This window comes from Qipengyuania atrilutea, from assembly GCF_013370205.1.
Lineage (GTDB): Bacteria > Pseudomonadota > Alphaproteobacteria > Sphingomonadales > Sphingomonadaceae > Actirhodobacter > Actirhodobacter atriluteus.
This window is the reverse complement of the sequence record NZ_JABWGV010000002.1, coordinates 226,309-281,812: the sequence shown is the minus strand read 5'-3', so window position 1 is coordinate 281,812 and position 55,504 is coordinate 226,309. Positions and strand designations below refer to the sequence as shown.

Below are 55,504 nucleotides of genomic sequence, written 5' to 3'. Positions count from 1 at the left end.
AGATCGTCCAGCGCCTTCCTCAGCTGCTTGGTCTTGGTCGGATCGACCAGCTGGACGCGGCGCAGGATTTCCGGTGCGAAGTCGGGCAGGCCGGTAAAGCGCACCTCGTTCTTCTCGCTCAGCGTATCACCGACCCGCAGCGTTCCGTGGTTGGGTATGCCGATGATGTCGCCCGGCTCCGCCGTGTCGGCGATCTCGCGGTCCTGCGCGAAGAACATGATCGGCGAGTGCACCGCGATCGGCTTGCCTAAGCCGCTCGGCGTCAGCTTCATGCCGCGTTTGAACGTGCCCGAGACCTGCCGCATGAAGGCGATTCGGTCGCGGTGGTTGGGGTCCATGTTGGCCTGCACTTTGAAGATGAAGCCCGTGACCTCGTCGCGAGTCGGCGAGACTTGTTCCTCACCCGCGGGCTGAGGTCTCGGAGGAGGCGCATGGCGCGCGATCGCGTCGATCAGTTCTTCCACCCCGAAGTTCTTGAGCGCGCTGCCGAAATAGACCGGCGTCAGGTCGCCGTTGCGGTAGGCCTCGAGATCGAATTCGGGATAGCCCATGCGCGCAAGCTCAGCCTCTTCGGCGAACTGTTCGGGCATGGCCGGGTCGGCATCGCGCTTTCCAAGAAATTCCTTCGAGCCGCCTTCGGGCCGCGCCACTGTACCGGTCGCGTAGTCGAGCACGCCTTCGAACTGGCCGCCCATGCCCACCGGATACATCTGCGGGCTAACGTCGAGCGCGAGCATGTCGGCGATCTCGTCCAAGAGTTCGAACACCGGGCGCCCTTCGCGGTCGACCTTGTTGACGAAGGTGATGATCGGGACGGAGCGCAGGCGGCACACCTCGAACAGCTTGCGCGTCTGCGGCTCAATGCCCTTCGCCGCGTCGATCACCATGATCGCCGAATCGACTGCGGTCAGCGTGCGGTAGGTATCTTCGGAGAAATCCTCGTGCCCCGGCGTGTCGAGCAGGTTGAAGGTGATCGTTTCTCCGTCATACGCCTTCTCGAAAGTCATCACGCTGGAGGTGACCGAGATCCCGCGCTGCTGCTCGATCTTCATCCAGTCGCTGCGCGCCCGCCGCGCCTGCCCCCGCGCTTTGACCTCACCGGCAAGATGGATCGCTCCGCCCTGAAGCAGCAGCTTCTCGGTCAGCGTGGTCTTGCCGGCGTCGGGGTGCGAGATGATCGCGAAGGTGCGCCGCGAGTTGGTGGAACTGGAGGTCATGGGCTGGCGATTACTGCTCGCCGCGCGCGATGGCGAAACCGGCGAAGTCCTGGTTGACCGGCATCAGCTCGATCCGGTTGATGTTGAGGTGCGGTGGCAGTTCGGCCACCCACAGGATGGTGCTGGCGATGTCCTCTCCCGTCATCGGATTGACCCCGGCGTAGAGGTCATCGGACGCCTTCTGGCTGCCAGTGCGCACCACCGTGAACTCGGTCTCGACCATGCCCGGCTCGATGCTGGTGACGCGCACGCCCGTTCCGTGCAGATCGGCACGCAAGGCAAGCGTGAAGTGGTTCGCGAACGCCTTCGACCCGGCATAGACGTTGCCGCCCGGATAGACGTAATTGCCCGCGACCGAGCCGATCGCGATGATCGCGCCCTTGCGCTCGATCAGAGCGGGCAGAAGCTTGCGGGTCAGTTTCACCATCGCCGTGATGTTCGTGTCGATCATGGTCTGCCAGTCGGCAAGATCGGCTTCCTGCGCGGGCGAAAGTCCCTGCGCGAGCCCGGCGTTGTTCACCAGCAGGTCGATGTCAGCGAAGTCCGCAGGCAAGTTGGCAAGCGCCTCGTCCATCGCCGCTTCGTCGCGGACGTCGAACACCGCCGGGTGCACCTTGTCCGCGCCAAGCTCGGACACCAGCGCATCGAGGCGTTCCTTGCGCCGCCCCGTTGCCACGCAGCGCCAGCCGTTTGCGACCAGCGCGCGCACTGCCGCCTCGCCGATGCCCGCCGTAGCGCCTGTTACAAATGCCGTTTTCATCCGCGAAGCTCCGCTCCTTGCTTGGCCGCAGCTGCGACCACCTTGTCCGAAATCGCTTTCAGGTCCTGATCGGTATAGCTCTTCTCGCCCGGTTGCAGGACGACTTCCACCGCTACCGATTTCTTGCCTTCGGGCACGCCCTGCCCCGCAAACACGTCGAACACGCGCGCACCGACAATATTCGCCTTGTCCGCGCCCCTTACCGCGCGGATCAGGTCGCCCGCCGCAAGTTTCTGGTCGACGAGGAAGGCGAAGTCCCGCCGCACCGGCTGTAGAGCGGGCGGGGTGTAGTCAGGCCGCGCGAAACCCTTGCTGGCGTTCTTCACCGGAACGGCGTCGAGGAAAATCTCCACCGCCACGACCGGCCCGTCGAGATCGAAAGCCTTGAGCGTCGCAGGATGCAGGGCGCCGAAGCGAGCCAGCACCTTTTTCGGGCCGAGCCGCAGCGTGGCGGACTGGCCGGGATGGAACTGTTCGCCCGCTTCGCCCATCACCATCAGATTATCGACCGGCGCTCCGGCAGCTTCGAGCAATGCCATTGCTTCTGCCTTCGCGTCGTAGGCATCGAAACCTCGTGCCTTACCGCCCTGCCAACTGCGCTCGCTGCGTTCGCCAGCAAGCACGATGCCGAGCGTCGGCTTCTCGTCGCTCGCGCCGTCCTTCCCGCTGAAGTAGCGGCGGCCGATCTCGAACAGGCGCGAGGCATCCGCGCCGCGGTCCGCATTACGCTTCGCCGCCGACAGCAGGCCGGGGATGAGTGACGGCCGCATCGCTTTCAGGTCTTCGCTGATCGGGTTTTCGAGCACCCACAGCGGCTCGCCTTCAGCCGCAAAAATATCCGCTTCGCCTTGCGGCAGGAAGGACCATGTCACCGCTTCATTGAGGCCGCGCGCAGCGGCGGCGCGGCGCAGCTTGCGTTCCATCACTTGGTCCGGGGAAGCAGTCGATTTCGCCACGCCCTCAGCGCGGGGCAGCGGGACGCTCTCGACCTGATCGAGCCCATGAATGCGCACGACTTCCTCGACCAGATCGGCAGCGCCTTCGACGTCGTGACGGCGCAGCGGGACGGTGACCTTCCAGTCCTCTGCGACCGCGAAGTCCAACGCTTCGAGAATGCGCCGCTGCTCGCTTTCCGGCACGTCAATCCCGCCAAGATTGCGGGTCAGCGCCGGATCGAAATCAATCACCTGCGCTTCGCTCGGCGGGGAGCCCGCGCGTGCGACTTCGCTTGGGCTTCCGCCGCAGGACTGCATGATGAGCTCGGTCAGCAGCGCGAGTCCATCATCGAGGAAGGCGGGGTCAACGCCGCGCTCGAACCGGGTGCGCGCATCGGACGCGAGGCCCAGCTTGCGGCCCGTCACGCCGATCGCTTCGGGATCGAAATAGGCGATTTCGAGCAGCACGTCAGTGGTCGCCTCGGTCGCGCCCGAATGCTCGCCGCCCATGATACCGCCGATGTCGTGCACGCCGCTATCGTCCGCGATCACGGTCATGGTGTCATCGAGCGTGTAGGTCTTTTCGTTCAGCGCCTCCATCGTCTCGCCGTCCTGCGCGCGGCGCGCGGTCACGGGTCCAGAGAGCTTGGCGACATCATAGACATGCGCCGGACGACCGCAGGCGAGCATCAGGTAGTTCGTGCAATCGACCACGGCAGAGATCGGGCGCTGCCCCGCCGCGATCAGGCGGCGCTGCATCCATTCGGGCGATGCCCGCGTGTTGTCGATCCCGCGGATGACGCGCCCGTAGAATGCCGGGCACCCTTCGGGGTCGTCCGTTCGGATCGCGACCGGGCACGGGTCCTCGCCGCCGATCTCGGGAACCTCGACGGGCTTGAACGTGCCGAGCCCCGCCGCTGCTAGGTCGCGTGCGATGCCCATAACGCCCATGCAGTCGGGGCGGTTTGGGGTGATCGCCACGTCGAAGACCGGGCTCGTGCCCTGGTACTGCGCAAAGGATTCGCCGACCGGCGCATCGTCGGGGAGTTCGATGATCCCCTCATGCGCGTCGCCCAGTTCGAGCTCGCGCACACTGCACATCATCCCGTTCGATTCGACCCCGCGGATGGCGCTCTTGCGAAGTTCCATTCCGTTCGCCGGGACCACCGCACCGGGCAGACCGAGCACCCCCTTCATCCCTGCGCGGGCATTCGGCGCGCCGCAGACCACCGTCAGCGGATCGCCCTCACCCGTGTCGATGCTGAGCACCTGAAGCTTGTCGGCATCGGGATGCTTCTCAGCGGTCAGTACCTTCGCCACGCGAAAGCCTGCGAGCTTTTCGGCTGGGTCCTCGATCCCTTCGACCTCATGCCCGATCGCATTCAGCTTGGCAGCGATCTCGGTCACGCTCGCCTCGGTGTCGAGGTAGTCCTTCAGCCATTCGAGAGAGAACTTCATGGCCGCGCTCCTACGCCTGCGGAAAGGGTCGGCTGGTCGAACGGCGAGAAGCCGTAATGCGCCGCCCAGCGCGCGTCCCCGTCGAAGAAGGCGCGCAAATCGTCCATCCCGTATTTGAGCATCGCGAGCCGGTCCACGCCCAGGCCCCAGGCAAAGCCCTGCCACTCGTCAGGGTCCAGCCCGGCGAACTCGATCACCCGGCGGTTGACCATGCCGCTGCCGAGCAATTCCATCCAGCCGTGCCCTTCCTCATCGCCCGAGCCGCCGAGCACGCGCTTGCCGTCCTTGACCGCGAAGCCGACATCGACCTCGACGCTCGGTTCGGTGAAGGGGAAGTACGACGGGCGCAGGCGCAGCACGATCTCGTCGGTCTCGAAGAACGCCTTGAGGAAGGTTTCCAGCGTCCATTTGAGGTGGCCGAGGTGAATGCCCTTGTCGATCACCAGCCCCTCGACCTGGTGGAACATCGGCGTGTGCGTCGCGTCGCTGTCGCTCCGATAGACGCGGCCCGGCGCGATGATGCGGACCGGCGCACCTTCGGCGACCATCGTGCGGATCTGCACGGGCGAGGTGTGCGTGCGGAGGAGCATCCGCCGACCCTCACTATCCGTATCGGGGAAATAGAATGTATCGTGCATCGCGCGCGCGGGGTGCGTTTCCGCCATGTTGAGCGCGGTGAAATTGTGCCAGTCGTCCTCGATCTCCGGCCCCGTCTTCACCGCGAAGCCGAGGTGCGCGAAAATCTCCGCCAGTTCGTCCATGACCTGGCTGACCGGATGGATCGTCCCGCGCGGCGCCGCCTGCGCAGGCAGCGTCAGGTCCAGCGTCTCGGACGCGAGCCGCTCGTTCAGTGCCGCTTCTTCCAGAGCGGCCTTCCGCTCCGCCACGGCGTCCGCAATTCTGGTCCGCATGGCCTGGATGCGGGGTGCTTCGACCTGCCGCTCTTCCGGGCTCATCTTGCCGAGCGTTTTCATTAGCTGGCTGACCCAGCCCTGCTTACCCAGCGCCTCGACGCGGATATCCTCGATCTCGGCGACGCTCTGGGCGCTTTCAAGGCGCTTGAGGGCCTGTTCGGTGCGGTTTTGGTTTTCGCTGCTCATGTCGGTCGCTCGCTTAGTAAGCACAAACAAAAAGCGCCACCCTTTCGGATGGCGCTTCTCGTATTTCATTCAGCTTCTCAATCAGGCGGGAAGCGCTTCCTTCGCCTGCTTGATGATGCTGCTAAAGGCCGCGCTTTCGTTCATGGCGAGGTCGGCCATGACCTTCCGGTCGAGCTCGATCCCGGCCAGCTTCACGCCGTGCATGAACTGCGAGTAGGTAAGGCCTTCCGCGCGGACGGCAGCATTGATGCGCTGTATCCACAGAGCGCGGAACGTGCGCTTCTTAACCTTGCGGTCGCGGTATGCGTACTGGCCGGCTTTTTCGACGGCCTGGCGCGCAACGCGGATGGTGTTCTTGCGGCGACCGCGATAGCCCTTGGCTTGGTCGAGTAGCCGCTTGTGCTTCTGGCGCGTGGTGACGCCGCGTTTGATGCGAGGCATAAGTGTATCCTTTCAGAAAATTCGTGTGGAGGCGGCGCGGCTCAATCGAGCCCGTAAGGCGCCCACTTCTTCACGGTCTTGGCATCGGCCTCTGCAAGGACGGTGGTGCCGCGGTTCTGGCGGATATACTTCGCATTGTGGCTCATCAGGCGGTGGCGCTTTCCAGCGACCCCGTGCTTGACCTTGCCGGTGGCGGTGATCTTGAAGCGTTTCTTCACACCGCTCTTGGTCTTCAGCTTGGGCATTTTCGTCTCCTGTTCGGATGTCTGGTCAAAGACACGTTCGGCCAGTCCTGGCAGCCCTAATCGGCCAGACCGGCGCGCATCGCTCGTGTCGGTGAAGGGCGCTCATTTAGCGAGAAGTCCGCGAAATGCAAGCGCCGTATGACGCTGGGGCGCCGGGTCAGTGCGCGTAGCTCATCTTGCGCGTCATCCCGCCATCGACCGCGATCTGCTGCCCGGTCACGAAGCCCGCCGCGTCCGAGACGAGCCATGCGATCGTCCCGGCGATATCCTCCACCGTGCCGACCCGGCCGACCGGATGCTGCTCGCAGTCGATGTCGCGGTGGCGCGGCTCCTCCCGCTCGCTTTCCTTCTGCCATGGACCGGTCTCGATCCACCCCGGCAGGAGTGCATTGACGCGCACCGCCGGGCCGAGGCTGATCGCCATCGCATGAGTCAGCGCGCTCACCCCGCCCTTGGCCGCTGCATAGGCGAAGGTTTCCGGCTCCGATTGCAGCGCGCGGGTGGAGGATATGTTGACGATGCTCGCTCCCTCCGCGCGCCTCAGCAGCGGGACGGCAGAACGGCTGCATAGGAAGGCGGCAGTCAGGCTCGCGTCGATCCAGCCCTGCCAATCTTCCAGCGCCAGTTCTTCGAGCGGCCCGCAATAGGGATCGGCGATCCCGGCGTTGTTGATAAGTGCGGTCAACGGCGCTCCGCTCAGCCAGCCATCCAGTTCGGCAAAGGCATTCGTGACCTGCTCTTCCACGCCAACATCGCAAGTGATCGCAAGGCAGCGATCGTCCGGCAACAAGGCGTCGATCTCCGCCAATGCCTCTTTGTCCTTGTCGAGTACGCAAACGCGCCAGCCCAACCCGCTGAAATGCAGGGCGGTTCCGCGCCCGATACCGGCACCGCCGCCGGTGATGACTATCGTTTTATTCATAGCTTACGAACGCGGCAGTGTGCGCGGCGTTTCCGCGAAATTGCGGGGTCAGAGCTGTCCGTGACCCGGTGGCAGCGCGTGAATATCGCCGAGGCCCGACCCGATGCCGTCGCCTAGGCCCATCGCTTCCAACACGTCTTCGAGCCTTGCCTGATCGCCCATCGCGATGACCTCGCCTGTGCTGCCCGCGTGGAGCGGTTCGCCCGCCCAGTCACACATCGTGCCGCCCGCGCCCTCGACCACGGGCACCAGCGCGGCGAAATCGAAAAGTTCGAGCCCGGCCTCGCACACAATGTCGATATGTCCGGCTGCAAGCAGGCCGTAATTGTAGCAGTCACCCCCGTAAACGATCATGCCCTGCCGCTTGTCGCCTGCGATCTTCTGCGCAAGCGACATATAGGCATCGGCCTGCTCGGCATCGAAGTAATGCGGGCTGCTGGTGGCAAGCGTCGCATCTTCGAGCGAACGGCAGGCGCGCGTTTTTACCGGTTTGCCGTTCAGCGTCGTGCCTTCCCCGATGCGCCCGACCCAGCGCTCACCTGCAATCGGCTGGTCGATGATGCCCAGAACCGGGAAACCATCCTGCAGAAGCGCGATCAGCGTGCCGAAGATCGGCCTTCCCGCGATGAAGCTGATCGTACCGTCGATCGGATCGAGCACCCAGGTCCGGCTCGCGCCTTCCTTGCGCGTGCCGTATTCCTCGCCGACGATACCATCGTCTGGTCTTTCGGCCTCTATGATCGCGCGCATTACGGCTTCGGCTGCGCGGTCGGCTTCGGTCACGGGAGAAGCGTCGGCCTTCGCTTCCTCCGCGAAGTCGGAGCGGAACAGCGGGCGGATGGCTTCGCCCGCCGCGTCGGCAAGGCGGCCCGCGAGGCGGACGTCGTCGACAATACTCATGCACCTGCCATCGCTGGCGCGCGGGGCAGGGTCAAGCCGCGCTCAGTCGAACAGGCTGGAAACGCTCGATTCGTCGGCGATGCGGCGCACGGCCTCGCCGATCAGCGGCGCGATGGTGAGAATGCGGATCTGCTGCGAATCAACCGAATCGTCTGTCGGACGGATCGTATCGGTAATGACCAGTTCCTTGAGCGCGCTCTTGTCCACGCGCGCGACCGCTCCACCTGATAACACGCCGTGGGTGATATAGGCGGCAACGCTCGCCGCGCCGCTGTCGAGCAGCGCCTGCGCTGCGTTGCATAGCGTGCCGCCCGAATCGATGATGTCGTCGATCAGGATGCAGTGCCGCCCCGAAACGTCGCCGATGATGTTCATCACTTCCGATTCGCCCGGCCGGTCGCGGCGCTTGTCGACGATGGCGAGCGGCGCATTGTCGAGCCGCTTCGCCAGAGCCCGGGCGCGGACCACGCCGCCGACGTCGGGGCTGACGACCATCAGATCTTGATCGCCGTAGCGCGCCTGAATGTCCGCAGCCATTACAGGCGCGGCGTAAAGGTTGTCGGTCGGAATATCGAAGAAGCCCTGGATCTGTCCTGCGTGCAAATCGACAGACAGCACGCGGTCGGCACCGGCCTGCGTGATGAGATTGGCGACCAGCTTCGCACTGATCGGCGTGCGCGGACCGGGCTTCCGGTCCTGCCGCGCATAGCCGAAATAGGGCACGACCGCCGTGATCCGTCGGGCCGAAGCGCGGCGCAGCGCATCGATGCAGATCAGCAGTTCCATCAGGTTGTCGTTCGCCGGAAAGCTCGTCGACTGGACGACGAATACATCCTCGCCGCGCACGTTCTCGTGGATTTCGACGAAGATTTCCTCGTCCGCGAACCGGCGCACGCTCGCATCGCACAGCGGCATTTCGAGATAGCCCGCGATGGCGCGTGCCAGCGGGAGGTTCGAATTGGCGGCCATGATCTTCATGCTGAGGGAGAATCCTGTTGTCTTCGATGCGGCGGAGGAAAAGTGCCTATCGCCGCACCCGCTCTCCCGCAACGACCTCTACTTGCCTAGCCGTGGACAGCGCGCGCGTTAGGCATCCCTTCAGCTCGTGAGCGTGGGGGTTCCGCGGTGCTCGCCCTTGATCCAGCGAACCGTGCCGGACGAGGCGCGCATGACCACGCTTTCGGTCGTCATCCTGCCGCCGCGTAGGCGCTTGACGCCTTGCAGCAGGGAGCCGTCGGTAACGCCGGTCGCGGCGAAGATGCAGTCGCCCTTCGCCAGATCATTCAGCTTGTAAATGCGGTCGAGGTCCTCGATACCCCATTTTCTCGCACGGGCCTTCTCGTCTTCGTTGCGGAACAGCAGCCGGCCGTTGAACTGGCCGCCGACACAGCGCAACGCCGCTGCCGCCAATACGCCTTCCGGCGCGCCGCCCTGTCCCATATACATGTCGATCGTGGTATCTTCGTCGGTCGTCGCGATCACGCCCGCGACATCGCCGTCGCCGATCAGTACCACGCCGCAGCCGATGCCGCGCAGTTCCGCGATGAGGTCGCTATGACGCGGCCGATCGAGAACGCAGACGATGATCTCGTGCGGCTCGACGCCCTTGGCCGCCGCGACCGACTTCACGTTCTCGGTCGGCGATTTGGCGAGGTCGATGACGCCTTCAGGATAGCCCGGCCCCACCGCCAGCTTGTCCATGTAGACATCGGGCGCGTTGAGCAGGCAGCCTTCCTCCGCCGCTGCCAACACCGCCAGAGCATTGGGTCCGGCTTTCGCGGTAATGGTCGTACCTTCGAGCGGGTCGAGCGCGATGTCGATCTTGGGGCCCCGGCCCGGTGCGCCGCCGACCTTCTCGCCGATATAAAGCATCGGAGCTTCGTCGCGTTCGCCTTCGCCGATTACCACCGTGCCGTCCATATAGAGCGTGTCGAACGCCTCGCGCATCGCTTCGACAGCGGCGGCGTCGGCCGCTTTCTCGTCGCCGCGCCCGATGAGTTTGGAGGCGGCAACCGCGGCAGCTTCGGTCACGCGGACCATCTCCAGAACGAGCACACGGTCGAGCGGATTGTCGCTCGCATTTTTTGAAGCATTCATAATGAATTCAGTCCCGAAGTAGCGATGCTGGTTGATTGCCGGTGGGCGGTAAACGGGGGAAGAGTGAATGTCGAGCAGTGCCGCAACTCGCATCCGCCTGCTTCCCGCAATGGCACTGACTGTTTTTGCGTCGGCACCGCTCGGCGCGCAGGAAACACCGCCGCCCGCCGCCAATACGGCCGAGCAGGCGATCGACGAGGCGCGCGACGCCTACGGTCCTCCACCGCCGAACGAAGAGTGCCGGGTGGAGCAGGATGCCGCGACCATCACCGGCGAGATCATCGTTTGTCGCCGATTGGGCGACCAGTCCGAGTACCGGCTGGTAACGCCGAGCGAAGCGACCAAACGCTACGCCGAGGAGACGATGAACGAGGGCAATCCAAAAACGCCGGACTTTATTTCCGACTGTCACGATCAGGGCTGGCCGGCAGGATGCGTGCGGGTCGGCAGCGTGCCGCCGCCCGCCTACATCATCGATTTCGACACGCTACCCGATGCTCCGCCGGGTTCGGATGCGGACCGGATTGCGCGCGGTCTGCCGCCGCTCGGACGCGACGTAGCGCCGGTCCGGCCGGAAAACAGCGCAGCTACGCCTGAAGGATCGGCATCACCAGAGGCGGAGCAGTAAGACCTTCGGCATCGGCGAGCAGCTCGATCGCCTTCGTCACGCAGCCCTCCGGACCTTCGTGCGTGACCATCGCGACGAGCACTTCGCTGCCATCGTCTGAGCGCCCTTCCTGGATAAGGCTTTCGATCGACACCTCCGCATCGCGCATGGCCGCGGTAATTTCCGCAAGCACGCCGGGGCGGTCGTAGACGGTGAAGCGGAGGTAGGTCCGCCCCTTCCGTCCGCTCGGATCGGCTGGCGGCATCGCTTTAAGATCGGCGACCGGAACCGAGAACGGCGCACTTGTTTCTCCGCCCGCCTCGCCGCGTGCAAGGTCGATCAGGTCCGCTACCACCGCGCTCGCCGTAGGACCGTCCCCTGCACCGGCGCCTTGGAACAGAAGGCGCCCGGAGAAATTGCCTTCGGTCACGACCGCATTGGTCGGCCCGTCGACCGCCGCGAGCGGATGGTCCTTGGGAACGAGGCACGGGCGCACGCGCTGAAGCAGCTTGGTCATGCCTTCCTGCTCTTCGGTATCGGCCATGCCGATCAGGCGGATCGCGAAGCCGAGCGTTGCGGCTTGCCGGATGTCGGCTGCGCGCACCCGAGATATGCCCTGCGTTTCGACGGAGGCGAAATCGATCCGGCACCCGAACGCGATCGCAGCCAGAATTGCCAGTTTGTGCGCCGCATCCACGCCCTCGATGTCGAAGGTCGGGTCGGCTTCGGCAAAGCCGCGTTCTTGCGCGCTCGCCAGCATTTCGTCGAAATCGGCGCCGGTGTCCTCCATCGCCGAGAGGATGAAATTGCTCGTGCCGTTGAGGATGCCGTAGATCTGCTCGATCGCATTCGCTGCAGCGCCTTCGCGCAGGCCTTTGACGACCGGAATGCCCCCGGCCACCGCAGCCTCGAATTTCAGCGCAGCCCCGTTCTGAGCAGCGAGTTCGGCCAGGTCGAGACCGTGATGTGCGACCATGGCCTTGTTCGCGGTAACGAGCGATTTGCCAGCGCCGAGCGTACGGCGAGCAAGGGTCAAGGCGGGGCCATCGGACCCGCCAACGAGTTCCACCACAGCGTCCACGTCCTCGCGCGCGGGCATTTCGGTCATATCGTCGTGCCAGTCGTAGCGCGACAGATCGATCCCGCGGTCGCGGCTGCGTTCCCGGGCGCTGACGGCCACGATTCGCATGTCGCGTCCAGCCCGGGCGGCAACCATGGCCCCGTTCGCTTCGAGCAGGCGAATAACACCGGTTCCCACCGTGCCGAGGCCCGCAAGGGCTATCCGCAGCGGAGGCAGCGCGGCCTTGCGCGAGTTGTCAGCCATGTCGATCGGTCCCGTCTCAGCCGTTAAGAGTGACAACGCCCCTAACGTGACGGCGAGACGCATTGGAGCCAGTTTGTCTTGGCCCGGCCAAAAGCCGGGTTTGCCTGACGCGCGCTTGGGCGATGCTTAGCCGCGGGTTCGGCGGCACTCTCCGAGTTCGCGCATTACATAAGCGTAGTCCTGCGCCGCGCGCATGCGAGCTTCGCCGTCGCGGGCTAGGTTCGCGTCCTGCGGCAAAGTCTGCGGCAGCGAACAGGCAAGACGGTACCACGCAATTGTCTCGGGCTGTACTGTTCCGGCGGACTGATCGACGAGTTCGGTCCACGATACGCCCCAGCGAACCGGTTGGTTCGGACGGCGCAGAACCGTCATTGATACCGGCATGTCGTTCTCCGTCATGAGGAAGAACTGCGTTTCCGATTCGCCGACGAGGTTGCCCCTCACCGATAGTGCATCGCGAACGCCGGTAACGACCGGCGGCGTGTCTGCCGACGCGAGCTCGGCAAGAATCGGCCGTAGCCGCGAACTCAGCGTTTCGCTCCAGGAAAGCTGCGCGCCTTTCTCTACCAGTTGGATTTCGCCGGGGCGGCCCGGCACGGTGCGGGCGAACAGGATAACGTCCTGCTTCTTGAGCTTAGGCGCCTTCCCCTTCGCATTCAGCGGGACATCGACGAGATACTTGAGGGATTCGCCGATCGGCGCATTGCCGGAAATGAGCGCGGTCGTTTCCGCTTCGAGGTACAGCCGTGCATATCCGGGCGCGAGGCCCGGTGCACGTTCCGCTTTCACCCGCGCCTGGTCCGTTATCCGGGCGCGGATCACCAGCGGCGCATCCTCAGCCAAATCGACGAGGTCGGCATAAGTCAGCGAGGGCGGCGCTGCAGTTTCCTGTGCCGCGACCGGGACTCCCCACACCGCTAGCGATGCGGATAGCGTAAGGCCGAGAGCAAAGATGTTAGCGCTACGAAAAGCGCGGCGAGAAGGCTGGTTCGATTTCATGACTTTACCCCTGCGCAAAGCGTAATTGATCGTAGCTGAACTAACCTGCACGCAGTCTGCTCGTTCCATTTTGAGCGGATTGCGGCGGGGTATAGTCGGACAAAGCATTTGCGCGCCTAGCTTATCGTGGCTAAGACTTGCAGCGCTCGGGGACACAATAATGACACAAATCCCCGTGCTCAGCTATCGGAGCGAAGGAACTTCGGCGGACGCGGTCCGTCTTGCTTTTCGCCCCGATTGGTAAATACTGAGTAAATGCGGGTCGAGGGCATTATGGAAAGTCTCTCTATCCGCGGATAGTTCGCTGGACCGGGTCCGGCAGCAGTAAATGGAGTGATCCGACCGAATGGCCTATGCAGACCAACAGATGAGCTCGAACCGCATTATTGCGCTCATCATAGTTGCGATCATCCATGTCGTCATCGGTTACACGCTCGTCACCGGCCTGGCTTTCGAAGCCGCCAAGAAGGTCGTAGAGCGTGTGACCACCGTCGACGTGGACGAACCACCGCCCCCCGAACCCGAGGAAGAGCCCCCGCCCCCGGAGCCGCAGCCGGAGACCCCGACTTCGCCTCCCCCGCCGGTCGCTCCGCCGCCACCTGTCAATGTGGCGACCAACCCTCCGCCTATTCGGACGCAGACAACGATTCCGCCGCCCGCACCGCCGGCATTTCGGATCCCGCCGCCTGCTCCACCAGCGCCGCCGGCTCCCCCGCCCGCACCGCCTCCCCCGCCGCCGCCGCCCTCGCAGGCTCGTGCAGCGTCGCGCGACAACTTCCAGCGTTGGGGCGCACAGTTCCAGAACGATTATCCGACGGCGGCTTTGCGCCGCGAAGAGGAAGGGACCGTTCGGATGCGGATCACAGTTGGAGCTAACGGACGTGTTTCGGCTTGTTCAGTCGTCGGTTCGTCCGGATCGAGCGCGCTCGACGATGCGGCCTGCCGCGTGATGCAACGCTATGGACGCTACAATCCGGCGCTTAACCCAGCAGGTAACGCAATTTCGAGTACGCTTACCGAGGCCATCCGTTACGTGCTTCCGGAATGACCGGCACGACATCACGTATTTGAAAACTTATTCTCACAAAGGAATCGTTCATGTTCATCAATCTCATTGCCACTGCTGCCCCGGAGGCGCCCGAAAACGCGTTCGGCTTCGTCCAGGCAATGGAAGAGGGCGGCCCGATCGCCTGGTCCATTCTTGCCGTTCTGGTCATCATGTCCGTCGGATCGTTCTACATCCTCATCACCAAGTGGATCGAACAGCAGAAGGTCTTCAACCAGTACAAGAACGTCCGCACCAGCTTCTGGCGCACCAATTCCATCAAGGAAGGCGCGACGAAACTGGACAAGGACAGCGCATGGCGCCAGATCGTCGACGATGCGATTGCCGCTGAAGACCAGCACGGCAAGATGACCGACAGCATGGAAGCGCACGACTGGATGCACGGCTCGCTCGCCCGCAGCGAAGCCTCGATCAACTCGAAGCTTGCAGGCGGCCTGCCGTTCCTCGCATCGGTTGGTGCAACGGCCCCGTTCGTTGGCCTGCTCGGTACGGTGATCGGTATCTACCGCGCACTCATCAACATCGGCATCGCCGGTTCGGCTTCGATCGACAAGGTCGCAGGTCCGGTTGGTGAAGCACTGATCATGACCGCGATCGGTCTGCTCGTTGCTGTGCCTGCCGTGCTGGCCTACAACTGGCTGCAGAGCCGCAACAAGCGGATCGCCGAACTGCTCAGCGGTTTCTCGACCGACATTCTTGCGAACATCAATTCCAAGGGTGCGGTTCGTCCGAACACCATGACGGCAACGTCAACACAGCAGGCCGGCAAGGCTGCTCGTACGGCTCCGGCATCGAGCGCGACTGCAACGAAGACCGGTTCGACCACCACGACGACTGGCGGTACGACCACGACCACTACCACGACGCCGAAGCGCTAAGCGCTACGGCAAGCGGATGCCGGCCGGGGTACTTACGCCTCGGCCGGGCACTAGACGAACTGACACGATGAAGCCGGACAGGACCTAATAATGGCAATTTCTACCGGAGGCGGGGGCGCTGAAACCCCAATGTCGGACATCAACACCACCCCGCTGGTGGACGTGATGCTCGTGCTTCTCATCATCTTCCTCATCGCGGTCCCGGTCGCGATCCAGACGATCGACCAGTTGGAAATTCCCATCCTGGAAACCGTCGAATCGAAGGATAAGGTCGAGAACCTGCTGCTTACCGTCAGCACGACCGACGAAGCTGGCCTGAGTGCCGGTGAACCGGGCTATCAAGGCGCGTCGCGGACCGGCGAGTGCCGGGTGTATTTCAACAACATCACTCCGGTCACGTCCGAAGAGCTTTACGACCGCTCGTTCGAACGGCTCGATGCGATCGTCACACGCGCAGGCGGTGCCGAAGCCATCATGCAAGAGCCCGACCTGATTCCCCAGGTTCATATTCGGGGTGATGAAAACGCACCGTGGCAGTGCATCGCCGGGGCCATCTTCAATGTGCAGACGGCGGGCTATCCGACGGTCGGTTTCATCTCGAACCCGGTCGATCCGAATTAAGCTGCGATAAGCAAAGACACTTTCAGGAGTTACAATCATGGCAATGTCAGGCGGCAAGGACGATGGATCGCCGATGATGGAAATGAACACGACGCCGCTTATCGACGTCATGCTCGTTCTGCTCATCATGTTCATCATCACCATCCCGGTGGCGACCCATGCGGTGAACATCGATCTGCCGCAGCCCAATCCCAACCCACCGGAAGAATTAATCGATCCGGTCAAGAACAAGGTCGTCCTGTCCCCGCAGGACGAAATCTTCTGGAACGGCGACACGATCGACGAGGGCGAATTGCTTCGCAATCTGCAATTGACGACGAGCATCAATCCGGAACCCGAACTTCAGTTCGAGCCGGAGGCACGCGCCAGTTACGACAAGTCGATCCGCGTCCTGAATATCATCAAGGGCTCCGGCGTGACCAAGTTCGGCTTCGTCGGGAACGAGAAGTACCGCAGCTTCGGTACCGGCGGTCCGGCCAACCCGACCGGCGGCTAAAAGAACTTACAAATCTGACGAAGAAGGGGGCGGAGCGATCCGTCCCTTTTTGTATCCGGCGGATGAGCACGCTGACCGCGACGAGCAGTTCAACACTCCCCTCAGCTTGACATATTCTCGGGCACGTGATGTTATTACATCTTCAATCGAGAGGAGCATTCCATGTCGCAGTCATCTGTCGCCGCTTCGTCCGCACCGCTCTCCGATCTCAACACCACGCCGCTGATCGACGTTCTGCTGGTCCTCCTCGTGATGTTCATCATCACCATACCGGTCGCCACCCACTCGACCGATATCGATTTGCCGCAGTGCAACGACTGCACCCCGCCGCCTCCGAACCCGCTGAAGAACCTCGTCAGTATCAATGCCGCCGACCAGTTGTTCTGGAATGGACAGCCGATAACGAATGAAGAATTGGCACTCGGACTTGCGCAGACTCGCGCACTCGCCGTTGAACCTGAACTGCAGTTCGAGCCGGCGGCGCTCGCAAGCTACGACGCCGCGGTACGCGCGCTCGACGTCATCAAGCGCAGTGGCGTCACCAAATTCGGCATCGTGGGCAACCAAAAGTATCGCAGCTTCGGCAGCAGCTAGGTCTGGCGGCGCGCGATCTATTCGTCCGGATCGTCCAGCCGCATTGCCGCCGACGCGAGGCTTTCCGCCTCGATCAGCAGTTCGTCGTCGACCGACCCTGCCGGCAGCCGCTCTCGTCCGATAACGACCATCACCGGGACCGCGAGCGGGCTCACCCGTTCGAGCTGAACGTGGACGAGCTGCTCTTCAGCGCGCTCGAGCAGGCTGGCAAGTCGCCCCACATCGGTCATCAATGTCCGCGCATCGGCCCAAGCGGCCTGCATCAGGACATGGTCGGGCTCGTACTTCTTCAGAACGTCGTAGATTAGGTCGGTCGAGAAGGTGACCTGTTTGCCCGACTTTCGCCTTCCCGGCTGCTGCCGCTCTACGAGCCCGCCGATTACCGCGACCTCACGAAAGGCACGGCGCAGGAGATGCGAGTTCTGCACCCAGTCGATGAACTCGTCCTGCAGGATATCGGGCGACAGCAGTGGCCCGGGATCCTTGACCGGCTTCAGGCCCCAGACGGCGAGAGAGTAGTCATTCGCGACGAAACCGCCCGGCTGTAATCCCAGGTCCTCCATCCGCCGCGTTATCAGCATGCCGAGCGACTGGTTCGCGTTCCAGCCTTCGAAAGTATAGAAGACGCTGTACTCGCGCTGGCCGTGCGGGAAGCTCTCCACCAACAGCTGCCCCGGCCCCGGCAGTTCGCTGCGCCAATCCTGCACTTCCAGCCATTCGCGCACGTTGTCGGGAAAGCGCGCCCAGCCCGCACGGTCGACCAGCATCTCCCGCACTCGGTCGGCGAGATGCGTCGTCAATGGCATCCGCTGGCCGCCGTAGGACGGGATCATCGCGGACTTGGTCGAGGCACGCACGACCACGTCCATATCCTTCACCTGCTCGACCTCAAGGCTCATGCCCGCGAAATTGAACGTGTCGCCGGGGGAAAGTGAGGCCGCGAAGCGCTCCTCGATCTTGCCGAGGCTGCGCCCGTTGCGAAAACGGACCTGCAACATCTCGCTGTCGACGATGATGCCGGCGTTAAGTCGGTGCTTTGCCGCCTGTTCGGGATGGGTCAGCCGCCATACGGTCTCGCCGCCCGCCCCCTTTTCGCGCGTGATCCGGCGAAACCGGTCGTAGGCCTTCAGAGCGTAGCCTCCGGTTGCGACGAAGTTCAGCACCCGCTCGAGCACTTCCTCATCGACCCAGGCGTAGGCGAGCGAGGAGCGGATTTCCGCCAGCATTTCGGCCTCGGCGAATGGGGCGGCGCAAGCGCAGCCCATGATATGCTGGGCGAGCACGTCGAGGCCGCCGGGCCGAAAGTCTTCTCCGTCCCGCTGCCCCTCGTTCACGGCGTCGCGCGCCGCGGTCGCTTCCAGAAACTCGAACCGGTTTCCGGGCACGAGCAGCGCGTGGCTCGGTTGGTCGAGCCGGTGATTCGCGCGGCCAATGCGTTGAAGCAGCCGCGACGATCCCTTGGGTGCACCCATCTGCACGACGAGGTCGATGTCCCCCCAGTCGACACCCAGATCGAGGCTAGCCGTCGCCACCAGCGCTCTAAGTTCGCCGCGTGCCATGGCGCCTTCGACCTTGCGCCGCGCCTCCTTCGAAAGCGAGCCGTGATGCACGCCGATCGGTAGATTGTCCTCGTTCACATCCCAGAGGTTCTGGAAGATGTACTCGGCGAGAAAACGCGTGTTGGTAAAGACGAGCGTCGTCTTGTTCGCCTTGATCCGCTCGTACAGTTGCGGGATCGCCCACGTCGCCGCGTGCCCGCCCCAGGGGACGCGCTCTTCATCCGGGAGCAGAATCTCGACCGAGGGTTCGGCGCCCTTCTCCCCTTCGACCAGCGCAACCTCGTCAATCTCTCCCCACGGCGCAAGCCACTCGCGAAACCCCTGCGGGTTGGCGACGGTTGCGGACAGGGCGGTTCGTTGAAGGTCCGGCGCGATTGCCTGAAGGCGCGCAAGGGCGAGGGCGAGCAGGTCGCCGCGCTTGCCGGTCGCGAACGCATGAATCTCGTCGATGACGATCCGCTTGAGACCGGCGAACAGGTCGAAGCTGTCCGGGTACGTCAGCATCAGCGACAGCGATTCGGGCGTCGTCATCAGGATATGGGGCGGTTTCAGCCGCTGGCGCTTCTTCCGATCGGACGGCGTATCCCCGCTGCGCGTTTCCAGCCGGATCGGCAGATCCATCTCCTCGACCGGCATGACGAGGTTGCGGTGGACGTCATGCGCCAGCGCCTTAAGCGGCGAGATATACAGCGTGTGAAGCCCTTCCGGCGGCGCCTTACCTGCGAGCTTCGAAGGTGCGAATGCGGCAAGGGTCGGCAGGAACCCCGCCAGCGTTTTGCCTGCACCGGTATCGGCGACCAGCAAAGCGTGCTTTCCCTGTGACGCCGTGGTCAGCATCTCGCTTTGGTGCCGCCGGATCCGCCAACCGCGTGCATCGAACCAGTTCTGGATTTCTGTCGGAACCTGCGTTTGCGCCATGACGTACAGGTAGTGCCTTGCGTGTACGTTAGAAAGAGCGGTTGCGGCAGGCAAGTTGCTGCACTGCGTCAAACCTTTGTTGCGCTAACAAACTGATCTTGCGGCGAATTGGCGCGAATATGCGCCGAAAAGCGGACCTATCCTGCGCGCCGTCCGTTTTATGGTTAACGGGCCGCAACGCGGCACTTGCTGACCGGAGAAAGCTGCCTTCCGGGACGGCAACAGGCATTCTTCGGCAGCATGAGGAGAGCACTTATGGCTAACAGGAACGGGTCGAACGACTACGACCGCAACTATCGGAGCAATCGCAACAACCGCGGTTATCGTCAGCAGGAACAGTTCCGTGACGATTCCTCGCAATATGGTGATGGCGACTACTACGGCTCTTCATACAATAGCCAGATGAACGACCTCGACCGTCCGCAGAACTACAGCGACGCGAACTTCGGTCAGGACCAAGAATACAGCAACAACCGCAGCCGCGAATTTGGTATGTCGCGCGATCGCTACGGCTCACGCCAGCGGAATCAGAGTGAATACAATACGTTCGATGACTACGACCGTGACGATGACGGCCGCCGCAGTGGTTACCGCCGCACTCACGATCAATCGCATTCGTACTTCCGCGGTGATGAATATGGCGGCCCCAGTATGTCCAACCCGCGTTCGGGCTATGGCAATTATGCTGGAGGCGCGACAATGGGCGGATATGGCTCAGATCGCTATACCAACCGCGACCGCGGCTTTTTCGATAAGGCTGGGGACGAGATCGCAAGCTGGTTCGGTGACGAAGATGCCGAGCGCCGCCGCGAGCAGGACCACCGTGGACGCGGACCGTCGAACTACAAGCGTTCGGACGAACGCATTCTGGAAGACAGCTGCGACCGTCTGACGGAAGACCGCACACTCGATGCGAGCAACATCGAAGTGACGGTGCAGGACGCGGAAGTGACGCTCGACGGTAAGGTCGACAGCCTTCGTTCGAAGCGCCGCGCAGAAGACTGCATCCACCACCTGTCGGGTGTGAACCACGTGCAGAACAATCTGCGGGTCGATAGCGACAGCTTCTCGAACAACTACAATCGGAACAATTCGACGAGCTACGATCAGAACGAAACGCGTCAGACCAAGACATCCTGATGCCGATCTAATCACAAACGAAAAGGGCTCCCCTCGCGGGAGCCCTTTTTTGTGCTTTAATCCTCTCTTGAAGTGTCTGCCATCGCTTCGGCTTCGGCTGCTGCGGCCATTTTCTGGCGAAGCTCGACCTCACTCAAATCGAGCAAACCGGCAAGCCGGCTACGTTCTGCGGATGACAGATCGTCATACCCCCGCGCTTCGGGAAGTTCTGCCGCCGCGGCTTCGAGTTCGCCTGCCATCTCCGGCAGGCTTCCCAGCATCGCCGGAACCGACTGCATCATCGCGGACATGACCTGCGGGTCGGCAAATACTGCCATCGATTCGCTCGCATATCGTGCGCCGGTCGGCGTAGCGAAGAATGCGGTGATGTCGCCAAGTTCACGCTCGCTGAACCGGACGGCATAGGCGTTCGTCAGACCGTCGCGCATCGGTGGTTCGAGCCTCGCGAACATATCGGTCATGAAGCTGGTCAAGACGCCTTGTATCTGTTCGGCGCGCTGCTCCGCCTTCGGATCGAGCAGGTCGACGATCTGCTCGCTCTGCTCGTCGGTCAGGTCCGGAAGATTCTCGCCCTCCAGTCCCACTTTGCGCTCGATCAATCCGCGCGCGCCCAGCGGACCCGTCACCATCCCGAACAGCGGCTGCATGATCGAATCCATCATGTCGCCCATCATCTGGCCGTAGAAGCCTTCGGGAAGGACTTTCACGACCACCGCGCGCGCTTCGGGCAGGCGCGCTTCCTGCTCTGCCGTCAGCGGTTCGGCCTGGAACATCTGCTGCAGCGCCGCCATCATCTCGGCTTCTTCAGCGCCCGAGACGTTCTTCGGCGCTATCTCGGGCTTGATGGTGGTAATGTCGTCTTGTGCGACTGCAGGCGCGCACAGGCTCGCCGAAGCGAGCGCTCCGGCAATGGATAGCTTCGTGATTCGGATCATAGTCACCCCCTTGTTGACGGAGCGACTATAACCGCATTTTTCAAATAAACTTAATGCCCGGCTTGGGGGCCACGCTCGAGACCGGACTTCTCAAGCTGGTCGTCGATCTGCGCCATTAGGCGGTCGAGCCCTTCCTGCGTATCGCTTTCCGCTCGCGCAACGAGCACGTCCTGGGTGTTGGAAGCACGCAGCAGCCACCAGCCGTCGTCATTGGTGACGCGCACGCCGTCGGTGGAGTTCACATCGTCTGGGCTGTCCGCCAGCCGCTGCTTCACCTCATCGATCGCCGCAAATTTACGGCTTTCATCGACCTGGAACCGCATTTCGGGCGTGTTGAGCATGTTCGGCATTTCGCTGCGTAGCTGCGTCACCGATTTGCCCAGCCGCGCGGAGGCTGCCAGCAGTCGAAGACCGGCGTAAAGCGCATCGTCATAGCCGTAATAGGTGTCGGCGAAGAACACGTGCCCGCTCATCTCGCCTGCTAGCGGAGCGCCCGTTTCCTTCATCTTCGACTTGATGAGCGAATGCCCGGTGTTCCACATCACCGGCTTGCCGCCATGCTTCGCCACATGGTCGAACAGGGCGCGCGAGGCTTTCACGTCCGCGATCACCGTTGCGCCCTTGTCGCGGGAAAGCAGGTCTTCGGCGTAGATCATCAGCAGCTGGTCGCCCCAGATCACGCGCCCTTCTCCGTCAATCGCACCGATGCGGTCGCCGTCGCCGTCGAAGGCAATTCCGAAATCGAGGTTCTTCTCCGCGACGATCGCCTTCAGGTCGTCGAGGTTCTCTTCCACCGTGGGATCGGGATGGTGGTTCGGGAAGTTGCCGTCGATCTCGGTATAGAGGAGGTGATGCTCGCCCGGCAGCTGCGCGACCATCTTCTCGAGCGCCGGGCCGGCCGAACCGTTGCCGGCATCCCACGCCACCTTCAGGCCGGAGAGGTATTCGCGGTCGATCCCGTCGAGGCTTTCCAAGATGCGATCGATATAGGCGTCCAGCATCACCTGCGTTTCGACCGAACCCGATCCGTCGGTCCATTCGCCGGCAGCACTGCGCCGGCCAAGTTCCTGGATGTCCTGCCCGAAGAAAGGCTTACCCTGGAACACCATCTTGAAGCCGTTGTAATTGGCCGGATTGTGGCTGCCAGTAATCATGATGCCTGCATCCACATCGGGCATGGAAGCCTCGGCGAAATAGAGCATCGGGGTCGGACCCATGCCGATGCGGACCACGTCGCAGCCGCTCGCCGTCAGTCCCTCGACCAGCGCATGGTCGAGCATTGGCGAGGACACGCGCCCGTCGTATCCGACCGCCACCTTGCTGCCGCCGGCCTCGCGCAGCATCGACCCGAAGGTCCGGCCGATCGCGCGCGCGTCGTCCGCGCCCAGCGTCTGGCCGATGATACCGCGCATATCGTATTCGCGCAGCACGGTTGAATCGAATTCGTGGCTCATGTTCGTCGATTTCCCTCAGGCAAGTTGTCCGTTGGTATAGATACGCCGAACCGCCGCGATGGTGCCGAGCACACGGCGGGTCGCACCTATTTCTCAGGTTCGTCCGATTTTGCGACAGGCCGTCCGATCAGGAGATCGCGCGCCGCGTTGATGCGGCTCGCTTCGACCGGGTCGCCGCCGCGGTCGGGATGATGGCGCGCGGCGAGTTTCCGGTGCGCCTCTGCAATGGTTTCGCGGCTGGCGTCCTCGCGCACGCCGAGGATGCGGCGCGCCTCGCGCACGCTCTCGACCCGCGCGTCGGGCGGGCGCTTCGTGGCGGCTAGGTTCCATGGCCAGTTCCCGAACGCGACGCGCCATAGAAGCACTAGCCCCGCAACGATCAGGAGCAGTTTTACCATCTCAGGCGGCTTCGGCGGCGGAGGTCGCGGCGGCCACGCCCGGCAGATGTAGGCTGGCGACGAGTTGTCTCAGCTCCTGCCGCGCGACGAGATGGCTCGTCCCGAGTTCGCCCAGCTGGCCCTTGTCGAGCAAGGTGAGGCCCGAGGGGAACAGTTCGCGGTAGATGACGCGTTCGGACAGCCCCTTGGTGACGCGGAAGCCCACGCGCCGCGAGAGTTCGGTCAGCGCCTTTTCGATCCGCGCCATATTGCGCGCCTCGGTATGGCCGGTCCGGTTGCGCACGACGATCCAGTCCATCTCGCGCCGGTTCTGCTCGATGGTCGCGCGGCTGCGCTTCAGGCGCGCTTCCCAGATGAGTTCGGCGTAGAAACTCAGTTTCTTGACCTTGAACGTCTCGCCCTCGACCTGTCCGATGAGGTCGAAATCGACGAAGCTGTCGTTCATCGGCGTCACCAGCGTATCGGCTTCCTGCGCGACATGGCGGGCGAGCGGGTCGTCGCGGCCCGGCGTGTCGAAGACGACGAAGTCCGCTCCGCTGCCGAGTTCTTCGACCCGCGCTTCGAGTTCTTCGGGAGAGACGCCGTCCACTACTTCGCATAGGGCGGTCGGCAGGTCGATCTGCCGTTTCGCCGCGGTCTCCGCGCGGTTTTCGAAATAGCGGTGCATCGTGCGCTGCCGTGCATCGAGGTCGAAAGCGACGACCTTCTTCCCGCGCGCGGCAAGCGCGACTGCGACATGGACGGCGGTGGTGGATTTGCCCGTGCCCCCTTTCTCATTGGCGAAAGTGATGCGACAGGGTTTCTGATTGGACACTACGAATTTCCTACGGGCAGAATTGCTTGCCCGGTTCTTATCGGAGGGCTGTGAGCCGTGCAAACCATCACCCGGCTGACGATGTTGAGAAATGCCGTCGACGGCTTCCGGAATGGCGGCGAAACGGTGGCGCTGGTCCCGACCATGGGCGCACTTCACGAGGGGCACCTTACGTTGATGCGCCGCGCAAAGGAGGAAGCGGACCGTGTTGCCGCGTCCATCTTCGTCAATCCGAAGCAGTTCGGCGCGGGCGAGGATCTGGACGCCTACCCCCGGCAGCTTCAGCGGGACAGCGAGCTACTAGAGAGCGAAGGCGTGGACCTCTTGTGGGCACCGCCGGTCGAAGCGGTCTATCCCGCCGGTTTCGCCACCACCGTCAGCGTCGGCGAAGTCAGTGAGGAGCTGTGCGGCGCGAGCCGACCGGGCCATTTCGACGGCGTGGCTACGGTGGTGTGCAAGCTCTTGAACCAGGTCCGGCCCGATCTCGCGTTCTTCGGCGAGAAGGATTGGCAGCAGCTTGCGGTCATCCGCCGCATGGCGCGCGACCTCGACCTCGTCCTGCCATACGCCGACGCGATTCGCGGCGTTCCGATCGTGCGCGAGGCGGACGGGCTCGCGATGAGTTCGCGCAATGCGTATCTGTCCGAAAGCGACCGGGCCAAGGCGGCGGTGCTTCCGGCAGCGATGAAGCAGGCGGTCGAAGCCATTGCGCGCGGCGCGGATGTGGCGAGCGCGCTAGAAGCTCTCCGCGCGCGGTTGCTCGAAGGCGGCTTCGAAAGCGTGGACTATGCCGAATGGCGCGACGGCGACAGCCTCGCACCGCTGGACCGGCAGGACGCGAATGCGCGGCTGTTCGTCGCGGCACGGATCGGCGGCACGCGGCTCATCGACAACATGCCGGCGGCCTGAACCCTAGCCGCCGCTGACCATCCGCATCAGTTCTGCCGTCAGGATCGCGCCGTAAGTGCCGAGCGCGTAGCCAAGCACCGCCAGCAATACGCCGACCGGGGCCAGCGCCGGGTGAAACGCTCCCGCCACGACCGGAGCCGAAGCCGCACCGCCGACATTGGCCTTGCTGCCCACCGCGAGGAAGAAGAACGGCGCACGAATGATCTTGGCGACGATGAACAGCAGCGTCGTGTGGATCAGCATCCAGACGAGGCCGACCGCCATGAAGGCGGGTGCATCACCGATCTGCATGATGTCCATCTTCGTGCCGATCACGGTCACGAGCAGGAAGATGAGCACCGTACCGAATTTCGACGCGCCAATGCCTTCGAGTTCGCGCGCTCTCGTAAAGCTCGCGCCGAGGCCGATGGTCGTGGCGATCACGACCACCCAGAAGAATCCACTGGCGAGCACCCCGTCCTCGCCGGAGAAGCCGGCAGCGAAACTCTCCGCCAGCCATCCGCCGAGCAGGTGCGACAGGCCCACCCCGGCAAAGGCGAAACCGGCGAGCAGCATCCAGTCGTTGGCGCTCGCGGTGCGCTCTACCTGCGCCGAATAATTCGCCATCCGGTCGCGCAGCCGGTCGATGGCGGTGGTGTCGGCCTTCAGCCAGCGGTCGATACGCTCCGGCGCGCCTGCTCCGTAGAGGAGGAAGATCATCCAGATGTTCGCGACGATGATGTCGACTGCGATCAGCGCGGCGTAGCGTTCGGGGTTATACTGATAGACCTCCAGCATCGCCGTCTGGTTCGCGCCGCCGCCGATCCAGCTACCCGCCAACGTCGCGAGCCCGCGCCACGCCGCGTTCTGTCCCTCGCCGATGATGCTCGGTTCGAATTGCGCGACCAGCCAGAGGGCGATCGGGCCGCCTATTATGATACCGATGGTCGCGGTGAAGAACATGATGAGCGCCTTGGGCCCGAGCCGCAGGATGCCTTTCAGGTCGATGGATAGCGTCAGCAGCAGTAGCGCCGCGGGAAGGAAATAATCGCGCGCGACCGGCCAGAGCTGCGATTCCGATACGTCAATCAACCCGAACGTCACCATCAGCGACGGGATCAGGTAACAGGCCAGGATGACCGGGAAGAAGGTATAGATCTTCTGCCACACTCCGCCGAACTGCCTGGTGAATCCGACGAACCCGAGCACGAGGGCCAGCAGCCCGAAAATCACCACGTCGCTGTCGATCATACCGTCCCCATCCCTTGCGGCCCTTTTGGCTGCGCGCTCCTCGCAAAGATCGGGTGAACGCGCAATGAGGGAGTAACGGAACGGCCTCTAACCGCCAATTTCGCGGGCGAAGGCCATGAATTCCTGCAAGGCGAGGAAGATGTGATAGCCGGTCGCCGGGGTGATGTCCTCGATCAGCGAAGCCTTTTCCGGTCCGACCTTGTCGATCCAGGCGCCCGGCAAAGCGCCGTCGACGTGGTCGGCGAACAGCGCTTCGCAGGTCGCGACAATTCGCTCCGCCAGTTCGGGCGAGGGATGCTCGCGCCAGTGCGCGATATGGCCCTTGAGCTTTTCGGTCGGCCCCCAGGTTCGCTGGAATGCCTCGCGGACGCTGCCGTCCAGTCCTTGGGACAACGGCAGGTAGCCGAGCCCTTCGAGCAGCCGCATTCCGCCTTCGTGCAGATTGCTCGCGAAACCCTCGGGCGGAGTCCCTCCCAAATCGCGCAGACGGCCGAGGATCCAGACCCATTCGAACAGGTGGCCTGCTTCCACGTGGTTCTCGGCATCCGGCACGCCCGATTTCTCGACCAGCAAGCCCAGGTCGGCGCGGTAGAAATGGTCATGGACGAACGCGGCTAGGTCTTCGGCGCGTTTCAAAGAGGCTTCGTCGCTCGTCGCCTCGTACCAGGCGAGCGAGGCTTCGGTCAGGTGCATATGCGGGTTCTGAGTGCGCACATCCGGCACAGGCAGGCGCTCCGCATAGCCGCCCTCGGTTTCGGGCCGCTTCAATTCGCGTTCGATCGCCGCGACCAGCGCCTCGCCCGCCTCGCGCGCTTCGTCCATGGCGAACACGCGCGTCGCAGTCGCGAATGCGAGCAGCGCGAAGGCGTTGTCGTAGGTTTCCGGCGTATCGTCGGTCAGCCCGCTCCCCGGCCTGACCATCGCGCCGTAAAGTCCGTCCTCCCGGCGGCAATCGCGCGTCAGCGTTTCTACCGAACGGCGAGTGAGTTCTATCGACCGATCGCGGTCCCAGCCCAGATCGGCGGCGAGCGCAAAGGTAAAGCCCATCCGTGCCTGCAACCGCACCCGGCTCGGTTCGCCCGGAATACCTTCGCCCGTGAGGTCGAGGCGCTCGTAGAAACCGCCGTCCGGCGACGGCGTGCGCTCGGCCCAGAAGGGGAAGGCGCTGTCCAGCATCCAGCCCCGCGCGCGTTCGGACAGGCCCTTCGCCCGCTGCGCCAGTTCCAGATTTGCCCGGCCGTTCGTTTCGCTCTGCATGAAGTTCGGTTCCGTTTGTGCGCGTCGTGCGCTCTGCTGTGCCTCTAGGCGATCCTCCCGCATTCCAACAAGTCCGCTTCGCGCGAGATAATATTGTCCCGATAACGACCAGCTGCGCGAAATTTTCCCGCCATCGCTTGCGTTTACGCGCATCGCCGATAGATTGCCGCCAACTGCAACGGGGATGCCATGACATCGGCTGACGAGAAACGCGCGGGGCTGGTAAGCGCGCTTGAGAACGTGGCCGGAGGCAACCGCGCCGCCTTGCGCGAAGTCTACGACATGACGTCCGCCAAGCTGCTCGGCGTAATCCTGCGCATCATGCGCGACCGCGACCACGCGGAAGACGTGCTGCAGGAAGTCTATGTGAAGGTCTGGCGGCGCGCGGCCCGCTTCGATGCATCCAAGGCCAGCCCGATCACCTGGCTCTGCACGATCGCCCGCAATACTGCCATCGATGCGCTGCGGCGCAGCGGCAAACACGGCGAAGCGGTGGGCGACAGCCTGCCCGAAGTAGAGGACGAAGCACCGCTCGCCGAAGATATGCTGTGCGATGCCGAAGACCACGACCGGCTCGTCCGCTGCCTCGAAGCCCTGGAGCAGGATCAGCGCCGCTCGATCCGCATGTCGTTCTACGACGGGCTTACGCACAGCCAGCTCGCCGACCGCATGAGCGTGCCGCTGGGCACGCTCAAAAGCTGGATCCGGCGCGGGCTCAGCAGTCTAAAGGGGTGCCTCGCCGGTGGCTGACACACCCGAAGACATGAACGGCGAAGGCCCGGTGGACCGCGATATCCTCGCAGGCGAATACGCGCTCGGCGTGCTCGAAGGCGCCGAACTGCGTGAGGCGCAGCGGCTGAACCTGTCCGATCCTACCTTCGCAGCGCAGGTGAAATGGTGGAACAACCGCCTGAACCTGCTCGCCGAACATGCCGAGGCGATCGAACCTTCGCCGGGCGTCTGGCGCGCGGTCGAAGCGAAGCTAAGCAGCGAAGTCTCCGAAATCGGTCAGGTCACGCCGCTGGAGCAACCGCCCCGCCGTGGTCCGGCACCCTGGAGCATCGCGACCGCGCTTCTCGGTGGGGGTCTCGCCGCTGCGGCGCTCGCGCTGTATCTCAACACGCCGACCACGCCGGTCACGACTGCGCCGCCGATCGTCGAAGCGCCCGAGCCTGGGCCGCAGCTGGTTGCCCAGATCGCGAGCGAGGACGACGCGCTGCGCCTTGCCGGCGTCATCGATTCCGCTGCGGAGCGCCTGTCGCTGAATGTCTCCGGTTTCGCACCGGGCGAAGGACAAACGCCGGTACTGTGGGTCGTGCCCGAAGGCGGCGCGCCGACATCGCTCGGCCGGATACCCGAAGACGGCAGCTTCGCGCGTGACCTGACGCCGGGCGAAAGCGCGCTTCTGGCCGAAGGGGCGGCTCTGGCCGTCACCTACGAGGATGCGGCGGCACCGTCCTACGATGCGCCGACGACGCCGATCCTCCTTGCTGGACCGCTGACCGAAGTCTGATTACGTCCGCGCTTAAGCCCGTTTTGCGCGGGTAGAACCGCAAGACATCGCAGGGACGGAAAAATTTTTTCCGTCCGGTGCATCCAGACGCCCTGTGCCTACGTAACTATGCCCGGCTCCCGGTTAGCGGGCGGCCACCGAGGCGCAAGTCTTCGCACAGGGGCATTTCAATATCTTCGACATGGTCCTGAGCAGACGAGGGGGAAGGCGTGAAGCCCGGTCACTTCCGGTCCAATAACGAGGATTATCTATGACAATTCGCTCCACTTCACGGCCAGTGATGGCACTGCTCGCATCGACGGCGCTTTACGCTGTCGCTTCTCCCGCCCAGGCTGACGAAACACCGCCCTGTAACGATGCATCTGCTGAATCGACTGAGTGCGGCACCGACGCGACCACCGGGACTGCCGAAGGCGCGACTGCCGTCGGTAATGGCGCAAGCGCGACCGGCACCGATGCCGTCGCCATCGGCGGCGACAATGCCGGAACCGACCCCGCAACCGCGTCGGCTCCCTCCACCGTTGCCATTGGCGGCGAAAGCGATGCGACCACGCCCGGCGCGACCGCGCTCGGCTGGCAAGCACAGGCGACCGGCATGATGGGTACGGCTGTCGGCCACCAGACGACGGCGTCCGGCGACCAGAGCTTCGCCGGCGGGGAAGATGCCGTCGCATCGGGCACCAACTCGATCGCGATCGGCCACAAGGCAGTTGCCGACGGCGGTGATGCCATTGCCATTGGCGGCGTGCGCGACTTCGTGGATGCGGACGGCAACGGCATTGCCGACGTGAACGAAGATGACGACGATACGAACGACATTACCGTGACGACCGCAACCGGCCCATCGACCACCGTGGTCGGCGGACAGGCTCTCGCCAACGGACCCGGCGCGACGGCTTACGGCTGGCGTTCGGCAGCAGACGGCGAGCGTTCGACCGCGCTCGGCCATCTCGCGACTGCGACAGGCGTGCGTTCGCTCGCGATCGGCGAGAATGCCGACGCGCAGACCGACAATGCCTCGGCCCTCGGTAACGAGAGCATCGCAAACGGTATCGACGCGCTCGCCATCGGCGACAGCGCCATGGCAATGGGCAACTCGACCACCGCAGTAGGCGGCGAGAGCGTTGCATCGACGCCGGGCGCCACTGCAATCGGCTGGCAGGCCGCGGCAACCGGCGCGATGGCGACCGCAGTCGGCCACCAGTCGACCGCTTCGGGCGACCAGAGCTTTGCCGGCGGCGAAGATTCGGTCGCTTCGGGCACCAATGCCGTAGCCATCGGTAACCTCGCCCAGGCGACCGGCGGCGACTCCATCGCCATCGGCGGCAACCGCGACGGCGATACCGGCCGCGCAACCGTGGCGAGCGGACCGTCGAGCACGGTCGTCGGCGGGCAGGCTCTGGCAAACGGTGCGGGCACGACCGCATACGGCTGGCGCTCCGAAGCGACTGCCGAACGCGCGACCGCTATCGGTCACCTCGCTGTCGCAAGCGGCGTACGTTCCGCATCGATGGGTGAAGCCGCAACCGCCTCGGGCGACGGCGCCATTGCGATCGGTAACGAGTCGACCGCCAGCGGCGTCAACTCGGTCGCGATTGGTAACGGCGCGACGGCAGAGAACGACGGGCAGGTCGTGATCGCATCGCTCGGCACGAGCGGCGCTTCGCAGACCGGCGCGCTAAGCTTTGTCACTGCCGACGGCAACGGCACGCTCGGCCTTGCTTCGGGACCGGATTTCTCCGGCTTTGCGCAGCAGTCCGCGCTTAATGCGAATGTCGCGGCGACGACCGCCAACACGCAGGCGATCGCTTCCAACACTGGCGCGATCCAGAGCCTGCAGGGCAACCAGGACATCCTGTTCGACCTCGCCGACCAGAACGACCGCCGGATCGACAAGGCCAATGAAGGCGTCGCGATGGCGCTGGCGATGGAAAGCCCGATGCTGCCCGCCGGAACCAACTTCGCCCTGTCGGGCGGCGTGGGTTACTTCGAAAACCAGGGCGCAGGCACGATGGCCGTAACGGCGCGCGTAGCGAACAACGCGAGTGTCTCTGCGGGCGTCGGCCTCGGCTTCGACAGCGGCGAAGTCGGTGCGCGTGGCGGCTTCCAGATCGCCTGGTAACGAACGCTACCCGGACGGGGTCCGGGTAGCACCGGCTCCCGATGGACCGGGAGAAGGGGGCGAGGCAGCGATGCTTCGCTCCCTTTTTCGTGCCGACTAAACTTGGCGCGTCACCAGTCGATCGGCTTCACACCATGCTCGCGCAGAAAATCGTTGGCACGGCTGAACGGGCGCGAGCCGAAGAACCCGCGATGCGCCGACAGTGGGCTCGGATGCGGGCTCGCGATTACGAGATGCTTCTCGCTATTGCCGAGCGCCGGGATCCGCCCCGCCTTCGCCTGCGCATGGCTTCCCCAAAGGACGAAAACGCAAGGATCGCTCCGCTCCGCCACGGCAAGCACGGCTGCATCGGTGATTGCTTCCCAGCCCCGCCGCGCGTGACTGCCTGCCTTCGCCGCCTCGACGGTCAGCGTATTGTTGAGCAGCAGCACGCCCTGCCGCGCCCAGCGTTCCAGATTGCCGCTGGCGGGCCGAGCGGTGCCGCAATCGGCTTCGAGTTCCTTGAAGATATTCGCGAGCGAGGGCGGCTGCTTCACCCCTTCGGGCACCGAAAAGGCAAGTCCGTGCGCCTGCTCCGGCCCGTGGTAAGGGTCCTGCCCCAAGATCACGACCTTCACATCCTCGGGGGCAGTCAGCGCGAAGGCGTTCAGCCGCAGGCCCACGGGCGGATAGACGAGCTTGCCTGCCGCCTCTTCCGCTTCCAGCCATTCGGACAGGGCGCGCGCATCCTCGCTCGCCAGCGCAGGCCCGAGCGCCTTGCGCCACTTTTCGGGGATCGGACCGAAGCTCACCTAGCCGCCCTAACGCGTGCCTCGCGGCGCTACCAGACGGCCCTTCCCCTCAATCCCCATGTCGCCTAAAGCGCGCAGCATGACAGTCCATTTCCATGAAGAAGACCTGCCGCCGGGCGTTCTTGTCGGCACCGCACCGCTTGCCGTCGATACCGAGACGATGGGCCTCGTCACGCCGCGCGACCGGCTCTGCGTAGTCCAGATCAGCGACGGGGGCGAAGACGAGCATCTTGTGCGCTTCAACCCGGGCAGCACCTATGCCGCGCCGAACCTGAAGGCGGTTCTCGCCGACCGCTCGCGTATCAAGATCTACCACTTCGCCCGCTTCGACCTCGCCGCGATCGAATACTACCTCGGCATTGAAGCCGGACCGGTTTTCTGCACCAAGATCGCAAGCAAGCTGACGCGGACCTATACCGACCGGCACGGTCTCAAGAACCTCGTCAGCGAACTGCTCGGCGCGGATATTTCCAAGCAGCAGCAGTCCTCCGACTGGGGCGGGCCGGAACTGTCCGAGGCGCAGCGCGATTATGCAGCAAGCGACGTGCGCTACCTCCACCGGCTGAAGGCGGAACTAGAAAAGCGGCTTGAGCGCGAAGGACGCAGCGAAATGGCGCAGGCGTGTTTCGACTTCCTGCCGACGCGCGCGCGGCTCGACATGGCAGGGTGGGCCGACCACGACATCTTCAGCCATATGTAAGGCTGGCTCAGGCAGAACGAACGGATCATGGCGAAGCAGAGGCGGATCGAGACGAGCGAGGCAAAGGCGCTGCGCGGCAAGCGGCAGCGCTGGGCTGTGCCCGGCGGCTCGCACGACCGCCTGATCGGCCTTCTCGCCCGCGCGCTGCCGATGGCGGTGGGCGTCATCGCGGCGCTGATGATTATCACGCCGCTGACCCCGCGCGGCGAAGTCAGCTTCCTGCTCGACCGGAACAAGGTCGCGGTCATCAACGAGCGGCTGAGCGTCAACAATGCGCTTTACCGCGGGCAGGACGATCTCGGCCGGCCCTTTTCGCTTACCGCAGGCGAAGCGATCCAGCGCTCGAGCGTCGAAGGCATCGTGCGAATGCAGGACCTGGTCGCGCGCATTCTTCTTCGCGAAGGACCCGCGAGGCTTAGTACCGATTCCGCGACATACGATATCGACGAAAAGATGGTCGATGCGCTCGCTCCCGTGCTGCTGACCGCGGCGGATGGCTACCGCATGATGGCGCGCGGCGTTTCGGTCGATCTGTCGGATGAAACCATGAGCGGGAACGGCGGGGTCGAAGGCGCGATACCGGCGGGGACGTTCTCCGCCGACCGGATGACCGCCGATCTCAACGAACGCAGGATCGTCCTGACAGGCAATACGCGCCTTCGCATGGTGCCGGGACAATTGAGGATGCCGCAATGAACAGCGTTTCGCGCATGAATGAACTTAAGCGGAGTGCGTTTCGCTATTTCGCGATCGGGTTCCTGCTGGCCGTGGCCATTGCGGGCGCCATCCGCCTGAACGCGCAGGCGCTCGGCAACCACAACACCAACGCGCCGGTCGATTTCGCCGCCGACCGCACGGAGCTGCAGGACCGGCAGAACCGCGTCGTCCTCGCCGGGAATGTCGTGATCACACAGGCCGGACTGCGCCTGCGCGCATCCCGCGCGATCATCGACTACACCGATAGCGGAACGCTGCAGATTCAGCGCATGACCGCGACCGGTGGCGTGCGCGTCACGCGGGGCAACGAATCGGCATCCGGCAATAATGCAATCTACGACTTCAACCGCCGCCTCATCACGATGTCGGGGGACGTAGAGCTCAACCGCGGCAGCGACCGGATCAGCGGCGGCAGGCTCACGATCGATCTGCGCAGCGGCGTTTCGTCGGTCGACGGCAGCGCGAGCGGCTCGTCCTCGGCCACCGGCCAGGGCAGTGGCAGCGGCCGCGTGACAGGCTCCTTCACCGTTCCCGAGAACTGAGGCGAGCCGCGGTGAAGCGGCTTCGCTTCGCCCTGTTATCGCTGCTCGGCCCCGGCGCGGATGGAGCGCGGCCCGACCTTTCCGACGAGGACTGGCAGCGAATCGACGCTATGGCGGCAGCGCATCGGTTGCGACCGCATCTGCACGGAAGGCTGCAACGCGGCGAACTTGGTGTGGCAGTGCCGAGCGCGCTTCGCGAACGCTGGAAGGAGGCGCACCGGTCTCAGGCGATCACGGCACTCGCCCAGCAGCAAGCGCTTCTGTCGGCGTGCGAAACGCTTCAGGCAGCAGGTTTCGCGCCGATTGCGCTGAAAGGCGCTTGGCTCGCGTGGCACGCATATCCCGCCGCCGCCGAGCGGCCGATGCGCGATATCGACGTGCTGGTGGAGCCGGACGAAGCTTTGTCCGCTTTCGAAACGCTGGAAGCTGCGGGCTGGGATGCCGGTCTTTCGGATCGGTCGCTCCTGAACCAGATCGCCGCGCGTGAACGACACCTGCCGCCGCTGCGTAATGCCGATGGCGTGTGGCTCGAACTGCATGGTCGCGCTTGGGATAGCGGGTTCGCCTTGGCACAAGACCGGCTGCGGAAACGGGCCGTTCGCCCTGGTCCGGTGCACTATCCGCATCCGCACGACATGCTGACCCATCTGGCGATCCACGCCGGCCCCTCGCACGCCTTCAACCTTGGCCCGCTCATCCTCAGCGATGTCGCCTATCTCGTCGCGGTAGCGGGCTTCGACTGGCCGAAGTTCTGGGCTGCGGCCGAGGAAAGCGGCACGGACCGCGCCATCGCGCTCGTAATGGGGCTGGCCGACCGCTGGTCCGCTCCGGGTGTGTCCGCGCGGTGCGCTTGCCCGCTCGCGGTCTCCGAAAACGTAATCGAAGAAGCGTCCGAACTGCTCCTTCAAGAGCCGGCCGCCCGCAAGGACATCGCTCTCCTTTCCGGACTAAGCCGCGCCGGAACCGGCGGAGTATTGCGCAAATTGCGCGCCCGTCTCGCCGACGATCCGCGCGATGCCGTTACCGGCCGGGTCGAGGCCCGCTCGCGCCGCATCGTGCAGACCGTAAAGGCCTTGGCTAACCGCGATACCCGTCGCTCCGCAGCGCAGACGGCACGCATTCGCGGCTGGCTCGACGGCAGCTGAGTTACCGCTTCGCCGCCGCCCGTGCGATCCGCGTCAGTCCTTGGGCGAGCAGCAGTTCCGACGCCTGGCTGTTCGTCAGCAGTTCGCGGTGCATCTCCATCAGCCGTGAGGTCAGCTGCGACAGCTCCTTGCCGCGCCATCGTCTGAGCTGGTCTTCGAGATCGCGCCGGTCGCGCCAGAAGATGCGCCGCGCTTTCTGCTCCGCCTCCAGCGTCTGCGCGATGGCCCCGGTAGTCCCGACCTTGCCCGCCAGCATTCCGAGCTGCGCCGCCCGTCGCTCGCAGGCGAGTAGCAGGCCGACGGGATTCAGCGACACCTCACGCATCCGTTTGAGTTCAGCCGGCAGCTTCGTAACTTCGCCCGAGAACACGGCATTGACGAGCGGCATGAAGCCTTCCTCCTCGCTCACCGCGCCGATCTCGAACAGATCCTCCGCGCTCGCGGCCACCGGCGACTGCGGCGAGGCGTCGAGATAGGTTGCGAGCTTCGTCACTTCGCTCTGCGCGAGCCGCACGTCGAGATTGGCACCGCGCGCGATCCGCTCCGCAAGGTCGCCGTTGAGGCGGACGCCCGCGCTGTCGCCCATCGCCCGCACCGATTGGGTCACGCTGCGGAGGTCGGGGGGCCAGAACATCGCCACGAGCGCGTCCTTGCGCTTTTCCAGCAGCTTCGCGGTGCGCGACTTGTCGGTGGCCGAGGTCGCGACGATCACGAGCGGGCAAGCCTCGCCCCCGCCCGCGTCGCCGGTCTCGATCAGGGTTTGCAGCGCGTCGTGCGCCTCGTCCCCTGCCACGCGCGCGTAAATGAACCGCGATCCGCCGAACAGCGAGCTTGAGCGCGCCTCATCTCCCAGGCGGCCTGCATCGCCCTTGAGATCGCTGCCCGCCAGCTCGACCTTCTCGTCGACATCCGGAAGCTGCTCGATCAGCGCGTTCGCCGCCGCCGAAGCGCCCGCTTCGTCGGGACCGCAGAAGAAGAAGATGCGGCAGGTCTGCGCCGCCCGGTGCATCTGCGCGGTAAAGTCGCGCTGCGTCAGCTTCATTGCGGCGTGCGCGCGGCCTGCCTGCGCAAGGTTAGTGCGAGCTGTGTCACGATCTGGTCGGCGACCCGCTGGGTCAGGTTCTCGAGCGCGCGCTGCTCCGCCGCGATAGTCGCATATTCGCTGGATACCACGTCGATACCGGCATCGCTGCCCGCCGTCGCATCGAGCAGGATCGCTCCGCTCGAAAGGTCGACCAACTGATAGCGTGCGCGCAAAGTCCGCCGTTCGCGGCTGATCGTGTCGTCGCCGAGGATGGCGAGGCTTTCGAGCTGGTCGTCGAGCCGCACGTCGAGGCGGTAGCGCGCTGCAGGATCGCCCACGCCCGCGCCGAGCCGGTCGCTGAGCGCATTGCGCATCAGCCAGCCGGCACGGTCGGGAATGGCCGGAACGTAAACCGAATCGAGCCCCTGCGCGATATAACCGTCGCCGCCGCCGGCATACATGGGCGAGAGACCGCAGGCCGAGAGGCTGGCGAGCGCGAGGGAAGCGAGAACGGCGCGCATCACGTGACGATATTCACCAGCCGGTCGGGCACGACGATGATCTTGCGAATGTCCGCTCCATCAAGCGAACGCTGCACCTTCTCCGAAGCCAGCGCAAGCGCTTCGAGGTCTTCCTTCGATGCGCCCTTCGGCGCGGTCAGCGTGTCGCGCAGCTTGCCCTTGTGCTGCACGGCGATGGTGACCTCGTCCTCGACGAGCAGCGCCGGGTCCACTTCCGGCCAGTTGGCATCCGCAATCAGCGTATCGTGCCCGGCCAGCGACCATGCCTCTTCCGCAAGATGCGGCATCATCGGCGAGGACAGGAGCAGCAGCGCATCGATCGCATCGTTGCGGCTGGCCGATGGAGCGGCTTTCTCCGCCATGCCGGTCAGTTCGTAGATGCGCGCGACCGCCTTGTTGAACGACAGCGCCTCGATATCCTCCGCAACTGCGGCGATGGTCTGGTGGGTCTTGCGCGCGAGTGGCTTATCCTCGCCGCTAGCATTCGCGTCGCTCTGGGCGAACAGCCGCCACAGGCGCTGCACGAAGCGGTGGCAGCCTTCGATGCCTGCTTCGGACCACGGCAGGTCGCGCTCGGGCGGGCTGTCGGACAGCATGAACCAGCGGACCGCATCCGCGCCGTACTGCCCGATGATAGCGTCGGGATCGACGACGTTCTTTTTCGACTTCGACATCTTGACGACGCGGCCGGTCGTGACCGGCGCCCCGTCCTCGATCCGTATCCAGTCGGCTCCGTCCTTGCGGACCTCGCCCGGCGAGAGCCAGCTGCCGTCGCCGAGCTGGTACGTCTCGTGCGTCACCATCCCTTGTGTGAAGAGCGAAGCAAACGGCTCGGCGAAGTCGAGCTTGCCGATAGCGCTGAGCGCGTGCGTCCAGAACCGAGCGTAGAGAAGATGCAGGATCGCGTGCTCGATGCCGCCGATATATTGCTCGACCGGGAGCCACTTCGCGACTTCTTCCCGGTCGAACGGCTTGTCCGCAGGCTGGCTTGCAAAACGCAGGAAATACCAGCTCGAATTGACGAAAGTATCGAGCGTATCGGTTTCGCGCACCGCTTCGCCGCTGCATTCGGGGCAAGTCGTATGCTTCCAGCTCGCGTGCCGCTCCAGCGGATTGCCCGGTGTTTGGAAGTCCACGTCCTCGGGCAGCGTGACGGGCAGCTGCTCTTTCGGAACCGGCACGACGCCGCATTTTTCGCAGTGGATGAAGGGGATCGGCGTGCCCCAATAGCGTTGGCGCGAAACGCCCCAGTCGCGCAGCCGCCAGACGGTCTGACCCTGACCGGCACCCATTGCCTCGATCCGCGAGATCACTTCGCGCTTCGCATCCTCGACGTCCATGCCGTCGAGAAAGTCCGAATTCACGAGCACGCCCTCGCCCGCTTCCGCCTCGCCGGTAAAGGGCTTATCCGCCTCGTCTGCGCTGGCCGCGACAACGCGCGGGATCGGCAGGCCGTATTTGGTTGCGAATTCGAAGTCGCGCTGGTCGTGACCCGGCACCGATATGATCGCGCCCGTGCCGTAATCCATCAGCACGAAGTTCGCGATGTAGACGGGCAGGTCCGCGCCGGTGAACGGGTGCCGTGCGGTAAGGCCGGTATCGAAGCCGAGCTTCTCCGCCGTTTCCAGTTCCGCCGCAGTCGTTCCGCCGCGCTTGCACAGCGCGATGAACTCGCGCGCTTCCTCGCTGTCGAGCGCCTGCGCGACCGGATGGTCGGCGGCGACCGCCACGAAACTTGCGCCGAAGATCGTGTCGGGGCGCGTGGTGTAGACCGGCAGCTTCTCGCCGTTCGAAAGGTCGAAGGCGAACTGCAGCCCCTTCGATTTGCCGATCCAGTTTTCCTGCATCAGCCGCACCTTGTCGGGCCAGCCGTCGAGCGTGCCGAGCCCTTCGAGCAGTTCTTCGGCGAAATCGGTGATCTTCAGGAACCACTGGTTGAGCTTGCGCTTCTCGACCTCGGCGCCGCTGCGCCAACCCTTACCGTCGATCACCTGCTCGTTGGCGAGCACGGTCATGTCGACCGGGTCCCAGTTGACCTCGCTTTCCTTGCGGTAGACGAGGCCCGCTTCGTACAGGTCGAGGAACAGCGCCTGTTCGTGCCCGTAGTAATCCGGTTCACAGGTCGCGAACTCGCGAGTCCAGTCGAGCGCGAAGCCGAGCTGCTTCAGCTGGCCCTTCATGGTCTCGATATTGTCGCGGGTCCAGCCGCCCGGATGCACACCCTTTTCCATTGCGGCGTTTTCCGCGGGCATCCCGAACGCGTCCCAGCCCATCGGGTGCAGCACCTCGTGGCCCCGCATCCGCTTGTAGCGCGCGAGGACGTCGCCCATCGTGTAATTGCGCACATGGCCCATGTGGATGCGCCCCGAGGGGTAGGGGAACATCTCCAGCACGTAGCTTTTGGGTTTCGGCGAATCGCTGTCCGCCGCGAAAGTGTTCGCCGCGTCCCAGCGCGCCTGCCATTTTGCATCGGCGGCCGAAGGGTCGAAGCGCGTGTCGGTATTGCCCGGTTTGTTCATGGCGCGCCTGTTAGCAAGCTATCCGCGCGCTTCCACCTCGAAAACGCGTGTCAGGCGCGTTTCAGGCGTAGAGGGTCAGGAAGCGACGGCCTGGCGGCGCAGGTCGCGCGCCTTCGTCAGGATGATCGCTTCCAGCTTCTGCACGGTCGCAGCCTGTACCGGAGCATCGACCCAGTTGCCGCCCTGGTTGACCTGCCGGCTCGCCGCAACGCGCAGCGCATCGGCACGCAGATCGGAATCGAGGATGGTGACGGTCATCTTGACCCGCTCGCCCGGATTTTGCGGATTGGCGTACCAGTCGGTCACGATCACGCCGCCTGCACTGTCCGCCTGAAGCAGCGGCGCAAAGCCCACCGTTTCGAGCGCCGCGCGCCACAGGTAGCTATTCACTCCGATGGAGGTGACCTGCGCTGCGGCGAGGTCCGCCCGCGGCGCTTCCTTGCTGCCGCAGGCGCTGAGGCCGAGCACGGCGATGCCGCCAAGCACGAGGGTCGCGGCGGAGCGGGCGGTACGGTCGAGATTGCGCATGATAGCTGGCAAAGTCCTTCGGGCAGTGTTTCGCGTGTCGTGTGCCTCTATCCGTGCGCGCGGCAGCGGGCAAGGCGTTCTCGGACGCTGTGACATCGGGCCGTGAACCGGCGCTTAATTGACGGCGCCTGCGAACGGGCTTCAAGCGAAGACGCCGTAGGGATGCCGACAGTTTAAGATTTTGTTGAAACGATGTCACACATCGAAGCGCGCGTGCTCTTCGCCGCCATTGCGGACTCGCAATGGGAGCGGTCACATTCTACGTGCATGGTAAGCGGCGCGTTTCCGGCGAGTCGTATAATCGAGGAGGCCAGGCGAGCAGAAACGGTCAGGAACCGTTAAGCGCTCCGGTGGTCTCTTACATGGGTAGGTTAAGGGACGCAGGCGAAGTGGCAGTTACTCGCAAATCGCTGACCAAGGGCAGGATGCTTCCGGCATTGCTCGCGGCTGCGTGCGTTGCACTGCCCGCCGGGGCAAGCTTCGCGCTGCCGGCCGCGGATGCGCCGAGCCTTCTCCCGAACGTAGAACAGCAGCGTTTCGCTTTCACACCCGCCAATGTCGACCCGGCGTTGGCGCGCGAGGTTGCCGCCTCTCTCGGCGTAAACGGCATGCGCTTCACGCCCGCCGATCTCGGCAAGCGCAACCCGCGCGACGTGACGGTTGCCGTCCGCGTCGACGATGCAGCAGCCCGTGCCATCTCGGTACGCCGCACGGTCGATGCAGTCGGCGGCGAAAGCCGTAGCGCGCGTACGGTCGCCATCGCCCCGACCCCCTACAATCTCGGTATCGCGCGCGGCTACCAAAGCTTTGCCAAGCCGGTCGAGAAGAAGGTCACGACCTCCTCCGCCGTGCGTAACGTGCCGATGGCCGATCTGGCCGACTTCCGCCCCGACCGCGGCGTTGCAGCCGAAAAGCCGAGCCGCTTCTCCAGCCGTGTGGCGGTCGAGAGCGACGGAGATCGCGGCAGCGTCGGGCGTACTGCCTCGTCCTTCGACCTCGGTGCAGAACAGATCGTCGAGGTTTCTGGTTCCTACCGCGTGCTGAAGAACCTCGATGTGACGGCAGGAGTCCGCTACTCTCAGGACCGCGACCGGATCGCGCCGCTCACGACGGAAGAGCAGGACAGCCAGGCCGTCTACGTCGGAACCCAGTTCCGCTTCTGATCCGAGCGGGCGGTCAGACCGCTCCCGATCCCTTCGCAAACGCAGCAATTCCGCGGACTTAGCGCCATACCCTCTTGTTGCCCCGGCCTCTTCGGTTAAGGATGCCGTAACGCAAACTTGCAGGAGAGGTTTATGTCACGCGTAGCAGTCGTCACCGGTGGAACCCGCGGTATCGGACGCGCAATTTGTCGGCGTCTGAAGGACGACGGCTTCACGGTCGTCGCCAATTACGGCGGTAACGACGACGCGGCAAAAGCCTTCAGCGACGAGACCGGAATTGCAGTCTACAAGTGGGACGTGGGCGACCACGAGGCCTGCCTCGACGGCTGCGCCAAGGTGGAAAGCGAAGTCGGCCCGATCGAAGTCGTGGTCAACAACGCCGGCATCACCCGCGACGGCGTGCTCCACAAGATGAGCTTCGATGACTGGAACGAGGTGATGCGCATCAACCTCGGCGGGTGCTTCAACATGGCGAAAGCTACTTTCCCTGGCATGCGCGAGCGCAAATGGGGCCGGATCGTCAACATCGGCTCGATCAACGGGCAGGCGGGACAGTACGGCCAGGTCAACTACGCCGCCGCCAAGTCCGGCATTCACGGGTTCACCAAGGCTCTGGCGCAGGAAGGCGCGCGCAGCGGCATCACCGTGAACGCGATCGCGCCCGGCTATATCGACACCGACATGGTGGCTGCGGTTCCCGAGCCGGTGCTGGAGAAGATCGTCGCGAAAATTCCGGTCGGGCGGCTCGGCCAGGCCGAGGAGATCGCCCGCGGCGTGGCGTTCCTGTGCAGCGAGGACGCAGGCTTCGTCACCGGCTCCACCATGAGCATCAACGGCGGCCAGCACATGTATTGAGCAGGTTCGGAGCGGCAGCAATTCGCCTGCCGCTCCGACCGACCAAGCTTACTCGATGAATATACCGACCACGCGCCATGCGCCGTCTTCGCGTGCAAGCGTCACTGTTTCGGTCGCGCCTGCCTTTTCGGCAAAGTCGGTGGCGAACTTTACCGCGTAGTAATTCTGCGGGGTCGGCAAGTCCTCGACGCTTGTTACCTTTCGCGAAAGCACCTTTCCGAGCGGCGGGCGCACGTCCTCGGAAACCTGGGACCAGATGGCGAGCGTGTTGGCTTCGCGAAAGGACGCGGCGGTCCGCTCGTAACTCGCTTCCCAGTCACCGGCGTCGACCAGTTCCACGAACCTGCGCGCGGCCGCCAGCACTTCGGCGTCCTGTGTCTGGCTCGAAGCAGTGGGTTCGTCCGCCGAGCCGGGCAGTAACCCGAGAGCAAGGGTTGCAAAGAAAAGGGACATGATGAGCACTCCTGCAAGGATGTAAGCGCGGGGGATCCGCGCCTTTCCATCGTCTTGCGACTGCTTGTCATCTGGCGCGCCTTCCCCTTCGTCCGCATCCCCCAAAGTCTTGTGCCCAAGGAAATGGGGGGCATCGCTTTCGCGTTCGAACAAGAGGCGTGCAGCTTCCTTGCTGCTGGTCACATGGAGCTTGCGCCGCGCGTTGCGCAGCCGTTCGTTCACCGTATGCACCGACAGGCCGAGCGTGCCGGCCATGGATTTCGCGTCATGGCCGTGAAGCAGCAGGCGCAGCGTTTCGCGCTCCTTCTCGCTCAGGCTGTCATAGCCGTCGTCCATCGTGCAGCCGCGCTCCGTCATTGGTGCATCCGGCTAGATAGCGCGGGCGAAGCTCACCACCCCAAAAAATTCGTATCGCCACCGCGATGCGCTATGACGCGCCGCATGACCCCGCCCTATCACCCGCCGGTAAAGCGCTCGGTCGCGATTGCCGGGCACAAGACCAGCATCAGCCTGGAGCCGCTGTTCTGGACGATGCTGAAGGAAGCGGCGGCGACGCGCGATATGCCGATCGCCGCATTGGTCACCGAAATCGATGCAGAGCGGATCAAGGCCGACACTCCGCCCGGCCTCGCCAGCGCGATCCGGATCTGGCTGGTCAGTAACGCGGTTGACCGAACCTAGCATACGATAAGGGCGGCAGGATTGCTCCCGCCGCCCCTTACTTGTGACTTGAACTCAGGTCAGTATTTCGCGGTCGCGTCGCTCGCCGGGTACGTTTCGTCGAGCGCCTCATCGGTGGTGCTCATCGTATCGTGCGATGCGGTCGATGCCGCGCCGGCGTTACGGAACTGTCCGTCGGCTTCACCCTTCGCGAAAGCCACGCCGTTCTCGTCGCGCTTGCTGTTCTCGTAATACTTGTAGCCCGCATATCCCAGCGCGCCCAAGGTTGCCATTTTCAGAAGACCCATAATAAAATTCCTTTCCTATGCCCGCTAAACGACGCAGGCGGCGGAAAGGTCCGGCGAAAGCGCTTCAATCGTCGCCGACCCGTTCGATGTCCGCGCCGACCAGTTTCAGCTTCTCTTCGAGCCGCTCATAGCCGCGGTCGAGGTGGTAGATGCGGCGCACTTGCGTTTCTCCTGCCGCGGCCAGTGCAGCGATGACCAAGCTCATCGATGCGCGCAGGTCCGTCGCCATGACTTCGGCCCCGGTCAGCTGCTCGACGCCCTTGACGATCGCGGTGCGCCCCTCAGTCTCGATCTCCGCGCCCATGCGCGCCAGTTCGGGCACGTGCATGTAACGGTTCTCGAAGATCGTTTCTTTCAGGATGCTGGTCCCCTCCGCCTTGCATAGCAGGCTCATCAACTGCGCCTGCATGTCGGTGGCGAGACCGGGGTAAGGCGCGGTGGAAAGGTTCACGGCCTTGAGCGCCCCGTTTGCCGCGATGTCGACGCCCTTGGCGTCGTGCTCCACCGTGACTCCGATGTTCCGAAGCGCATTAATAGTCGCGCCCATATCGCCCGCCCGCGCGCCTTCGAGCCGCACTTCGCCGCCGGTGATCGCGGCGGCGCAGGCATAGGAGCCCGCCTCGATCCGGTCGGGCATGACCTTGTAGGATGCGCCGTGAAGCCGCTTGACGCCGTGGATGGTGAGATCGCTGTCGCCGATCCCCTCGATTTCCGCTCCCATCGCGGCGAGCAGGTTGCACAGGTCCACGATCTCCGGCTCGCGTGCGGCATTCGTAAGCTCGGTCGTCCCGTTCGCCGTGACCGCCGCCATGATGACGTTCTCCGTCGCGCCGACCGAGACCACCGGGAAGTCGAACCGTCCGCCCGTAAGGCCGCCGTCGGGCGCGATTGCCTTCACATAACCCTGCGCAAGCTCGATCCGCGCGCCGATCGCTTCCAGTGCCTTCAGGTGGAGGTCGATCGGCCGGTTGCCGATGGCGCAGCCGCCGGGCAGCGATACCGTCGCCTCGCCCGCCCGCGCCAGCAGCGGGCCGAGCACGAGAATCGAGGCACGCATCTTGCGCACCAGATCGTAGGGCGCGGTGCTCGAGGTGATGCGCGTCGTTTCCATGGTCACCACGCGACCGAAATCCTCCGGCCGGCTGCCGGCGATCGAGTGGCTGACCCCGAACTGCGTCATCAGATGCTGGAACCCGTCGATATCCGCGAGGCGCGGCAGGTTCCGAAGCGTCACCGGCTCGTCCGTCAGCAGGGCGCAGGGAATCAGCGTCAGCGCGGAATTCTTCGCGCCCGAAATGGGCAGGCTGCCCGACAGGCGGTTACCGCCCCGAATGATGAGTTTGTCCATAGGAAGTGCGGTTTAGCCGGATCGCCGCCAATCTCAAGTCGCACTCTGGGACGGATCGGTCGAAGCGCGGTTGACGAAGGCATTCCAAAGACGCAGAGCCTCGCTCCCATGAGCAAACACAAACCGATCAAGACCGCCGTCTTTCCCGTAGCCGGGCTCGGCACACGTTTCCTTCCCGCCACCAAGGCGGTTCCGAAGGAGCTTCTTCCCGTTGTCGACCGCCCGCTGATCCAGTACGCGGTGGACGAGGCGCGCGAGGCGGGGATCGAGCAGATCGTCTTCGTCACCGGGCGCGGCAAGACCGCGATCGTCGAGCATTTCGACATCGCCTACGAACTCGAAGCGACCATGTCGGAGCGCGGCAAGGACCTCTCCATCCTAGACCCCACCCGCGCCACGCCGGGCGACATCATCACCGTGCGCCAGCAGGTTCCGCTTGGTCTGGGTCATGCGATCTGGTGCGCGCGCGCCATCGTTGGCGACGATCCCTTCGCCATCCTGCTGCCGGACGAGCTGATGGTGGGCGAGCCGGGCTGCATGAAACAGATGGTCGAGGCCTATAACGAAGTCGGCGGCAACCTAATCAGCGTGCTCGAAGTGCCGCACGAGGACGTCTCCTCCTACGGCGTCATCGATCCCGGTGAAGCACGCGGCAACCTGACCGAGGTCAAGGGACTGGTCGAGAAGCCGCCGGTTGAAGAAGCGCCGTCGAACAAGATCGTCTCGGGCCGCTACATCCTGCAAAGCGAAGTGATGGGTGTGCTGAAAGATCAGGGCAAGGGCGCAGGCGGAGAGATTCAGCTGACCGACGCCATGGCCAAGATGATCGGCACCCAGCCGTTTCACGCGGTGACCTTCGAAGGCAACCGCTACGACTGCGGCAGCAAGACCGGCTTCGTCGAAGCGACGCTGGCTCTGGCGCTTGAACGCGACGACATGGGCAAGGAAGTCCGCGCGATCGCGGAGCGTCTGCTGGGTTAGCCCTTGCACCCCTCCCGCGGACGGGAGGGGCTAGAAGGCTTCTTACGCGGACTATTAAGCGGGGCTCTTCTCGTCCCGGCCGCTCGCTGCCGCTCCGTCGCCTTCCGCATACTCCTCGCGCAGCTTGCGTTTGTAGAGCTTGCCGTTGGCCTCGCGCGGCAGCTCGGCCCGAAAGTCGATTTGGCGCGGCACCTTCATGCGGGCCAGCTTCGCTTCGAGGAAAGCGGTGAGTTCGCGGACCAGCGCCTCGCCCGCGCGCTCCATCTCGGCCGGCTGCACAATAGCCACGACTCGCTCGCCCATCTCCGCATCGGGCGCGCCGATCACCGCCGCGTCGAGCACCGAGGGATGGGTGACGAGCAGGTTCTCGATCTCCTGCGGGTAGATGTTCACCCCGCCCGAGATGATCATGTGGCTCTTGCGGTCGGTGAGGTAGAGGAAGCCGTCCGCGTCCAGTCGCCCGATGTCGCCTAGCGTCGTCCAGCCGTGCGGGTTCGTGACCGACGCGGTCTTGGCGGCGTCGCGGTGGTATTCGAACGGCAGCGGCGCGTTCCAGTAGACGAGGCCCGTTTCGCCGCGCGGCAGTTCCTCGCCGTCCTCGCCGCAGATGTGCAGCTCTCCGTAGACCGGCTTTCCTACCGTGCCTGGGTGCGCGAGCCAGTCCTCGCTGTTCACGAAGGTGAGCCCGTTGCCTTCGCTACCCGCGTAATATTCGAGTACGATCGGCCCCCACCAGTCGATCATGGCGCGCTTCACCGGATCGGGACAGGGCGCGGCGGCGTGCACGGCGCGGGCGTGGGAGGAAAGATCGTAGCGGGCGCGGACCTCTTCGGACAGTCCGAGCATCCGCACGAAATGGGTCGGCACCCACTGGCTCGAATTGACCCGGTATTGCTGGATGGCGGACAGAGCACCCTCCGCGTCGAACTTTTCCATCACGACGACCGTCCCGCCGAGCCGGTGGACGCTGCCGCACCAGCGCAGCGGCGCGGCGTGATAGAGCGGACCGGGGGAAAGGTAGACGCAGCTGCCGTCGCTCGGAAAGCCGAATAGCCCCGCGAGAAGCATGGTGAGCGGGCTCGGTCCGGCCTGCGGATCGGGATCGGGGACGGTCGGCTTGATGCCCTTGGGGCGTCCGGTCGTGCCGGAGGAATAGAGCATTTCATATCCGGCAGTCTGGTCCTGCGGCGGCTCGGCGCTTTGCCGAGCAATCGCGGCGGCAGCATCCTCCTCGCCCTCCCCGCCGAAGACGAGCATGACGAGGTCGGATCGCAAGTCGCGCAACACGTCGGTCATGTCCTCGAACCGAATACTGGTGATGAGCAGCTTCGCGTCGCTGTCGCCGAGGATGTAGTCCGTCTCGTCCGCGGTGAGATGAGTGGAGATCGGAACGAGAACGGTTCCGATCCGCTGCGACGCCCACAGGATGGGCAAATACTCGATCCGGTTTTCGAGGAAGAGGCCGAAGGCATCGCCAGGCTTCAGGCCCCGCTCGCGCAGCAGGTGCGCGATGCGGTTGGCGAGTTCCTCCATCGCGCCGTAGCTCAGGGTCTCCCCCGATTCCGCCATGATGACGGCAGGATGGTCGGCGCGGGTCTGCGCGTGGATAATCGGATGCATGGCTCTCGTCTCTCCCGGTAGGCACGACCGTTTCGGTCCTTATTTGCTACCTATCCTAAGACCACGCGCCGAGCGGGCAAGAGGCAATCGCGAGGCGGCCATGCTCCGCACATAAAGAAGGGGCGGGAGGTTACGAACCCTCCCGCCCCTTTTAGCGCGCCGGTCCAGAAGACCGGCCCCTCTCCCACGCTCATGGGCGAACTGAGAAACTTACTCCGGGCCGCCCCGCCCGCCATGCCCCGTTTCGAGGGCGAAATCCTGCTGTGCCTGGCTCTGCGCCATATAGGGGATCGGATTGACCGCTTCGCCGCCGACGCGCACTTCGTAGTGAAGGTGCGGACCGGTGGAACGACCGGTCGAGCCGACATAGCCGATCAGTTCGCCCTTGCGGACGCGCTGCCCTTCGGTGACCGCGATGCGCGAAAGATGCGCGAAGCGCGTTTCGAGCTGAGCGCCGTGGCCGATCTGAACGTAGTTGCCGTAGCTGGAATAATGCTGCGCCATTTCGACGCGGCCGTCTGCCGTCGCGTAGACCGGCGTGCCGGTCGCGGCTGCCAGATCGACGCCCTTGTGGCTGCGGCGTCCACCCAGAACCGGGTGCGTGCGCATGCCGTAATCGCTGGTCAGATGCGCGTCGGAAAGCGGCATGCCCGAAGGAACGGCAACCTGCGGCAGCATCGGCTGGCCGGAACGCGTCTTTTCCTCGGTCCGCCACTGCGCGAACAGCTGGCGATATTCCGCGTCTTCGTCGCCGATCACGAGAGCGGAGCTGCCCTGCCCCGCGACCTTCTCGACCGGAATGTCTTCAGCGTGTGCCGGAGCGGCTGCGATGGCAGCGGCTGCGAACGGCACGGCGACTAGTCTGGCGAAGATGCGCTTGATGTTCATATTCGACCCGTCCCTTTCCGGCGTCCGCCGGTTTCGATCCCGAAGCGTGAAGTGGCAGTAGGTCTGCCCCTTCATTCTTAATTTCATCTTACCGGGAACCTGATCCCCGATTGCGTATTGGTATGGCTACGGGTCAATCGTTAACGAGAGCAAGCGGGATATAGAACTCTCGCGACAAACCGGCTGCAAGACGCGCCGAGTCGTTGAACGGACCTCTCAATTGTCCTGCAAAATGTTTCCGCACCAGTTCCTGCACAGTGTTTTTGGCGGAATCTCGCGATTCGACGCGATTTTAAGAAAATGCTTGGTTCCGAAACCGACGTGCCTAATTTCGTCGTCAAGGATGCGGCTGAGAATTCTGGCGCCGTTTTCATCGCCGCTGCGCCGCACCTTCTCGATCATGCCGGGCGTTACGTCGAGCCCGCGCGCCTCCAGCACCATCGGAACGATCGCCAGCCGCGCCGCGACATCGTGAGCGGTATCGGCTGCCGCCTCCCATAGATTGCCGTGTGCGGGTAGCGCGCCGTAACAGCTGCCGAGCCGTTCCAGCTTGCGCGACAGGAGCGCAAAATGCATCGCTTCGTCCGCAGCGACGGACAGCCAGTCGCCGACGAACTCCTTGCCCATCTCGGCGCCGAAACGCCCGGCCATGTCGAGCGCGAGGTCCATGGCGACGAACTCGATATGCGCCAGCGCATGCCAGTGAGCGAGCCGACCGTGCTCCGACCCACGCCCGCGCCGCGGCATCTGCGTCGGCGCAAGCAGTTCCGGCTCATCCGGCCACGCGGGCTTGTCCGGCATGGCGCACGCGGGCGCAAAGGATAGCCGCCCCAGCCGCCAGTCGCGCGCCACCTGCCGCGCCCCGAAGACCTTTGCCTGTGGCCGCGGCGTGAGCAGCGCATCGCGAACCCTCTCGAAGACGCCGGGCGTCATGCTTACGCTTTCGCCGCCTCCAACACTTCATCGGCGTGGCCCTTGACCTTCACTTTGCGCCAGACGCGCTCGATCCTGCCGTCCGTCCCCACGAGATAGGTCGTGCGGACCATGCCCATGTAGGTCTTCCCGTACATCTGCTTCTGGGTCCAGATACCGAGCGCATCGGACATCCCGTCTTCCTGCGGATCGGTCGCGAGCGGCACGGTCAGGTCGTGCTTGGCGATGAAGTTCTGGTGCTTCTTCGGCGAATCCTTGCTGATGCCGAGAAGCGCCACGTCCGCCTCGTCGAACGCGGATTTCAGAGCGGAAAAGTCCTTCGCCTCGGTCGTGCAGCCCGGCGTATTGTCCTTCGGGTAGAAGAAGAGGACCGCCTTGCGGCCTGCGAAATCGCCCGGTCTGACGCTGCTGCCGTCTGGCGTTTCCAACGCGATGTCGGGCATGGGATCACCCTCGCCGGGCCAGTTTTCTGCGGTCATGTCTCTATCTCCAGTTCATCGCCGAACACGGCTTTCCAGTGACGCGCCACGCTATGGCGGGCACTTCCCATCTTGTCCAAGAGGGCGTTCCAATCGTCCGCGCCGCAGGTATGGGCGAGCACGGCTTCGGAGGAGGCGTGGGGGCGGGAGAGGTCCGGTGCGAGCAGCCGCGCGGCGATCAGCACCCGGTTGAGGAGTGCGTTCGCCTCGCGCAGTTCGTCCGCGTCCTCCGCCTTCAAAATACCGGCCGCGCCGAGCTGCGACAGCGCTTCGCCGACTTCCGGTTCCAGCGCGGTACGCTCGCGCAGCTGCAGGTAGTGCGTCAGAAATTCTAGATCGACCAGCCCGCCGCGCAGCAGCTTCGCATCGAGCACGCCCGCCGCCGTCTTGTGCTGGGCCATGTCGCTGCGCATTGTCAGCACTGCCTGCTTGAGATTGGCGGCATCGCGCGGCGCGGTCAGAACCTCCGCCACCAGCGCATCGAGCTCCTCCCGCAGATGCTCCGGCCCGGTCACGGCGCGGGCGCGGGTCAGCGCCATGTGCTCCCATGTCCAGGCAGCCTCGCGCTGGTAGCGCGCGAAGCTTTCGAAGCTGACCGCGATCGGTCCCTGGTTGCCTTGCGGGCGAAGCCGGGTGTCGACCTCGTAAAGCGCCCCTTCCGCGGTCGGGACCGATAGTGCCGCCGTCACGCGCTGGGCGAGGCGGTTGAAATAGAGCGTCGCGCCGAGCGGCCGGCGTCCGTCCGATTCGGCCTCGTGCGTGCCGCTGAACAGATAGACGATGTCGAGATCGGATGCGTGGGTGAGCAGGCCGCCGCCGAGCCGTCCGAGTGCCAGCACGACGAGTTCGCTCCCTTCGATCCGCCCGTGCGTTTCGGCGAATTCCCGGGTCGCCGCGGCCTGCGCCGCCTCCAGTCCGGCCTCGGCAGTGCGCGACAGGCCCGCGGCGATGTCGAGCGGGTCGTGCGCGGCCTCGATCAGCTGCACGCCGAGCGTGAAACGGGTTTCGCCGGTCACGACACGGATGCAGTCGAGGCGTTCTTCGTAATCGTCCTCATCCGTATCCGCCACGCCCATCTTGGCGGCGAGGCGCGCAACCGGTCCCGGAAGCGCAAAGGCGCTGTTGTCGATTAGCGGGTCGAGCAGTTCGGGCCGCCGCGCCAGCTCGTCGGCCAGCGGCGGCGCGAGGCTGACGATCCGCACCAGCTGGCCGAGCATCGCGGGGCGCGCTTCGAGCAGGCGGAACAGGTTGATCGCGCTCGGCAACCGCTCGATCAGGCTTTCGAGGCGGGTGACGGCGCGCTCTGGATCCGGGGCGGCGGAAAGGGCGGACAACAGGTCGCCGCGCATCGCCCCGAACGCCGACAAGGCCGCGTCGCTCCGCAGAGCGCGGTAGCGGCCATCGGCCCAGTTGCTGATCCGCTCCAGAACCGCGCTGTCGACTTGGGGTTCGCCGCTGCGGGCAGGCTCGCTGTCCTCGGCGATTAGCCGGTCGAACCGCTCGGCCACGCCCGCACAGATCGGTGTGAGGTATGCGAGCAGTGCCGCGCCGTCTGTGAGGCCGTGCAGCTTCGCCACATTGTCGAGCGCTTCGCCCGCAGGTAGCGAGTGCGTCTGCTGGTCCGCGACCATCTGCAGCCGGTGCTCGATCGTACGCAGTTTGTCGTAGCTTTCGCCGAGCAGCCGCGCGTCCTCGCCGGTAATCCGGCCCGCGGCAGCCAGCGCATCGAGCGCCGCCCGCGTACCCGACTCGCGCAGCGAAGGATCGCGGCCGCCGTGCACGAGCTGGTGCGTTTGCGCGAAGAACTCGATCTCGCGGATGCCGCCCCGCCCCTGCTTGAGGTTGAAGCCAGGAGAGGGTTCGCTCGGCCCCTTGTAGGTTTCGCGAATGCGGTGCGTGAGGCGGCGGATCTCGTCGATCGCACCGAAATCGAGGGTGCGCCGCCAGACGAAGCTGTCGATCTGGTCCAGAAACTCCTCGCCTGCCGCGATGTCGCCCGCAGCAGAGCGCGCGCGGATGAATGCCGCCCGCTCCCATGCGAGCGCGCTCGATTCGTAGTGCGACAATGCGCCGCCCAGCGGCACGGCGAGCGGGCTGATCTCGGACGCCGGCCTGAGACGCAAGTCGACGCGGGCCACATATCCTTCCGCCGTGTTGTCCGACAGCATCCGCACCCATTCGCGGGCATAGCGCTGCGCCGCCTCGCCCGGCTCGTCGCGCTCGCGCTTCGGTAGCCATGAAGGATCGTAAATTAGGATCGGGTCGATGTCGGAGGAGTAGTTGAGCTCCCGCGCGCCGAGCTTGCCCAGGGCGAGCGCGAAGATGCCGTCCGGCTCCGCCCCCTCTACCCGCCGGGCGACGACCGCTTCCAGCGCCCGGTGCATCGCGCGGTCGGCGAAGTCCGACAATTCGCGCATCACCCGGGTCAGATCGAAGGCTCCGGCAAGGTCGCCGATGCCAAGCACCATAGCGATAGCGAGACGCTCCTGCCGAAGCGCCTTTGCGGCGTCCTCGACACCACTTGCTACCGCCTTGGCATCATTGACGGCCGTTTCTGCCCCTTTGTGGCGCAACGTTTCGGTAAGCTCCGGCAGGCGCTCCATCGCTTTGAAAAGAAAGGGCGAATGCGCCTTCGCGCGCCGGATCGCGTCATCGATTGCGGAGTTTTCGTCAGTTTTACCGGACATGCGCTGCCTTGTGGCGCTTTGCCTTGAGCCAGACAAGCGCGCCTTGCCCAAGAGGTCCCCATCGGGCAAAGCAGTGCAAAACAAGTTTCCCCTGAAAGGACCCTCCATGATCCGCACCACCCTCAAACATGCCGCCGTCTGCGCGCTTCCCATCGTCATGGCCGGATGCGCCATGAGCACCGAGGAACCGGCCGTACGCTCCGCTGCGGCGCTCGATATTCCCGACGTTACGGAAGGCGACATCTCGCGCGAGACCATGATCGAGGTGACGCGCACGCTGTCTTCCGATGCGTACGAAGGGCGCGCACCGGGAACGCCGGGCGAGGAGAAGACCGTTGCGCTGCTGACCGAACGCTTCCGCGAGGCGGGCCTTCAACCGGGCAACAACGGCTCGTGGGTGCAGGACGTGCCGCTAGTCGAAATCACGGGTAAGGATTTCCGGCCGCTCACCGTATCGGGCAGCGGCGAGACCATGGAGTTCGAATACGGAAGCGACTGGGTCGGCGTGACCTACCGCGAAGATCCGCGCACGACGCTCGACAACAGCGAACTCGTCTTCGTCGGTTACGGCATCAACGCCCCGGAACGCGGCTGGAACGACTATGCCGGCGTCGACATGACCGGCAAGACCGCCGTCATCCTCGTCAACGATCCCGACTACGAAAGCGAAGCGCTGGAAGGCGCGTTCGGCGGGCGGGCAATGACCTATTACGGTCGCTGGACCTACAAGTACGAGGAAGCAGCTCGCCAGGGCGCAGCGGGCGCGATCATCGTCCACGATACCTACCCCGCGGCATACGGCTGGAACGTCGTCGAGTCCTCGTGGTCCGGCCCGCAGGCCTATGCGCAGCGCGGGCAGAACGCGCCGCCGCTGACCAAGGTGAACGGCTGGGTGCAGAAGGAAGTCGCCCAGCAGATCATGAGTGCGGCGGGGCAGGACCTGTCCGCTCTCAGCGAGCGGGCGAAGCAGAAGGGCTTCCGCGCCGTGCCGCTCGGGCTGACCGCTTCGACCAGCTTTGCCAACGACATCCGCAAGTTCGCATCGCGCAACGTGATCGGCATCCTGCCGGGCAGCGAGCGCCCCGACGAATATGTCATGCACACGGCGCATTGGGACCACCTCGGTCGCTGCTCGCCGGCTCCGGACGGTGATAATATCTGCAACGGCGCAGTTGATAACGCGACCGGTACGGCGGCCCTCGTCGCACTCGCAGAGGCGCACGCGGAGGCAGGCGCGACCGACCGCAGCCAGGTCTTCCTAGCCGTGACGGCGGAGGAATCGGGACTGCTAGGCGCGGATTATTACGCCGCGAACCCGGTCTTCCCGCTCAGCCAGACGGTCGGCGGCATCAATATGGACGCATTCCAGATGGCGGGCCGCGCCAACGACGTCACGGTGGTCGGCGGCGGCAAGAGCGAGCTCGATGCCTATCTCGGCAAGGCGCTGATGAGCGTCGACCGCACCGCAACCCCCGAAGCGACGCCGGAAAAGGGATTCTACTACCGCAGCGACCATTTCGCCTTCGCCAAGCGCGGCGTGCCGTTCCTGTATGTCGACGGCGGCGAGGATCTGGTCGAGGGCGGGATCGATGCCGGAGCGGCGGTCGCGCGCGACTACACCGAAAACCGCTATCACGGACCGAAGGACGAGTTCGATCCGAACTGGGACTGGTCAGGCGTGATGAGCGACCTGCAGCTGTTTTACCGGATCGGGCGGATGCTCGGCAATTCGGAAAGCTGGCCCAACTGGGTCGAGGGCGACGAGTTCAAGGCGACCCGCGATGCCAGCTGCGCGGCAGGCGAAGGCTGCTGATAGCCGTACTTCGGGAAGCCGTTCGATGAGCGTGATCATGCCGCCTGAATGGGCGCCGCAGGACTGGCTGTGGATCGGCTTCCCGCACGATGAGGGCGAGTGGCCGGGCTATCTCGCCGCGGCGCAGGAGCAGATCGCCGCCTTCGCCGATGCGGTCGCGGAGAGCGGGCAGGACGTGCGCCTGCTCGTGCGCGGGGCAGCGAACGAGGCGCACGCGAAACGGCTCGTATCGGGCAGCGTCACGCTCGAACGGCGCGAGTACGGCGATATCTGGCTGCGCGATACCGGGCCGCTGGTCGTGAAGAATAAGGGCGAGCGGGCGGCGCGGCGCTTCGGCTTCAACGGCTGGGGCGGCAAGTATCTGATGCCGGGCGACGAGACTGTCGGCGCTCGGCTGGCGGAGGACGCCGGTCTGCCGCTGGAAACGCATGACTGGGTGCTCGAGGGCGGCGCGGTGGACGGCGACGGGACCGGGATCGCCGTCACGACCGAAGAGTGCCTGCTCAACCCGAATCGCAACCCGGCGCTGAGCCGCGAGGAGATCGAAGAACGACTAAAGGAAAGTCTCGGTTTCGAACGCATCTGCTGGCTCGGCAAGGGTCTGATCAACGACCATACCGACGGCCATGTCGACAACCTCGCCCGCTTCGTTGCGCCCGGAGAGATCGTGCTTGCCGAACCCTTCGGTCCGCACGATCCCAACGCGGCGATCTACGCCGATGCGCGGGAGCGAGCCGAAGACTTCGGCCTGAAGGTCCACGCAATCCCTTCGCCCGGCCTCGTCACGCGCGGCGACCGAATTGAACCGGCGAGCTATGCGAACTTCGCCATAACCTCCTACCTCGTCGTCGTACCGACCTTCGGCGTGCCGCAGGACGAGAAAGCGGTCGCGGCGATTGGCGCGCATTTCCCGGATCGCCCCGCGATCGGCCTTCCGGCGGACGCCGTTCTGGCAGGGGGCGGCGGTTTTCACTGCGCCAGCCAGCAGATGCCGAGCGCCGGTTTCGAAGGCTAAAGTTAACGGTAAGGTTTTGTTAGCTATTCGCGCGCAAAACGCTTTTCATGACCCGCGCAATCGCTCTTGCCCGCACGAATGTCGTTCCCGCTATCGAGCGGGGCGCATCGCGCATCGTGGTAGTGTGCTGCGGTGCGGCTCTCGCTCTTGCCGGTCCGGCGCTGCCCTTTCTAGGCTAAGAGCTTAACCAGCGCGGCCAGCGCCGCGCCTCCCAGAACTACCGCGACGCTCGCCTGCCACTGCCGGTCGGTAACGCGTCCGAATGCGCGGTGGCCGAACCAGTCCCCCACCAGTACCGCCGGAAACAGGACAAGCGCCAGCATGACGGTCTCCAGTCCGCCGATGCCGAGCGCAAGAAACATGATTGCCGCCAGCGGGGTGGTGACGAGGAAGATCGCCATCATGGATGCGCGCGCCACTCTCGGCGGCAACTTTCCGCGCAGGTAGAAGGGGGCCATGCCCGGACCGGGCATTCCGGCGAACCCGGTGAAGAAGCCGGTCGCTACGCCCGATATGCCCATTGCCGGTTTGCGGGAGAGCGCGATCTTGCCGAGGGGAATCACTACCAATACGAATGCCCCGAGCGACACGAACGCAATCAACAGCCGCGCCCAAGCGGGCGGCAATGCGGTCAGCGCCCACAAGCCGAGCGGCGCGCATAGCAGCGCGATGAGCCCGATCGGTATTGCGGAGCGCTCCGCATCGCGGCGGATGCGCCCGATATCGGTTAGGCCGATCAGGAACAGCGAGATATTTCCGGTCAGCACCGCTTCTGCCGGCGGGATCGTCAGTGCCAGCACCGGGACGAGGACGACCGAAAGACCGAACCCGGCAAGTCCGCGCACGAACCCCGCCGCAATGGCAGTGAGTGCGGCTACTACGAGTGCGCCGACGGTCAGACCGAG

54 protein-coding genes and 1 pseudogene (2 of these 55 running past the window's edge) are annotated in these 55,504 nt (G+C 64.5%); 22 read left to right on the top strand and 33 right to left on the bottom strand.

Annotated elements, in window-relative coordinates:
• From HUV48_RS06380 to glpX, 10 genes are all read right to left on the bottom strand, one after another.
• A protein-coding gene (locus HUV48_RS06380) for a peptide chain release factor 3 (protein ID WP_176266959.1) crosses the window boundary here: on the bottom strand, positions 1-1,217 show its 5' portion. The gene continues 331 nt to the left of window position 1, outside the view; only the first 1,217 of its 1,548 coding nucleotides appear in the window; it begins with the start codon at positions 1,215-1,217; its stop codon lies beyond the left edge, outside the window.
• Between the two features lie 10 nt (positions 1,218-1,227).
• Positions 1,228-1,977 carry an SDR family NAD(P)-dependent oxidoreductase gene (locus HUV48_RS06375; protein WP_176266958.1) on the bottom strand — a complete coding sequence of 250 codons (750 nt, stop codon included), beginning with the start codon at positions 1,975-1,977 and terminating at the stop codon, positions 1,228-1,230.
• The gene (pheT, locus tag HUV48_RS06370) at positions 1,974-4,370 is read right to left on the bottom strand and encodes a phenylalanine--tRNA ligase subunit beta (protein WP_176266957.1); all 2,397 of its coding nucleotides are present in this window, start codon (positions 4,368-4,370) and stop codon (positions 1,974-1,976) included. The genes HUV48_RS06375 and pheT overlap by 4 nt, the downstream gene beginning before the upstream one ends.
• Entirely contained in the window at positions 4,367-5,470 is a 1,104-nt protein-coding gene (pheS, locus tag HUV48_RS06365; RefSeq protein WP_176266956.1) for a phenylalanine--tRNA ligase subunit alpha, read from the bottom strand. Before pheS ends, pheT begins: the two co-directional genes overlap by 4 nt.
• An 81-nt stretch (positions 5,471-5,551) precedes the next feature.
• The gene (rplT, locus tag HUV48_RS06360; RefSeq protein ID WP_176266955.1) at positions 5,552-5,911 is read right to left on the bottom strand and encodes a 50S ribosomal protein L20; all 360 of its coding nucleotides are present in this window, start codon (positions 5,909-5,911) and stop codon (positions 5,552-5,554) included.
• Positions 5,912-5,952: 41 nt separating this feature from the next.
• Positions 5,953-6,156 (bottom strand): 50S ribosomal protein L35, encoded by a 204-nt coding sequence (gene rpmI / locus HUV48_RS06355; RefSeq protein WP_176266954.1) that lies wholly within the window; start codon positions 6,154-6,156, stop codon positions 5,953-5,955.
• A 157-nt stretch (positions 6,157-6,313) separates the two neighbouring features.
• Complete coding sequence (locus HUV48_RS06350; protein ID WP_176266953.1) at positions 6,314-7,078, bottom strand: SDR family oxidoreductase; 765 nt, start codon at positions 7,076-7,078, stop codon at positions 6,314-6,316.
• Between the two features lie 48 nt (positions 7,079-7,126).
• Positions 7,127-7,978 (bottom strand): histidinol-phosphatase, encoded by an 852-nt coding sequence (gene hisN, locus HUV48_RS06345; protein ID WP_176266952.1) that lies wholly within the window; start codon positions 7,976-7,978, stop codon positions 7,127-7,129.
• A 42-nt stretch (positions 7,979-8,020) separates the two neighbouring features.
• Positions 8,021-8,956, bottom strand: coding sequence for a ribose-phosphate pyrophosphokinase (locus HUV48_RS06340; RefSeq protein WP_176266951.1), 936 nt, complete (start codon positions 8,954-8,956; stop codon positions 8,021-8,023).
• Between the two features lie 120 nt (positions 8,957-9,076).
• Positions 9,077-10,075, bottom strand: a complete 999-nt coding sequence (gene glpX / locus HUV48_RS06335) for a class II fructose-bisphosphatase (protein WP_176266950.1) — start codon at positions 10,073-10,075, stop codon at positions 9,077-9,079.
• 67 nt (positions 10,076-10,142) lie between these two features.
• Here glpX and HUV48_RS06330 point away from each other — a divergent pair, with 67 nt between their 5' ends.
• Positions 10,143-10,703: a hypothetical protein gene (locus HUV48_RS06330; protein ID WP_176266949.1), complete on the top strand. Its 561-nt coding sequence runs from the start codon at positions 10,143-10,145 to the stop codon at positions 10,701-10,703.
• Here HUV48_RS06330 and HUV48_RS06325 read toward each other — a convergent pair.
• Positions 10,663-12,006, bottom strand: a complete 1,344-nt coding sequence (locus HUV48_RS06325; protein ID WP_176266948.1) for a homoserine dehydrogenase — start codon at positions 12,004-12,006, stop codon at positions 10,663-10,665. The genes HUV48_RS06330 and HUV48_RS06325 overlap by 41 nt on opposite strands.
• Before the next feature lie 126 nt (positions 12,007-12,132).
• Positions 12,133-13,005, bottom strand: coding sequence for a hypothetical protein (locus HUV48_RS06320; RefSeq protein WP_217906710.1), 873 nt, complete (start codon positions 13,003-13,005; stop codon positions 12,133-12,135).
• 346 nt (positions 13,006-13,351) lie between these two features.
• Here HUV48_RS06320 and HUV48_RS06315 point away from each other — a divergent pair, with 346 nt between their 5' ends.
• The 5 genes from HUV48_RS06315 to HUV48_RS06295 all read left to right on the top strand — a co-directional run bounded on the left by HUV48_RS06315 (position 13,352) and on the right by HUV48_RS06295 (position 16,660).
• Positions 13,352-14,053, top strand: a complete 702-nt coding sequence (locus HUV48_RS06315) for a TonB family protein (RefSeq protein WP_176266947.1) — start codon at positions 13,352-13,354, stop codon at positions 14,051-14,053.
• A 50-nt stretch (positions 14,054-14,103) separates the two neighbouring features.
• Positions 14,104-14,949 (top strand): MotA/TolQ/ExbB proton channel family protein, encoded by an 846-nt coding sequence (locus HUV48_RS06310; RefSeq protein ID WP_176266946.1) that lies wholly within the window; start codon positions 14,104-14,106, stop codon positions 14,947-14,949.
• 90 nt (positions 14,950-15,039) lie between these two features.
• Entirely contained in the window at positions 15,040-15,570 is a 531-nt protein-coding gene (locus HUV48_RS06305; protein ID WP_176266945.1) for an ExbD/TolR family protein, read from the top strand.
• Positions 15,571-15,607: 37 nt separating this feature from the next.
• On the top strand, positions 15,608-16,066 hold the full coding sequence (locus HUV48_RS06300; protein WP_176266944.1) for an ExbD/TolR family protein: 459 nt from the start codon (positions 15,608-15,610) through the stop codon (positions 16,064-16,066).
• Positions 16,067-16,228: 162 nt separating this feature from the next.
• Positions 16,229-16,660, top strand: coding sequence for an ExbD/TolR family protein (locus HUV48_RS06295; protein WP_176266943.1), 432 nt, complete (start codon positions 16,229-16,231; stop codon positions 16,658-16,660).
• A gap of 17 nt (positions 16,661-16,677) precedes the next feature.
• Here the strand turns inward: HUV48_RS06295 and HUV48_RS06290 are convergent, their stop codons facing one another.
• The gene (locus tag HUV48_RS06290; RefSeq protein WP_176266942.1) at positions 16,678-19,137 is read right to left on the bottom strand and encodes a ligase-associated DNA damage response DEXH box helicase; all 2,460 of its coding nucleotides are present in this window, start codon (positions 19,135-19,137) and stop codon (positions 16,678-16,680) included.
• 255 nt (positions 19,138-19,392) lie between these two features.
• On the opposite strand from HUV48_RS06290, the gene HUV48_RS06285 reads away from it, so the two are divergent.
• Positions 19,393-20,277, top strand: coding sequence for a BON domain-containing protein (locus HUV48_RS06285; protein WP_217906709.1), 885 nt, complete (start codon positions 19,393-19,395; stop codon positions 20,275-20,277).
• A gap of 56 nt (positions 20,278-20,333) precedes the next feature.
• Here the strand turns inward: HUV48_RS06285 and HUV48_RS06280 are convergent, their stop codons facing one another.
• The 4 genes from HUV48_RS06280 to HUV48_RS06265 form a co-directional block, all read right to left on the bottom strand.
• Positions 20,334-21,212: a DUF2059 domain-containing protein gene (locus HUV48_RS06280; RefSeq protein WP_176266941.1), complete on the bottom strand. Its 879-nt coding sequence runs from the start codon at positions 21,210-21,212 to the stop codon at positions 20,334-20,336.
• Between the two features lie 50 nt (positions 21,213-21,262).
• Positions 21,263-22,666 carry a phosphoglucomutase/phosphomannomutase PgmG gene (pgmG, locus tag HUV48_RS06275; RefSeq protein ID WP_176266940.1) on the bottom strand — a complete coding sequence of 468 codons (1,404 nt, stop codon included), beginning with the start codon at positions 22,664-22,666 and terminating at the stop codon, positions 21,263-21,265.
• Positions 22,667-22,752: 86 nt separating this feature from the next.
• Positions 22,753-23,064, bottom strand: a complete 312-nt coding sequence (locus tag HUV48_RS06270) for a DnaJ domain-containing protein (RefSeq protein ID WP_225871558.1) — start codon at positions 23,062-23,064, stop codon at positions 22,753-22,755.
• Between the two features lies 1 nt (position 23,065).
• On the bottom strand, positions 23,066-23,878 hold the full coding sequence (locus HUV48_RS06265) for a division plane positioning ATPase MipZ (protein WP_176266939.1): 813 nt from the start codon (positions 23,876-23,878) through the stop codon (positions 23,066-23,068).
• 57 nt (positions 23,879-23,935) lie between these two features.
• Between HUV48_RS06265 and panC the strand changes: the two genes are divergently transcribed.
• Positions 23,936-24,787: a pantoate--beta-alanine ligase gene (panC, locus tag HUV48_RS06260; RefSeq protein WP_176266938.1), complete on the top strand. Its 852-nt coding sequence runs from the start codon at positions 23,936-23,938 to the stop codon at positions 24,785-24,787.
• A 3-nt stretch (positions 24,788-24,790) separates the two neighbouring features.
• Here panC and HUV48_RS06255 read toward each other — a convergent pair whose 3' ends face one another.
• A complete protein-coding gene (locus HUV48_RS06255; RefSeq protein ID WP_176266937.1) occupies positions 24,791-26,017 on the bottom strand; it encodes a DUF819 family protein in 1,227 nt (408 codons plus the stop codon).
• Between the two features lie 87 nt (positions 26,018-26,104).
• Positions 26,105-27,274 (bottom strand): AGE family epimerase/isomerase, encoded by a 1,170-nt coding sequence (locus HUV48_RS06250; RefSeq protein WP_176266936.1) that lies wholly within the window; start codon positions 27,272-27,274, stop codon positions 26,105-26,107.
• Positions 27,275-27,463: 189 nt separating this feature from the next.
• On the opposite strand from HUV48_RS06250, the gene HUV48_RS06245 reads away from it, so the two are divergent.
• From HUV48_RS06245 to HUV48_RS06235, 3 genes are all read left to right on the top strand, one after another.
• A complete protein-coding gene (locus HUV48_RS06245; RefSeq protein ID WP_176266935.1) occupies positions 27,464-28,024 on the top strand; it encodes a sigma-70 family RNA polymerase sigma factor in 561 nt (186 codons plus the stop codon).
• On the top strand, positions 28,017-28,787 hold the full coding sequence (locus HUV48_RS06240) for an anti-sigma factor (protein ID WP_176266934.1): 771 nt from the start codon (positions 28,017-28,019) through the stop codon (positions 28,785-28,787). The genes HUV48_RS06245 and HUV48_RS06240 overlap by 8 nt, the downstream gene beginning before the upstream one ends.
• A 250-nt stretch (positions 28,788-29,037) precedes the next feature.
• On the top strand, positions 29,038-30,909 hold the full coding sequence (locus HUV48_RS06235) for a YadA-like family protein (protein ID WP_217906707.1): 1,872 nt from the start codon (positions 29,038-29,040) through the stop codon (positions 30,907-30,909).
• A gap of 110 nt (positions 30,910-31,019) precedes the next feature.
• Here the strand turns inward: HUV48_RS06235 and HUV48_RS06230 are convergent, their stop codons facing one another.
• Entirely contained in the window at positions 31,020-31,700 is a 681-nt protein-coding gene (locus HUV48_RS06230) for a uracil-DNA glycosylase (protein ID WP_176266933.1), read from the bottom strand.
• Positions 31,701-31,779: 79 nt separating this feature from the next.
• On the opposite strand from HUV48_RS06230, the gene HUV48_RS06225 reads away from it, so the two are divergent.
• The 4 genes from HUV48_RS06225 to HUV48_RS06210 are packed head-to-tail and all read left to right on the top strand — an operon-like array spanning position 31,780 to position 34,804.
• Positions 31,780-32,400: a ribonuclease D gene (locus HUV48_RS06225; RefSeq protein WP_176266932.1), complete on the top strand. Its 621-nt coding sequence runs from the start codon at positions 31,780-31,782 to the stop codon at positions 32,398-32,400.
• Positions 32,401-32,427: 27 nt separating this feature from the next.
• On the top strand, positions 32,428-33,096 hold the full coding sequence (locus tag HUV48_RS06220; RefSeq protein ID WP_176266931.1) for an LPS export ABC transporter periplasmic protein LptC: 669 nt from the start codon (positions 32,428-32,430) through the stop codon (positions 33,094-33,096).
• A gap of 14 nt (positions 33,097-33,110) precedes the next feature.
• The gene (locus HUV48_RS06215; RefSeq protein ID WP_176266930.1) at positions 33,111-33,659 is read left to right on the top strand and encodes an LptA/OstA family protein; all 549 of its coding nucleotides are present in this window, start codon (positions 33,111-33,113) and stop codon (positions 33,657-33,659) included.
• An 11-nt stretch (positions 33,660-33,670) separates the two neighbouring features.
• Positions 33,671-34,804 (top strand): nucleotidyltransferase domain-containing protein, encoded by a 1,134-nt coding sequence (locus HUV48_RS06210; protein ID WP_176266929.1) that lies wholly within the window; start codon positions 33,671-33,673, stop codon positions 34,802-34,804.
• Between the two features lies 1 nt (position 34,805).
• Here HUV48_RS06210 and HUV48_RS06205 read toward each other — a convergent pair whose 3' ends face one another.
• From HUV48_RS06205 to HUV48_RS06190, 4 genes are all read right to left on the bottom strand, one after another.
• Positions 34,806-35,846, bottom strand: a complete 1,041-nt coding sequence (locus HUV48_RS06205; RefSeq protein WP_176266928.1) for a DNA polymerase III subunit delta — start codon at positions 35,844-35,846, stop codon at positions 34,806-34,808.
• Entirely contained in the window at positions 35,843-36,349 is a 507-nt protein-coding gene (lptE, locus tag HUV48_RS06200; RefSeq protein ID WP_176267312.1) for an LPS assembly lipoprotein LptE, read from the bottom strand. Before lptE ends, HUV48_RS06205 begins: the two co-directional genes overlap by 4 nt.
• Entirely contained in the window at positions 36,349-38,868 is a 2,520-nt protein-coding gene (leuS, locus tag HUV48_RS06195; protein WP_176266927.1) for a leucine--tRNA ligase, read from the bottom strand. Before leuS ends, lptE begins: the two co-directional genes overlap by 1 nt.
• Before the next feature lie 75 nt (positions 38,869-38,943).
• Positions 38,944-39,396 (bottom strand): DUF3576 domain-containing protein, encoded by a 453-nt coding sequence (locus HUV48_RS06190; RefSeq protein ID WP_176266926.1) that lies wholly within the window; start codon positions 39,394-39,396, stop codon positions 38,944-38,946.
• 389 nt (positions 39,397-39,785) lie between these two features.
• Between HUV48_RS06190 and HUV48_RS06185 the strand changes: the two genes are divergently transcribed.
• Positions 39,786-40,559 (top strand): hypothetical protein, encoded by a 774-nt coding sequence (locus tag HUV48_RS06185; RefSeq protein WP_318656058.1) that lies wholly within the window; start codon positions 39,786-39,788, stop codon positions 40,557-40,559.
• 132 nt (positions 40,560-40,691) lie between these two features.
• Complete coding sequence (phbB, locus tag HUV48_RS06180; protein WP_176266925.1) at positions 40,692-41,414, top strand: acetoacetyl-CoA reductase; 723 nt, start codon at positions 40,692-40,694, stop codon at positions 41,412-41,414.
• Positions 41,415-41,462: 48 nt separating this feature from the next.
• Here phbB and HUV48_RS06175 read toward each other — a convergent pair whose 3' ends face one another.
• Positions 41,463-42,203, bottom strand: coding sequence for a helix-turn-helix domain-containing protein (locus HUV48_RS06175; protein ID WP_176266924.1), 741 nt, complete (start codon positions 42,201-42,203; stop codon positions 41,463-41,465).
• Between the two features lie 105 nt (positions 42,204-42,308).
• Between HUV48_RS06175 and HUV48_RS06170 the strand changes: the two genes are divergently transcribed.
• On the top strand, positions 42,309-42,548 hold the full coding sequence (locus HUV48_RS06170; RefSeq protein ID WP_176267310.1) for a ribbon-helix-helix domain-containing protein: 240 nt from the start codon (positions 42,309-42,311) through the stop codon (positions 42,546-42,548).
• A gap of 59 nt (positions 42,549-42,607) precedes the next feature.
• Here the strand turns inward: HUV48_RS06170 and HUV48_RS06165 are convergent, their stop codons facing one another.
• Both HUV48_RS06165 and murA read right to left on the bottom strand, forming a co-directional pair.
• Entirely contained in the window at positions 42,608-42,835 is a 228-nt protein-coding gene (locus HUV48_RS06165) for a hypothetical protein (protein WP_176266923.1), read from the bottom strand.
• Between the two features lie 64 nt (positions 42,836-42,899).
• Entirely contained in the window at positions 42,900-44,183 is a 1,284-nt protein-coding gene (murA, locus tag HUV48_RS06160; protein WP_176266922.1) for a UDP-N-acetylglucosamine 1-carboxyvinyltransferase, read from the bottom strand.
• A gap of 108 nt (positions 44,184-44,291) precedes the next feature.
• Between murA and galU the strand changes: the two genes are divergently transcribed.
• Positions 44,292-45,164, top strand: a complete 873-nt coding sequence (gene galU, locus HUV48_RS06155; protein WP_176266921.1) for a UTP--glucose-1-phosphate uridylyltransferase GalU — start codon at positions 44,292-44,294, stop codon at positions 45,162-45,164.
• A 54-nt stretch (positions 45,165-45,218) separates the two neighbouring features.
• Here the strand turns inward: galU and HUV48_RS06150 are convergent, their stop codons facing one another.
• From HUV48_RS06150 to HUV48_RS06130, 5 genes and pseudogenes are all read right to left on the bottom strand, one after another.
• Entirely contained in the window at positions 45,219-46,784 is a 1,566-nt protein-coding gene (locus HUV48_RS06150; RefSeq protein WP_176266920.1) for an acyl-CoA synthetase, read from the bottom strand.
• Positions 46,785-46,994: 210 nt separating this feature from the next.
• Positions 46,995-47,672 carry a M23 family metallopeptidase gene (locus HUV48_RS06145; RefSeq protein WP_176266919.1) on the bottom strand — a complete coding sequence of 226 codons (678 nt, stop codon included), beginning with the start codon at positions 47,670-47,672 and terminating at the stop codon, positions 46,995-46,997.
• Positions 47,673-47,805: 133 nt separating this feature from the next.
• Positions 47,806-48,605: pseudogene (locus HUV48_RS06140) on the bottom strand (ferritin-like domain-containing protein).
• 2 nt (positions 48,606-48,607) lie between these two features.
• Positions 48,608-49,084, bottom strand: a complete 477-nt coding sequence (locus HUV48_RS06135; RefSeq protein ID WP_176266918.1) for a peroxiredoxin — start codon at positions 49,082-49,084, stop codon at positions 48,608-48,610.
• A complete protein-coding gene (locus tag HUV48_RS06130) occupies positions 49,081-51,771 on the bottom strand; it encodes a [protein-PII] uridylyltransferase family protein (RefSeq protein ID WP_176266917.1) in 2,691 nt (896 codons plus the stop codon). Before HUV48_RS06130 ends, HUV48_RS06135 begins: the two co-directional genes overlap by 4 nt.
• 106 nt (positions 51,772-51,877) lie before the next feature.
• Here HUV48_RS06130 and HUV48_RS06125 point away from each other — a divergent pair, with 106 nt between their 5' ends.
• The 3 genes from HUV48_RS06125 to HUV48_RS14500 are packed head-to-tail and all read left to right on the top strand — an operon-like array spanning position 51,878 to position 54,778.
• Entirely contained in the window at positions 51,878-53,584 is a 1,707-nt protein-coding gene (locus tag HUV48_RS06125; RefSeq protein WP_176266916.1) for a M28 family metallopeptidase, read from the top strand.
• Positions 53,585-53,609: 25 nt separating this feature from the next.
• Positions 53,610-54,599: an agmatine deiminase family protein gene (locus HUV48_RS06120; protein WP_176266915.1), complete on the top strand. Its 990-nt coding sequence runs from the start codon at positions 53,610-53,612 to the stop codon at positions 54,597-54,599.
• Positions 54,600-54,646: 47 nt separating this feature from the next.
• Positions 54,647-54,778, top strand: coding sequence for a hypothetical protein (locus HUV48_RS14500; RefSeq protein WP_263970490.1), 132 nt, complete (start codon positions 54,647-54,649; stop codon positions 54,776-54,778).
• On the opposite strand, the gene HUV48_RS06115 is transcribed toward HUV48_RS14500, so the two are convergent.
• Positions 54,770-55,504, bottom strand: partial view of a sulfite exporter TauE/SafE family protein gene (locus HUV48_RS06115; protein WP_176266914.1) — the 3' portion only. 3 nt of this gene lie beyond the right edge of the window; the window shows 735 of its 738 coding nt (coding positions 4-738); the start codon falls outside the window, past its right edge; the stop codon is at positions 54,770-54,772. The genes HUV48_RS14500 and HUV48_RS06115 overlap by 9 nt on opposite strands.

Coding starts and splice junctions, on each gene's coding strand:
- HUV48_RS06375 (WP_176266958.1), bottom strand. CDS start 1,977: ATGAAAACGGCATTTGTAACAGGCGCTACGGCGGGCATCGGCGAGGCG.
- pheT (WP_176266957.1), bottom strand. CDS start 4,370: ATGAAGTTCTCTCTCGAATGGCTGAAGGACTACCTCGACACCGAGGCG.
- pheS (WP_176266956.1), bottom strand. CDS start 5,470: ATGAGCAGCGAAAACCAAAACCGCACCGAACAGGCCCTCAAGCGCCTT.
- rplT (WP_176266955.1), bottom strand. CDS start 5,911: ATGCCTCGCATCAAACGCGGCGTCACCACGCGCCAGAAGCACAAGCGG.
- rpmI (WP_176266954.1), bottom strand. CDS start 6,156: ATGCCCAAGCTGAAGACCAAGAGCGGTGTGAAGAAACGCTTCAAGATC.
- HUV48_RS06350 (WP_176266953.1), bottom strand. CDS start 7,078: ATGAATAAAACGATAGTCATCACCGGCGGCGGTGCCGGTATCGGGCGC.
- hisN (WP_176266952.1), bottom strand. CDS start 7,978: ATGAGTATTGTCGACGACGTCCGCCTCGCGGGCCGCCTTGCCGACGCG.
- HUV48_RS06340 (WP_176266951.1), bottom strand. CDS start 8,956: ATGAAGATCATGGCCGCCAATTCGAACCTCCCGCTGGCACGCGCCATC.
- glpX (WP_176266950.1), bottom strand. CDS start 10,075: ATGAATGCTTCAAAAAATGCGAGCGACAATCCGCTCGACCGTGTGCTC.
- HUV48_RS06330 (WP_176266949.1), top strand. CDS start 10,143: ATGTCGAGCAGTGCCGCAACTCGCATCCGCCTGCTTCCCGCAATGGCA.
- HUV48_RS06325 (WP_176266948.1), bottom strand. CDS start 12,006: ATGGCTGACAACTCGCGCAAGGCCGCGCTGCCTCCGCTGCGGATAGCC.
- HUV48_RS06320 (WP_217906710.1), bottom strand. CDS start 13,005: ATGAAATCGAACCAGCCTTCTCGCCGCGCTTTTCGTAGCGCTAACATC.
- HUV48_RS06315 (WP_176266947.1), top strand. CDS start 13,352: ATGGCCTATGCAGACCAACAGATGAGCTCGAACCGCATTATTGCGCTC.
- HUV48_RS06310 (WP_176266946.1), top strand. CDS start 14,104: ATGTTCATCAATCTCATTGCCACTGCTGCCCCGGAGGCGCCCGAAAAC.
- HUV48_RS06305 (WP_176266945.1), top strand. CDS start 15,040: ATGGCAATTTCTACCGGAGGCGGGGGCGCTGAAACCCCAATGTCGGAC.
- HUV48_RS06300 (WP_176266944.1), top strand. CDS start 15,608: ATGGCAATGTCAGGCGGCAAGGACGATGGATCGCCGATGATGGAAATG.
- HUV48_RS06295 (WP_176266943.1), top strand. CDS start 16,229: ATGTCGCAGTCATCTGTCGCCGCTTCGTCCGCACCGCTCTCCGATCTC.
- HUV48_RS06290 (WP_176266942.1), bottom strand. CDS start 19,137: ATGGCGCAAACGCAGGTTCCGACAGAAATCCAGAACTGGTTCGATGCA.
- HUV48_RS06285 (WP_217906709.1), top strand. CDS start 19,393: ATGGCTAACAGGAACGGGTCGAACGACTACGACCGCAACTATCGGAGC.
- HUV48_RS06280 (WP_176266941.1), bottom strand. CDS start 21,212: ATGATCCGAATCACGAAGCTATCCATTGCCGGAGCGCTCGCTTCGGCG.
- pgmG (WP_176266940.1), bottom strand. CDS start 22,666: ATGAGCCACGAATTCGATTCAACCGTGCTGCGCGAATACGATATGCGC.
- HUV48_RS06270 (WP_225871558.1), bottom strand. CDS start 23,064: ATGGTAAAACTGCTCCTGATCGTTGCGGGGCTAGTGCTTCTATGGCGC.
- HUV48_RS06255 (WP_176266937.1), bottom strand. CDS start 26,017: ATGATCGACAGCGACGTGGTGATTTTCGGGCTGCTGGCCCTCGTGCTC.
- HUV48_RS06250 (WP_176266936.1), bottom strand. CDS start 27,274: ATGCAGAGCGAAACGAACGGCCGGGCAAATCTGGAACTGGCGCAGCGG.
- HUV48_RS06245 (WP_176266935.1), top strand. CDS start 27,464: ATGACATCGGCTGACGAGAAACGCGCGGGGCTGGTAAGCGCGCTTGAG.
- HUV48_RS06235 (WP_217906707.1), top strand. CDS start 29,038: ATGACAATTCGCTCCACTTCACGGCCAGTGATGGCACTGCTCGCATCG.
- HUV48_RS06225 (WP_176266932.1), top strand. CDS start 31,780: ATGACAGTCCATTTCCATGAAGAAGACCTGCCGCCGGGCGTTCTTGTC.
- HUV48_RS06220 (WP_176266931.1), top strand. CDS start 32,428: ATGGCGAAGCAGAGGCGGATCGAGACGAGCGAGGCAAAGGCGCTGCGC.
- HUV48_RS06215 (WP_176266930.1), top strand. CDS start 33,111: ATGAATGAACTTAAGCGGAGTGCGTTTCGCTATTTCGCGATCGGGTTC.
- HUV48_RS06205 (WP_176266928.1), bottom strand. CDS start 35,846: ATGAAGCTGACGCAGCGCGACTTTACCGCGCAGATGCACCGGGCGGCG.
- lptE (WP_176267312.1), bottom strand. CDS start 36,349: ATGCGCGCCGTTCTCGCTTCCCTCGCGCTCGCCAGCCTCTCGGCCTGC.
- leuS (WP_176266927.1), bottom strand. CDS start 38,868: ATGAACAAACCGGGCAATACCGACACGCGCTTCGACCCTTCGGCCGCC.
- HUV48_RS06190 (WP_176266926.1), bottom strand. CDS start 39,396: ATGCGCAATCTCGACCGTACCGCCCGCTCCGCCGCGACCCTCGTGCTT.
- phbB (WP_176266925.1), top strand. CDS start 40,692: ATGTCACGCGTAGCAGTCGTCACCGGTGGAACCCGCGGTATCGGACGC.
- HUV48_RS06175 (WP_176266924.1), bottom strand. CDS start 42,203: ATGGACGACGGCTATGACAGCCTGAGCGAGAAGGAGCGCGAAACGCTG.
- HUV48_RS06170 (WP_176267310.1), top strand. CDS start 42,309: ATGACCCCGCCCTATCACCCGCCGGTAAAGCGCTCGGTCGCGATTGCC.
- HUV48_RS06165 (WP_176266923.1), bottom strand. CDS start 42,835: ATGGGTCTTCTGAAAATGGCAACCTTGGGCGCGCTGGGATATGCGGGC.
- murA (WP_176266922.1), bottom strand. CDS start 44,183: ATGGACAAACTCATCATTCGGGGCGGTAACCGCCTGTCGGGCAGCCTG.
- galU (WP_176266921.1), top strand. CDS start 44,292: ATGAGCAAACACAAACCGATCAAGACCGCCGTCTTTCCCGTAGCCGGG.
- HUV48_RS06150 (WP_176266920.1), bottom strand. CDS start 46,784: ATGCATCCGATTATCCACGCGCAGACCCGCGCCGACCATCCTGCCGTC.
- HUV48_RS06145 (WP_176266919.1), bottom strand. CDS start 47,672: ATGAACATCAAGCGCATCTTCGCCAGACTAGTCGCCGTGCCGTTCGCA.
- HUV48_RS06135 (WP_176266918.1), bottom strand. CDS start 49,084: ATGACCGCAGAAAACTGGCCCGGCGAGGGTGATCCCATGCCCGACATC.
- HUV48_RS06130 (WP_176266917.1), bottom strand. CDS start 51,771: ATGTCCGGTAAAACTGACGAAAACTCCGCAATCGATGACGCGATCCGG.
- HUV48_RS06125 (WP_176266916.1), top strand. CDS start 51,878: ATGATCCGCACCACCCTCAAACATGCCGCCGTCTGCGCGCTTCCCATC.
- HUV48_RS06120 (WP_176266915.1), top strand. CDS start 53,610: ATGAGCGTGATCATGCCGCCTGAATGGGCGCCGCAGGACTGGCTGTGG.
- HUV48_RS14500 (WP_263970490.1), top strand. CDS start 54,647: ATGACCCGCGCAATCGCTCTTGCCCGCACGAATGTCGTTCCCGCTATC.